A 51,679-nucleotide genomic window follows, 5' to 3' on the forward strand; every position below is an offset into this window, starting at 1 on the left:
TGCAGCCAAAAATTCATTTTTTAATAAGCTTATCAATCTCATAAAAAAGGTAATTGCTTCGCCGCCTCACTTTAAACACTTAGTTTTAAGTGCTAAATGTGGCATACTTGACCAATTTTGGAGATACCTCTTCCGTATTCTACAGTTTAAATACGGACGAGTTTAATAACTAAGGAGTTTCCTTATGTGTGGGATCATGGGTGCTACATCACAACGTGATATCAGTAAAGTGTTGTTGGAAGGATTACGGCGTTTAGAATACCGTGGCTATGATTCAGCAGGCATTGCAGTGATTGATGGTACTGGACGTTTGAAACGCGTAAGAATTCAAGGGAAAGTACAAGCTTTAGCAGACGCCATGCAGGAAACAGCAGTTGCTGGCAATGCTGGCATTGCGCATACACGCTGGGCAACTCATGGAAAGCCCTGCGAACAGAATGCACATCCGCACATGTCACATGATGAAATTGCTTTAGTACATAATGGCATTATTGAAAATCACGATGCTTTGCGTCAGCGTTTAAAGCAAGCGGGTTATCAATTTACCTCTGAAACTGACACGGAAGTAGCCGCGCATTTGATTCATTATCACTATCAACAACACGAAGAATTATTGCGTGCGGTGCAAGATGCTGCCCAAGAGATGCATGGTGCTTTTGCCTTAGGGGTTATCCACCAGAAACGCCCGCAAGAATTAGTTGCTATTCGTAAAGGCAGCCCATTGGTGGTAGGTTTAGGTATCGATGAACAATTTATTGCCTCCGATGCGTTAGCTTTACGCTCTTTTGCTCAATCAGTCATTTATCTTGAGGAAGGTGATAGCGCGCTGCTCAGTAGTGGGCAAATTTATTTGTTTGATACCAGTCGGCAGAAGGTAAAACGTCAGGCGCATGTTCTTAATGGCGATAATCAGGCGGTTAGCAAAGGGCCTTATCGTCATTTCATGCTGAAGGAAATTTATGAGCAGACCAAAGTCTTGGCAGATACTTTGGAAGGACGAATAAGCAGTCAAGATGTTTTGAAAGCAAGTTTTGGTGAACGTGCTGCCGCTGCTTTTTCTCAGGTCAAGCAAATTCATATCGTCGCTTGTGGTACCAGTTATCATGCTGGATTAATTGCCCGATACTGGTTAGAGTCTTTGACCGGGTTGCCAACCCAGGTGGAAATTGCCAGTGAGTATCGTTACCGGGATGTCGTTGTTAATGAAGGTACTTTGTTTATCGCCGTATCTCAATCAGGAGAAACAGCGGATACCTTGGCGGCCTTACATAAGGCCAAGACAATGAATTATCTGGCCAGCCTGGCTATTTGTAATGTTGCTACCAGTACTTTGGTACGTGAGGCAGATTGCGTTTTCCTAACACGAGCAGGTATCGAGATAGGAGTTGCTTCAACCAAAGCGTTTACGACCCAGCTGGCTGCTTTCCTAATGTTAGCTGCTGCACTTTGCAAGGATGAGCGCATTCATACCATTTTAACCCAATTGCAGGAGTTGCCAGCAAATTGCGAACGCGCCTTAAAAATGAATGGCGATATTGAGGCCTTGGCTTCCATTTTTGTTAATAAAGCACATGCTCTCTTCTTGGGGCGTGGGGTACAGTATCCAGTCGCTTTAGAAGGTGCATTGAAATTAAAGGAAATCTCATATATCCATGCCGAAGCTTATCCGGCTGGCGAGCTTAAACACGGTCCCTTGGCTTTGGTTGATAAAGAAATGCCAGTTATTGCTGTGGCGCCGAATGATGAATTATTGGATAAATTGAAATCAAATTTGCATGAGGTCAGTGCCCGTGGCGGTCAATTGATAGTATTTGTTGATGATTCGCAAGCCTGGCAACCTAATGGGGCACGTTTAATTCATGTCCCAGCGTGTGGTCAATGGGTTGCTCCAATTGTTTATACCATCCCTTTGCAGTTGTTGGCATATCATGTAGCTGTTGCTAAGGGTACGGATGTGGATCAGCCAAGAAATCTTGCTAAATCGGTGACAGTAGAGTGAACACCGGCCAGCAATTCTGGTTAAATTTATGGCGAGAAGGAAAAACCATTTTCCACCGAACAGAGGTAAATACTGATTTAAATACCAGATGGGCCGGTTTGCAGCTACCTGCGGCGGCAACTGTTCTGGTTCCTTTGTGTGGTAAAAGTCTTGATATGCTTTGGTTAATGGAGCAGGGTTTTCAAGTGGTCGGTATAGAGCTGAGTGAGCAGGCAGTACTGCAATTTAGCGAAGAAAATCGGTTAACGCTAGTGAAGGAAATACATTCGCAGGCTATAAAGTATACGAGTCAATCACTAACTATTTGGGTCGCTGACATTTTTTCTTTCAATACGGCTTTCATTGTTCCTGCCGATGCGATTTACGATAGAGCGGCATTGATCGCTTTGCCAGAGAATTTGCGCCCTCAGTATGTACGTATTTGTCTTCGATGGTTGAAGGCGAAGGGAAAAATTTTATTGAAAACAATGTACTACGATGAGTCAGACATGCAGGGACCGCCGTTTAGTGTATCGGATGCAGAAATAAGACAGTTATACAGTAATTGCCAAACTATACAATGCGTACGCGAAACAAATCGCCAGGTAGATGAACAAGACCCCCTTTATGCTCGTGGATTGCGCGAAGTCGCAGATAAGGTCTGGTATCTACAAACCCAGTAATGTTTGGATTACAGCGGATTTTTGGCAGTTTCAGAGGCAGAGTAGGGCACACTGTCTAAAGTTCGCAAAATGAAGAGTAATCGGTATATACTATTCGCGTTTTTTTATCATGTTTTACGGGGATGTGAATGACTCAAGAGATGTTGGCGTCAGCGACGATTATTGCGCAAGAACTTAAAGTGAATGTTTCTCAGGTAGAAACAGCGATTCGTTTGTTGGATGAAGGCGCGACAGTTCCCTTCATCGCGCGTTACCGTAAAGAGGCAACGGATGGGCTTGATGATACCCAATTACGGCAGCTTGCTGAACGTTTATATTATATCCGTGAGTTGGATGAGCGCCGTGCAGTCATTTTACAATCTATTCGTGATCAAGAAAAATTAACTCCGGAGTTAGAAAAGACTATTTTAGCTGCTGATAATAAGACTCGTCTTGAAGACTTGTATTTACCTTATCGACCTAAACGTCGCACAAAGGCACAAATTGCTAAGGAAGCTGGACTTGAGCCGCTTGCTTTAAATTTATGGCAGAATCCTGTTCTCGAGCCAGAGCCAGAAGCGGAACAATACCTGAATACTGAGTTCGGCATTGAAGATAGTAAAATTGCTCTGGAAGGTGCGCGCCAGATTCTTATGGAGAAATTTGCTGAAGACGCTGAGCTTATTGATGAATTACGTGAATATTTATGGCAGCACGCTGTATTAAAATCAGAAGGTAATGGCGATAAGAAAGCAGCTGGTAATAAATTTGCTGATTATTTTGATTATGCAGAACCAATTAAAAAGATTCCGTCACACCGTGCTTTGGCCTTATTTCGTGGGCGGCGAGAAAGCGTTTTGCGATTAACTTTGATATTGCCGCAGGATGTGGATTATGTTGAAAAGCGTATTGCATCCTATTTCAATATTGCTAATGAAAAACGGGCAGCTGATGAGTGGTTAGTTGATACCGTGCGTTTAACTTGGAAAGTTAAACTATTCACCAAGTTAGAATTAGAATTACTGACCCGTTTGCGCGAAATAGCGGATGAAGAGGCAATTCATGTTTTTGCTCGTAATCTGCGCGATTTACTACTTGCTGCTCCTGCCGGTCCACAAGTAACGATAGGACTTGATCCGGGTATTCGTACCGGTGTGAAAGTGGTTGTGGTTGATATTACTGGTAAATTACTTGATTACACGACTATTTTCCCTTTTGCGCCACAGAATGAGTGGCATCAATCTATTGCTGACTTGGCCAAATTGGCAGCGAAGTATCAAGTCAATTTGTTGAGCATAGGGAATGGTACGGGCTCTCGAGAAACAGAGCGTTTGGTTGCGGATATGATGAAAATGTATCCTGATTTGAAGCTGGCTAAAATTACGGTTAATGAAGCGGGTGCCTCTGTTTATTCAGCGTCTGAATTAGCAGCGAAAGAATTTCCGGATCTGGATGTTAGCATACGAGGGGCGGTTTCTATCGCCCGACGCTTGCAAGATCCTCTTGCTGAGTTGGTAAAAATTGAACCGAAGGCGATTGGTGTTGGGCAATATCAGCATGATGTGAATCAGACTCGTTTGGCTCGTAGTCTTGATGGGGTCGTAGAAGATTGTGTGAATGCTGTTGGTGTTGATGTCAATACAGCTTCTGTTGCATTATTAACTCGTGTGTCAGGTCTTAATGAAACCCTGGCAAAAAATTTAGTGCAATATCGGGATGAAAACGGTGCTTTTGTAAATCGGGAGCAACTAAAAAACGTGGCTCGCATGGGGGAGAAAACGTTCCAGCAAGCTGCAGGTTTCTTACGTATTATGGACGGTGATAATCCACTGGACGCTTCCTGTGTACATCCTGAAGCGTATCCTCTGGTTGAAAAGATCCTTGCTGGGCAAAAAGTGGATATCCGTCAAACAATCGGTAATCGTGATTTGCTGCGAACTATTAATGCAGAACAATATATTGATGAAAATTATGGCCTGCCAACCATCCGTGATATTTTGCGCGAATTGGAAAAACCGGGGCGTGATCCAAGACCTGAATTTAAAACGGCCAATTTCAAGGAAGGCGTGGAGGATATCAGCCATCTAAAAGAAGGAATGATCTTGGAAGGCGTCGTCTCCAATGTGACTAATTTCGGTGCTTTTGTTGATATTGGTGTTCATCAGGATGGTTTGGTACATATTTCTGCGATGACGCATCGCTTTATCAGTGATCCCCATGCCGTAGTGAAGGCGGGTGACATTGTGACTGTTAAAGTAGTCGAAATAGATAAAGAGCGGCGGCGTATAGGATTAAGCATGAAGTTGGATGAAGAAAAGGCGCCTCTTACGCAAAAGAAAGTAGCGAAGCCGCCGTTGAAAAAACACAATCCGCTAAAAAACAGGAAATGAAGAAAAAACCTGAGCAAGAAAGGAAGCAAGAAACTAAGAAAACAATATTTAATACGGCAATGGCTGATGCCTTGGCTAAATTAAAGCGTGGTTCTTAATATGGCGATCCCTCGTGGCGAGATAACTATCCAAACACTGGCCATGCCGGCTGATACGAATGCCAATGGTGATATTTTTGGTGGTTGGCTAGTATCGCAAATGGATTTGGCTGCTGGTGTTTTAGCCAAAAAATATCGCGAGGCCGTGCGGCTACAGTCGCTATTCATAGCATGACTTTTCTGAAACCTGTACATGTGGGGGATGTCGTGAGTTGTCATGTTGAATTAATTAAGCAAGGCGAGACGTCTATGACCATTGCTGTTGAAGTATGGGCTGAACAAGCTTGCGGCTCAGGAAAATACCGTGTGACGGAGGGAACGTTCGTTTTTGTAGCTATCGATGATGAGGGAAAGCCAAGACAGGTGTCCAACAAAGATGGCTGTTGATCATGGTGATTTAAAACAATGGATTGCAACTATAGCGGCTGTAATTGCGGAAAACACCGATCCGGATCCACGTCATTATGCTCCCTTCTTGCAAGAACCAGAATTAGCTTTGCGCCTGATCGATTTTATTGATGATTTAGATGAAGATGATGTGGATGAAGAGCGTTCTTACTATTCTGCTTGTATTTTTGCTTTAGATATCTGTGTTGCACAATTGCAGTCTGCACAGGAAAACGAAAATAAATTAGCGGGTAAGTCGCTTAACCAATTGATGCTTAAAATCGCGGATGCAATTAATAGTAATAAACATAGCTTAAGCTTTTGGTTACCTATTCTAAATGCTTTTTATGAAGTTCATGTTGAACTATTGCCTGAATTAAAAAATGCTTATCTGGAATTAGCGGGGCAAGAAGATGAATGGTCACCCGATGAAGAAATTGACCATTTAAATGCTATGCGTGACATGATTGAAGAGTTATCTGATTTGTCTGTTTTTGATATAGCGGAAAACTTTTTTGCTCAGAGTTATGCTATGCCAGCAGATTTTTTTGCAGATTTAATTCTTGACCTCTACAGTATAGAAGAAGGTCAGGATATTGCCCTATTGACTTTACTTCACCCCAAGCAAGAGGTCCGTAATATTGTTGTGGCAATCTTTGAGCAGATAATAGATAAAGTTACCTTAAGTTCGATTTCATTGTCCCGATTACAAGCTATTAAAAATTGGTATCCAGTTAGTTACCATGAGCAATTTAATCGTTGGTTGAAAATACAGCGCAAAAAAGGAGTTATATTTCACCATGAAGAATTACCTTCACTTGTGCGTATAAAAGCCAGTGAAGTCGATGGTAGTGGTGCCCAAGGGCTTTTTATTCATGTGAAAAAGCACCGCAAAAACCGCTTATGTGGTTTGCTTTTTAAACAAGGGCTTGGTATTAAAGATGCATGGATTACACCCGAAATACCTAGTGAAAATGTAGTCAAATATTATGATGAAGCCTTCGATGATAGTGTGACTCTGAGAACTGTAGACAGTGCTTATTTATTAATGATGATGGGGCATTTTTTAGCTTTAACAATTCAGCAAGGTGGTATGCCTGATTTGCATTTGCTGGAAATTCAGGAGTTGCTGGGTCTGCACTTTCTGGCTCATCCGATTGATATCCCTCTCTTAATTGAGCAATTAAGTGTACAAATAACGCCATTCACACCCGAAGCAATGCAGTCATCATTTATTCGCTCCAAATCATGGCCGTATAGTAAACGTTTTACTGAGTCTTGGTTTATTGAGAATGCTCATATTGATAAATTAGTTAATCGTTGTTGTAGCTTTATTGAGGGTGTGAAAGTTTGTGCTATGGATGAGGCTATTGCAACTGTCTTCGCTCAAGAATTAGAAACACATCGTGATAAGTGGTTATTTCATTTTTTATGGGTCGCTCTGTGGTCAAAAGCAAAAACCCGCAAAAATGAAAAGATATGGCAGGATAGCTTTTTTATTGCTTATGCTATTCATACGGGAAAGTTGTTAAATACTATTCCAATTATGCATGAGATTTGTCGCCAGACAGTTATTAATAGCATTGAAACTATGAATGAGCGTCGTACCTATTTAAACAAAGAATGAGTTGCCTTTGCTCGCTTTATAGCATGTGGATAACTTTGTTTATAAATTTTAAATCCGTTAAAAAAAGAGCAAAAAACACGTTAATTATTTGATTAATAAATGTTTTTTATTGTTATCCGGTTTATGGTTTAATTCACATGTTCTGTGGATAAATTTGTGGGTTGTTGTGTGAATACCTGAAAAAACCTAAAGTTAGATTACTGTACTCATTTGTACCAACAATCCTGTGGTAGATTTAGCCAAAAAATTTTGAAGATTGCTTTATGAGTTGTTTTCTTATATGATATCTGACTAAAATATATGCATTTTTTTGCGCTGCCACGGTTTAAAAGTAACTATCATGCTTGATACTCTTGCCCGCACACTGCTTGCCTTCAGTAATGGCTCAATCGTTATTCCTTTAATCATTCTTGGTTTTATTTGGTTGGATCGGACTGTTTTTTATCATGCAGCTTGCCTGGTTCTGTTAAGTATCGTAATGAATGTCGCATTGAAGGTGACTTTCCAAATTCCTCTTCCCCCTGCTTTGGGTAAAGACTGGTTTGCTTTTCCAAGTGGTCATATGCAATTATCAACAGTCTTGTATGCCTGGCTGGCATACAAAGTAGAGAAACCGGTGTTTCGATTAGCAACGGTTACTTTATTAGTTGGAATTGGCGCAAGTCTTATTCATTTCGACTACCACAATTTGTTTGATGTTTTAGCTGGAAGCTTTTTTGCTCTCCTCTTAATCGTTGCTTACTATTTACCGTCTAAAAAATGGCCGCAAAGCATGCCCCTCGTTATAGTTCTGATTGGTTCTCTGCTGGTGTTTTATATTAATTGGCGTTATACGCGGATACCGGTCCATGCATGGATGGCATATTACGCTTTATCCGGATTTGTTATTTCTGATAAGTTGTTTGGAAGAAATACTGCCCTTTTATTATCACATAAATTATTAGCAACTTTATTATGCATTTTGGCTCTGATCACTATTCATCTGCTTTTTCATCATATGTTGCCTAATAATCCCCCCGCCCATATCTATCAATTGGAGTGGTTAGTGATTGGTTTGACAGTTCCTGCAGTGGTTTATATGGCCGGACGTATCGAGAACAAATGGTTATCCAAGAGTAGGGTAGCCGTCTAAAGGTAGCACTCTTCCTAATAGATCATGTTGTTTAGAAATAGATTTCTGCGATATCAACATCTCGCAATAGCAATCGGGGAAAGCCGGATTAACAGTCAATTATAAAGTAAAAGGCGCTTAGGCGCCTTTTATTTAAGCATTTTGCGCAGCTTTTTTCAGGGCTTTTTGATACTGTTTCCAGTCTTTATCTTTTGCAAAGATAAAGTGTGCAGCTTCTTCAATAAAGAAACCTATATCATCAATATTCGCCCATTGGCAATATTGTTGAATAGTCATAAAAGTTTCATTGTTGATCTCCGCCCTAATTTTTCTTTTTTATATTGCGATTACCATTAATAATTGCCATTGTTAATTTCCTTTTTAGTCAATCAAGGCCCATCATAGCATAAGAAAAAACTAGATGGTAGGAAGCGTGGCCACTGAAGGCTCTGAGACTTTTTCACTTTGTACGACATGTAAGACTCTTCCTGGCACCTTCGTTGTCAAGGCGAGTCTAGCTCGTGTGTGGATTGCTTGAGAGTTTTGCAGCAGACGGTTTATTTCTGCGTCCTCTGTCTCCTCTGTGCCACACAATTCAAGTTGTTCATCTAGCAATTTTGTTGCGTTTGTAGCGCCCAATAAGGCGGTATTAATTTTTAATTGCATGGACTCACATTGGCTTGATTGCTCTTGAGCAATTTGCATCTGCTCTTTAAAGGTTGCTGCTAGCTGTACTAACGTAGTCTCGCAGCAGCTTAAATCATCTCTAACAACAGTTAGTGCTGAGCTGCTATCCGATTTATTAGAAAGTTCTCCAGTGACACTGCGGATTGTTGCAGCACACTGAAGAACATCCTTACCCAAGTCATGGAGTTTGAGACTAAATTGCTCTCCTGAACTCTTAACAAGTGCTGGGCTTTCATCAAGTACTTCTTTTACTCTGGCTAGCCCAGTGATTGCTTGTTGTAAAGATAAAATTTGTTCCTTTAATGCGTCTAATTTCTTATCCAAATCAGTTGCATAAGAAGCCAAGGTTTCATTTTTTGGAAAATTGCATCAAATACTTCAAGGAGTTTAGCTTCTACTGCATTGAAGGATTCAATAGATTCAGCTAAAACTTTTTCCATTTTAACAATATTATCACAGATGTCTTTTTCGCGTTTGCTATCTCTTGCGTTATGGTTATTAAATAAATAAACCAAGCCAATGTAGGTACTTATAACAGCCAGTAATGCTATGGTATTAAATAAGAAGCTGGCTACTAATGCGATTCCAACTACTTCGGCAGCTAAAATTATTTTTTGCCATATAGTCTTTTGACCATACCATTGAGCAGCTGTATCAATAAGACTTTGCCGCAAGTTATAGCGTCGTCGAAGTAAATCTAAATCAGATTTGAATAGCTCAAAGCGCTTTTGATGCTCATTTAATCGATCAAGTTTTTCACGAGCAATAATTTTTAATGAGTCAATTGAAGTATCTGTTGCTAATGGCGTACTGGTTTGGTTTGATGTAGACATGATTGTAATTTCCTTATACTAATGAGATTGTTAAAAAGAATTAGGCAAAAAATCCTGGATTAGTTGCTGAGATGGATCTTCCAGGGATCTGTCTTTGACTTGATTCTATTTGGCTAGTTAGTTCACTAACTAATTTTTGAGAAGCTTGAAATTCTGTTATTAATACCTTTCTAGTTTGTACTAACTCCTGAATTTTCAGAGAAGCCCGAGTAAGACTTTCTTTGTTTACAAAAAGTTGTTCAGACATCTTTTCCACATCTTTTTCCAAAGAGACTATTTTTTACTTTTTCAACGTTTTCATTTCGTACGACATCAAGACTTTCTGCAAGTTGAGTTATGCTTCTCTTTGCTGTTTCCAGTTGCTCTTGAGTAGTTGCAATTTCATTTTCTCTTTGAACTAAGGCTGCTTTCGCAAGCTCAAGATCTAGCGAGGCTTTTCCTAGCAAAATTATCTTGGCTTTTAATTCCTCCATAATTTCTTGCATTTTTCGGTATTTGCTTCATTCGCTAAGATTAAACTGGTATTGGTTGCTAGTAATGTATCTTTTGCACTGCCAATGATAGCTACATCACTATCTAGACGTTGGAGATTTAAAGTAATTTTTTGGGTATGTGCACTTGTCTCAGTGCCCAGCAGCAGGGTTTGTTGATGGGTAGTATCTACAATATCATCGAGATGTTGTAACCTTCGTTCATGTCTTTCTTTCCCAGTATCCTCTAATTGTTGTAATACAGCTTCCTCTGCTTCATTTCTCGCGTCATTCATTTTTTGCACCAACACCGTAGCCCCTACACCTGCAGAAGCCGCTGCAAATGTTGTGAAATAAAGAACGACTTTAGAAATGACAATGGTACTTGTTGTGATAGTTAATATCATAAAATAGTCCTTATTTATGTGATAATTGAGTTTAAATGGATATTCTCGACGGTAGTCAGAGGTTTTTAAACAGGGTCAGATGGATGTATGAGAAACTGCTACAGTTGCACTAAAAGAATTAATACTGGCGTGAATATTGGGCCCTTGAGCGCTTCCCTGTCTAAAAAGAATGTCACCTTTAATATCCATACGCTGGTGAACAAACGTGATCATAACATAAGTAAAAAAGTCAGTCATTAAGATCTATGATGGTACAAATAGAGCGCTTAGTTATTAAAAATATCAAGATCGACGATAAATTGGCTGATTAACTAATCGATGCTAGTAAAAAATGATTGAGCGTTGTAAAAAACGTTTTTCGGAAAACCATTGGTTTCTGCAGGATATGCGGACTATCAATATAGAAGAGCCATTTGACATGGCGATTGCCTGGCATAGTTTTTTCATCTGTCATAAGAGATGAACAAAGAAGTACCTTAAAATTATTTGCTTCGTTGGTTAAACATAATGGTTTATTGGTGTTTACCTCAGGCGTTGAAGCGAGAGAGGTCTGGGGTGAGAATGGTGGTTATGATTTGTATCAGATCTTACAAACTAATAATTTCCAAGTGTTATGCCATAATATAAGAGATCAAAATTGCGGGAATGCAACGGTATGGCTTGCTCAAAGATATAGTAAGTAGTATTTTTAAACAAGCAAATAGGTTTTCTTAGCGTAAAAGATCTATTTGTTTTTGTAGATAACTCGCAAAAATTCAATTAATCAACTAGGCTCTTATAGTGCAACGCAACAAAAACGGAGAAAATTATGAATCAGGACTATTTAAAGAGTTGGGCTGCGATAGCAAATGAAATGCAAAAACCGTTTCAGGCTATGATGGAATTGAATGTTAAAATGCTACAAAATTTAACTTATTTGAAACCGGAAGAGTTTTCAGAGATGCATAAACCGGGAATGCTACTCGATAAACAAGTTAAGCTCGTTATGGAGAATAGTCATAAAGCGCTTGATTACATGAAACAGTCATTTCAGATTTTAGAGACTGCTTTTCAAACGATTTCCAAAGAAGCAAAAGTAACTACTGGAAAAACCTTTGAACATACCATGTCAACGATCAAGCAAGTTACACCAATAATGAAAAAAACGCTGTCTACTACTAAAAAAGCAGTTTCCGCAACAAAGAAAGCAGCGTCTTCTACAGCTAAGAAGGCGGCATCTTCAGCTAAAAAGAAAACAGTTGCAGCTAAGAAAACTTCCACAGCAGCTAAAACAGTTCTTACGGCTAAAAAAGCAGCTACGGCTAAGAAAACTGCTACTGCTAAGAAAACTGCTACTGCCAAGAAAGCTTCCTCTACCCTCAAGAAAACAGCGTCCACGGCAGCTAAAAAATAGCCTCTACAGCTAAGAAAACGGCTCCTCTCGTTAAGAAGATGAGTTCTGCAGCCAAGAAAAAACATCTGCAGTTAAGAAAAAACGTCTGCGGTTAAGAAAATAGCTGCTGCTAAGAAACCAACCACCAAGGTATCAACGCCAGCCAGCAGAATGTCAACACCAACTAGTGGGATATCAGCGTCAGCTAGCAGGATGTCGACACCAATGAATAGACCCCCATTAAGTTCAGGCACAGTATCAGTGAGCAAGCCTATGTCTGATATGAAATTGGCTATGCCTACTGGCAAAATAGCTATGCCAGAGAATAGAAGTTCTGTACCTGCTAACAGAATAAATACTACATTTGGCAAACTAAACACTGGTGAAAATAGAATGATGGGTTCTGAAAGTGGCCCCAAAAAGCCAGATAGTAAATAGGCAAGGTAAAGAATAAAGAGAGAGCAGTGTTATCGTATTGAGCATTAACCTTCATGGCGGTTGCTCTGAAGGTTAATGCAATTTTAGATGACAACAAACTCGTCTCCACCAAAACGGTCTAAGATAGCCTCCTTCCGCATCACTTTTTGCAGGCATTGGGCTGCTTTCCTGTAATAATTTATCCCTTACAATATGGCTAAAACTGTTATTGATTGAAAATTTTAAAATTAGAAAGATATAAGCGTTTCAAAAGGAGTCTAATGGCTTTGTACCAACAGTTCCTTTGCATGTGAACGTGTTTGCTCAGTAATGGTTAAACCACCTAGCATACGGGCTATTTCATCAACTTTTTCTGCAGCATCTAAAGGTATGATCTGTGAGTAGGTTTGGGTATTATCACTATGTTTTTCCACAACAAAATGGTGATGCGCGCAAGAAGCAACCTGTGCTTGATGAGTAACGCAAAACACTTGTAGGCGCTCACCTAGTTTGCGTAATAACTGTCCCACCAGAGCAGCTGTGGCACCCCCTATTCCTACATCCACTTCGTCGAAAAGAAGCGTGGGCGTAGCCCCACGCTGTGCGGTAATCATTTGGATGGCAAGGCTTATTCGTGAAAGCTCGCCTCCCGAAGCAATTTTTGTCAGGGAATCAGGCACCATGCCAGGATTTGTACAGACTTTGTATTCTACTTTATCCAAACCATGTGCCTGCATTTTTTCCAAGGCAGTGAATTCAATTTCTATATAGCCTTTAGGCATTCCCAGTTGTTGAATGCAATCCGTTATTTCTTGAGCTAATTTTACTGCATATAATTGCCGTGATTTTGTGAGTTTTTGAGCGGCTAATTCGAACGCTTGGATTTGTTGCTGGTACTGTTGTTTTAAGTGGAGAGCCTTGCTTTCGGAATCTTGTAATTGCTCCAATTCTTTTTGTAAGGATTGGGCATGATTGGGTAAGTGCTTGGCATCAACATGATATTTACGTGCCGCTTGGTGTAAAGCACTAATTCTGGTTTCTACTTCTTGTAAGCGTTCGGGATCTAATTGTACTTGTTCTGAAAAATGTTCTATTTCATCCAATGCTTCTTCGCATTGAATCAGGGCGCTGTTAATCAATTCACAGGCATTTCTAATTTGAGTTTGCTCCTGCGGTAATTCATGCAGTAATTGTATGATTTGATTAAGCTCTTGGCAGATATTAGGTTCATTATCTGCATTGAGTAGATGAGAAATTTGCTGTGTATGTTGTAAGTAATCCTGTGCGTGATGTAACAATTGATGCTCTTCATGCAAAGCCTGCATTTCATTTTCATGTAAGGCAAGTGCTGTTAATTCCTCAATTTGAAATTGTAATAAACTGATTTTATCACTTTGTAGCTCTTGATTTTGCAAGGTTTCCAGTTCTTGTTTTGTTTTTGACACTGTTTATAGAGTTTATTAACCTCTGTGACTAATTCGCTGTGGCCAGCATATTGATCCAACTGTTCTCGATGGGTCTGATGTTGCATGAGAGTTTGATGCTGATGTTGTCCATGAATATGGACCAGCATTTCACTTAATTCTTTGACCTTCTGTAATGGGAAAGGTTGGCCATTGATATAAGATTTAGAGCGTCCTTCACTATATAGAACTCGGCGAAGCATAATAATACCTTCATCACAACTGATATCCTGCTCTACAAGCCAGCGGGCAGGCTCAGAATCTGCTTCAAAATGGAAACAGGCACTTATATCGCATTTTTCTTCACCAGTGCGGATAACTGAGGCGTCTGCACGGCCGCCTAAAGCGAGCATAAGCGCATCAATCATGATTGATTTACCAGCGCCAGTTTCACCGGTAAACGCAGTCATACCATTAGCAAAGTCAAGTTCTAGTTGTTTAACAATGGCAAAATTTTCAACGCGTAAGGTAGTCAGCATGATTTATCCTGATGTTTGGATTCCCAGCCTAATTTAACTCGTAGGGTATCGTAATAATGATAATCACGAGGATGTAGCAAACGCAGTTGTTGGGCATTTTTTCGATAGAAACTAATTGTCCGGGTTTTACTAATCGAGACTCATGGCCGTCACAACTGATGCGTAAATCACTTTCATTACGCTCGCTGATTTTTAAATCAATTTTCACCCGACCATCAACGACTACGGGCCGTGAGCTTAGGCTATGAGAAAACATAGGTACCAGAACAATGGCATTAAGTTGAGGGTGCATAATGGGACCACCAGCTGATAAAGCATAGGCTGTTGAACCAGTAGGGGTAGCCAGAATCATACCGTCTGAACGGTAACGACTGACGAATTGCTGATTGATGAACACATCAAATTCAATCAGATGAGTCTCATTGCCACGGCCTAATACGACATCGTTCAAGGCATCGCCTTGGAAATAGACTTTTTCACCGTCATGAATACGGGTATGCAATAAAAAACGTTGTTCTTCCTCGTACTTACCTGTTAATACGGCACTAAGATGTTGTTCTATGTTATTGGGTGAAATATCAGTTAAAAAGCCCAGACGGCCGCGATTAATGCCGATCACTGGAACATTAACCTTAATTGCCATGCGTGCGGCAGATAGTAGACTGCCATCACCACCTACTACGACGATCAAATCCTCCTTGTCGCCCATAGCTTCGCGCGCAAGGGTTGGCAAACTAATATCGAAATGCGAAGCGGTATCAATATCAAGAAAGGCGGCCACTTGTTGGCTTTGTAAAAAATCAACTAAGCGGTGTAAGCTTTCATTGACACCTTGATTGGCTCGGTGTTGTCGTGCATACAAAATAACTCGTTTGAATCGTTGTTTCATGTTCTGCTGCTTAGATTATTTAATAGCATGGAGGATTGTAGAATGCTTTTGCCATACTACAATACCATTTTTTCCGTTTAAAAAATGGATGACATGAATGCTGTTTATAGTAGATTGGCTAAAGGAGAAATCCCGCCTGTATGTCAGCAGGCGGGAAAGAAGGTATTAATCTTCACTGGATGCACGTGAAGCACGTTTACGCTCGTGTTCTTTTAAGGATTTCTTACGTAAACGAATCGATTGTGGTGTTACCTCAACGAGCTCATCATCATCGATGAATTCTAAAGCTTGTTCCAGTGTAAGTTTGATTGCTGGAGTCAAGATAATATTTTCATCGCTACCTGATGCACGTATATTGGTGAGTTGTTTTTCTTTAGTGACATTCACGACTAGATCATTATCACGGGCATGAATACCGACAATCATCCCTTCGTAACAAACAGTTTGAGGTTCGATAAACAAGCGGCCTCGATCTTGTAAATTGAATAGAGCAAAGGCACGCGCGGTACCTTGGCAATTGGCAATCAAAACACCGTTAATTCGTTTTCCAATGCGTCCACGAATAGCTGGGCCATAATGATCATAAACATGATACATAAGCCCTGTGCCTGAAGTACTAGACAAAAATTCAGTATGGAAACCTATCAAGCCGCGTGTTGGAATAATATAATCCAGCCGAACTCGTCCTTTGCCATCAGGAATCATGTTTTGCAATTCCCCACGGCGCTCCCCCAGTTTTTCCATAATGCTGCCCTGATGATTTTCTTCCACATCAATCGTCAAGCGTTCATAGGGCTCTTGTTGCTCACCGTTTTCTTCGTGCAGAATGACTTCTGGTTTACAGATAGCTAATTCAAAACCTTCACGCCGCATATTTTCAATGAGGATTGATAAATGTAATTCCCCTCGGCCAGAAACCCTGAATTTATCTGGGTCTTCCGTATCTTCTACTCGTAAGGCCACATTATGTAGTAATTCAGTTTGCAAACGTTCACGCACTTTGCGGCTGGTAACAAATTTGCCTTCTTGGCCAGCGAACGGTGAATCGTTAATCTGGAACGTCATACTGATCGTTGGCTCATCTACTGTCAATGCGGGTAATGCTTCAACATGGTTAGGGTCACAGAGCGTATCAGAGATATTAAGTTGTTCAATGCCGGTCACAGCGATAATATCACCCGCTCTTGCTTGCTCTACTTCAACTCGCTCAAGCCCTTTGAAGCCAAGTAATTGCAATAAGCGGCCACTACGGACATTACCGTCTTTATCAATAATTTTAACTGGTGATTTGGCCTTAATTTGACCACGCGTAATACGGCCGATACCAATGGTGCCTACATAGGAAGAATAGTCCAGAGAGCTAATTTGCATCTGGAATGGGCCGTCGGCATCTACATCTGGCGGAGCAACCTTATCGATAATGGTTTGCAGCAATGCATTCATATCCGATGCTTCATCGTCGAGGTCAAGCTTAGCATAGCCATTTAAAGCAGAGGTATACACAACTGGAAAATCGAGTTGGGCATCAGTGGCGCCAAGATTATCAAACAGATCAAAAAACCTGATCCATGACCCAATGAGGTCTTGCGCCAGGGCGATCAATTTTGTTGATGACCACAATAGGATTTAAGCCGCGGGCAAATGCTTTTTGTGTCACAAAACGCGTTTGAGGCATTGGGCCGTCAACGGCATCGACTAACAGCAACACACTATCAACCATCGATAGAATTCGCTCAACTTCGCCACCAAAATCAGCATGCCCTGGAGTATCAACGATGTTAATTTGATGATCCCGCCAGTGGACGCAAGTATTCTTGGCTAAAATGGTAATTCCTCGTTCTTTTTCCAGCGCATTAGAATCCATCAGGCGCTCAACTTTAGGAGCACGTTCATTTAGAGTCCCTGTTTGTTGTAACAGTTTGTCGACCAAAGTAGTTTTGCCATGATCGACGTGAGCGATGATGGCGATGTTGCGAATTTGTTCAATCATAAACGACCTGTGTTTGACGATAAAGGAGGGCTACATGACTTTTAAGCAGTGAAGCAAAAGCAGAGCATCTGTTCATGGATTCGCCATTATACATGGATTGCTGTGTAAATCCTATCAGGCTCTCTTCTTACTTGTGAGACTTCTTTCGAAACTCTACTGCATTGGTAGCGAGTTTCGAAAGAAGTCTGTTGTAAAAAGGCTAACAACATTTACTTTGAGTCTGCAGCAACTTAATTTAAGTATAAGACATTAACCATTAAGCAATATGAGATTAGAGGCCTGCCTTTAATAGAACAGGCCAGAAAAGGCTGGGCTTAATGCATCGCCAATGGCAGACACATCAGTAAGGTCATAATATAAAAAAGGCTGGTTTTTAATGCTCGTCGCCCTTTGATCAAAATAGCCATCATGGTTAAGCCGATAACACCCGGGTAAGTCATCTCGAGTATAGGGGCTAAAAAGGTAGCAATACCTTTAAAATCAAGCAGTGAGATGATAAATGAGAGACTGGTAGTTATAACTAAGAGCAGTGGAAATTTGTCATGACTCAGCTTGAATAGAGAACAAAGATAGCGAGCATAGAGATTATTCAAAGCAACTGCGGTAGTCAGGCAGGAAAAAACATGGCAACACCCATAAACAGTGTCGCGTTACTACCTATCGCATGTTTGGCAATACTTGGTAACATCAGTTCAGGTGTTACATCCTGAATTAGGAATGAATAATGGGAGCCAAGAAATACCAAGCCCAGATAGATCAGAGCTAAAAGGGATGCACCGAGAATAGACGATTTAACTGCAAACAGAATAATTTGACGAGTATTGGCTTGCGGCAATGATTGTTGTATCTGAGTAAAAATAAGCGCCGAAAAGAAAAATGCGGCGAATAAATCCATGGTCTGGTAACCAGTGGTGAATCCATTCATAAAAGCCACGCTTCTGGTTGCTTGATCGGCGGGTTCTGGTGCCTTAATAATAGCGATGGTAATCAGGGTAATCAGTGTGGTCAGCAAGATCGGACTCATCCATTTACCCAGAATTTTGATCATCACTTTGTCATTTAAGCAGAAGAAAAAGGTGATAAGACAAAAAACAAGACTAAAAGGTGTCAGAGTAAGTTGTGGCATTAAATAACTAAAACTACCATAAGCAACAGTAATACAGCGGGGAACAACACCAAAAGAACCAAGAAGGGAGAGCATAAACAGTGGTAATAGCAAACTAGCTAGTTTGCCGGCTTCACCAAAAAAGCATGGTAATTTCCCTGATATAGTTTAATAACAAAAAGGCCTAAAAGTGGTAATAAAATGCCGGTTATCAGTAAGCCTGTAAAACCCATGAACCAAGAGTTTCCAACTGCATAACCAATTTGAAGCGGAAAGACCAGATTGCCTGAGCCAAAAAACATCGCAAAAATTGCGAAACCATAAACTAAGATGGATTTATATTGTTGCATAGCCTGTCCCCGATTTTTTATTTTCGTTTAGATGGTGGATCAATGTGTAAGGGGGTAATTAAATGGCCGCGAGGGCCACATTGACGACTAAGACAACGATAAGAAGGAGGCTTAGAATAACAACATGATAAATATCTATTTTTCTTGCCTGTGGCAGAAAAAATAATAGTTCAGACTGTGGTGTAAACAATAATTTTATCATGAAATAAATCGTCTTTAATATGCGCAATTTTGCTGCACTCTAGATCCTTTATACACATTATCGTGCTTATTGGCAAGAGTAAATAGGCGCGAAATTTTACAAATTCTTAACCAATCTTTGTATTAATTACTGATCTTTGTTGTGTCTTGATCTGGCAAAATGAGTAAGTTTTATTCCATTGATTGCGGAGGAACCCAAATGGGGATTGAAAAAGACAGCGCTCTGAAAGAGCAAATACTCACTGAAGAAAGAAGAAAACAACTGGAAATAAAAGCAGAATTGACGAAGCTTAATAGTGAAAGGCGTGAGGCCAATGCCAAAGATTGCCATGCGAAAGATGCTCAAGGTAATCCTGCACCAAAATCCTACTGGCAAAAAGTAGCTGAAAATGCTCAGGTACTGCAAAGGAAAAGTATGGAAAATAATGTCGATTGGGTTTCCGGTATGAATGCAATTATCAATACTATCATGGAGTTATCGCTTGCCATGGCCTACAACCCTATCGGGAATAGCGATTATGCCGCTTTAGGGGCGCTGAATATGGCCGGAGAGTTTGTCCACGATATGCTCCCTTTCAAACAAACTCGTGAAGCGGCTTGGGAGGGTGTTGCTGGCTGGACAATGAAGAAAATTGGCACTGGACCTCTAGGAAAATTGGGTTTAGGAACGTCCATACCTGCTATAAAATTTAGCGTGAATGTGGATGATGAAGGGCATCTAACGTCTTCAGCAACCAAGAATGGTATTGCCTTTTCAGAAAAGGAAAAATGCATTTTGATACCGGTGTATTATGGTGGGCGGAGCAAAATGGCTACAAGCCAGAGGATCCAAAGGCAGAAACACTGGTACTAAAAGATAGTGATGGTAATGTGATGAATAATGAGAGGTTCAAGAAACTCAGTATGGATCCAAGCAGGGGCTTAAAAAGTTTGATGGAAGGACGTTTCGAAATGAATATGGATTATGTCCAGGCATCCTCTCCACGACTTTAAGCGCAGTGCAGATGCTCTTCTGAGTGGCTGCAAAGAATTTACTGCGGTGAGTTTACCCTTTTGAAATTGGATAATGAATGATGTTATGAAAAAGACACTTTCATTATTCTTGTTACGATAGCCGTGAGATTGATTGGCCATAAACCGTAGTGCTTCACCCTGCTGTAAGGGTTGCCAGGATTCATTTAACAAGATTTCCATGCTGCCACTAACTACAACAACATGTTCAACAACACCCGGTTCATGTGGGGTTGATAGATGTTCGCAGCCAGGTAGAAGTTCAATGACAAAAAATTCAAAATTTACTTCTTCATCAAAGGGAAAAAGAGGGGTAATACGAATTTGCTCATCGTGATGACGAAGGCTCTCCATATTGGCGGCGCGGTAAAGAAAGCCTTGCTTGGCAATGGGTGACTCTTCCAAAAAGGAAGAAAAAGAGGTATGAAACCCATTGGCGATTTTCCACAAGGTTGCCACGGTAGGGCTGGATTCCTGGCGTTCAATTTGACCAAGCATCGCTTTACTGACCCCCGTTTCCTGAGCGGCTTTGTCGAGACTCCAACCACGCTGTTGGCGTAAATTTCTTAAGGTTACGGCAATATGTTGAGCTATATTTTGCAAATTTAGTTCCTAAATAGATTGTGCGTTATAGCGCACGATGATACCATACCAGGTCTCTTGTGCGTTATAACGCATGAAAATTAGTGTGCAGCATTAGCAAATTCACGAGAATCCTTGGAAAAATTATCATTCGGGTTTTATTATGAGTAAAAAATTCTCTCTTTCCAATATTACCGCCGGTTTTATAGCAGTACTGGTCGGATTTAGCAGTTCTGCTGCGCTTATTTTTCAGGCTGCGACAACAGCGGGAGCAACGTCTGCGGAGATTAGTTCTTGGGTTCTGGCTCTCGGCATTGGAACAGGAATTAGCTGTATAGGACTTTCACTTTATTATCGCATGCCTATTTTAACTGCTTGGTCAACTCCTGGAGCGGCCTTATTAACTACAGGGCTATCGGGTGTTTCCATGCCTGAAGCCATTGGTGCGTTCATCTTTTCAGCCTTGCTTATTATTGTTGCTGGTGTAACGGGTTGGTTTGAGCGAGTACTGATGCGTTTGCCGCGTGCGTTAACAGCGGCAATGCTGGCAGGCATTTTATTGCGCTTTGGTTTGAATGTTTTTATTACTATGCAACAGCAATTCTTACTGATTTGCGCGATGTTCATTAGCTATCTGTTTGCTAAACGCTATTTTTCTCGTTACACCATTCCCATCGTTTTGCTAGTTGGGGTATTTAGTGCTGCAAGTCAAGGTCTATTGCAGTGGCAAAATGTGCATGTTGCCGTTTCTTCGCCGATATTTACGATGCCAGTTTTTTCATGGCCAGTGCTACTTAGTATTGGTATCCCACTCTTTCTAGTAAATATGACTTCGCAAAATATTCCAGGCGTTGCTGCACTTCATCACGCTGGTTACCATCCACCAATTTCTCCTTTAATTAGCTGGACAGGTATGACGAACTTCCTTTTAGCTCCCTTTGGTGGTTATGCGTTTAATTTGGCTGCGTTTACGGCTGCAATTTGCATGAGTGAAGAGGCAGGTAAAGAGCCGACCCAACGATACCGTGCGGCGGTTTGTGCAGGATTTTTCTATTTTATTTGCGGCATTTTTGGAGCTACCGTGGTTGCTTTATTATCTGCTTTTCCTAGTGAATTAGTTTTAGCGATAGCAGGATTAGCCTTATTTGGTACAATTGCAAATAGTTTGAAAGCCGCATTAGAAGAGGAAAAACAACGCGAATCTGCTTTAATTACCTTTCTTGTTTCTGCTTCGGGAATATCATTTTGGGGAATTGGGGCTGCTTTCTGGGGACTAATAGCGGGTGTACTATCCTTAGTATTATTAACTCATTATAAAGCATCCCCCTCACAGGAAGATACTAGAGTTGATTTGAGGGCTTTACATTAATAAGTAAAAGGTAGTTTATGTTCTTATGACTAACTTAACCGACCATGGCCGCCAATATTGTTTTTTCTTAATTCTCAATTACCGACCCAATTTAATTTATGTCGTTATTTACAAGAGCAAGGCTGGTCTGCGACCCATTTGGAAGAGCAGGCTGATTTTGGAGAAGGGAATTTGCAATTTAATCTACAGGCGGCTGAACAACTTGAATTTAAACATCGTCTGGCTGAGTTAGTACATAAATATTGTTCTGAGGCGATGCCTCTGACGTATTGTATTAATGATCAAAATTGGCTCTCGGTATTACAGGATATCGCTGATAAATACTATCACTATGATGGGCAATACTTCGATCAAATCGATAATTTAGTGTGGATTTTAAAGCCAGCGTTATTGAACAATGGCAAAGAAATAAGAATTTTCCAGAAATTAAGTGAATTGGAGCGGCATTTTCTTAGTAACAAGCGTATAGGTGGGGAGCAGGTCTTACAGCAGTATCTAACGGAGCCACATTTGTTGCGTGATAGACACAAGTACAGTATTCGTATGTTTGTAATATTTACCAATTACGCTGGGGTTTATCTTTATCCGCAAGGTTATTTTAATGTTGCTTTGCATCCGTTTGAATCACAAAATTTTCTTGATCTTCGTTCCCATTTGACTAATGAACATTTAAGTGATGAGGAGGCAAATGTAGTACAGATTCCTGCGCAGCGATTTGCTATTTTTACTGTATTTTACCCTTTAATCAAATCAATTTTAGTTGAGATCATTAAGGGGCTGCAACAACTCTATCCACAGGCCTTTGTTTGTAATAAACGGCGTGAGCTGGCTATTTTTGGTTTTGACTTTATGGTTGATAAAAGATCAGCGACTATGGCTTCTGGAAGCCAATCATGGGCCATGCTTTCCTATTGAGGATGAACATCCTTTACAAAAATATTTATATTATGATTTCTGGCAGGCTTTTATTGCTAGCTTCGTTATGCCTATAGCGACAGAATGTGCTATTGAACAAATTCAATATCAACATTTTGAACCTATCTGAATTTTATCTGCTACATGTTGATTGTAAAAGATTGACTACGGGTGAAATTGATTTTTTGTAGCACTGTTTGACAAAAAATAATGAGTCAATTACGATAAATTCGATTTTTTAAAGATGGCACGGGGTGCCGGTTTACCGGCTGAGAAATACTCGTTGAACTTGAACTGGCTAATACCAGCGTAAGAATGCCTTCAAATAGCTCCTAGCCCTAGCTGATGGAGTCCTTTTGCCATCTCCCTTATTTTTTTAAACCAGGAGATCGAGCAATGCAGACACTTCATTCAAGAACTACCCTTCTTCTTAATTGGCGCGCCAATCCTTACCATACTCCGATTTTTGTTGCGCAGGCAAAGGGATATTATCGCCAAGAGGGCATTCAATTAGCTATTATGGAGCCTAATGATCCCAGCGATGTGACTGAGATTGTTGGTTTGGGCAAAGTAGATTTTGGATTGAAAGCAATGATTCATACTGTAGCGGCCCGAGCTAAAGGCTATCATCTAACGTCTATCGGTACGTTGCTTGATGAACCACCTACAGGCCTGATTGCCTTAAAATCAAGTGGCATTAAGACTTTCCATGATATCGTTGGCAAACGAGTTGGTTATATTGGTGAGTTTGGTAAAAAAATTATTGATGATTTGGCAATACTTGCTGGAATTGAGCCCACAAGTTATGAGACAGTTCGTATAGGGATGAACCTTAGTGATGCTATTTGCCGTAATAAAGTTGATGTAGGCATTGGTTTTATTAATTTTCAGCGTGTCGAATTAGCGCATTTGCGTGGAGAAACCGTTTTTTACCTCTTGATCAATTAGCTGGACTTGGTTGCTGTTGTTTTTGTTCTGTCCAGTTTATTGTGCCTGAATCTACATTACAGCAGCCAGAGTTAATTAAAGGCTTTCTCAAAGCGACGCAACGCGGGGCAGCTTTCACAACGTCATATCCCTATGAAGCCTTTGAATTATTGTGCGAGCAACAACCGCAATTGCGGCAAGAGCTGCATAAGCAAGTGCTTATACATACGCTGCCTTTTTTCTCGCAAAATTTGCACAATGTTCCACGTGACTGGCATAAAGTAGGGCTTTATGGTCAGCATTTAAAAATTATCGATAAAGATTTTGCTATTTCCAGTTGTTACACCAATGAATTTTTATCTCCAAGCCCTTATTCTGAAATAGAGCCGATTGCATGCTGTATCGATTTTTCAGACACGCCCGAAGTTAGTTAGGTACATTATTAGACTTTTTTGGAAACTCTATTACAGAGGAGAATAGCTTCGTCGATACGGTGCTCGAATCCTCATGTACTGGCGTGTACAATGCAATTCTGTGCTCGCTGACTCCTCGCACTTCTCTCTCAGTAGCGAGTTTACGAAGAAGTCTATTGTGTTGGTATCTTGCGGCGCGTGAATTCTCACTGTTTATAGTCCGCGCTCTTTTTGAGTCAATATGGTCGAGACAAACAGAAATAGGGGATAAATAGCTGTATTTTAATGTTATGTATTATTCCGATGGATTTGAATTTTATAAAAATCAAAAACATCTGGTATGTTGTTTGCTAAACTATTATTAAAAAGTAAAGTAATGGGGAGCTTTATGAAGCCTTTGATTCTACATCCCACAGAACTTAGCCAGTGGCATGCTTTAGTGAACGAGGCGCAGGCGTCCACTAGTCTTATACTCAATGAGAATACAGAAAGTTATTTGGTTTTTCTGCTAATGCGTTTTTCCCAAGGTACCAAATTAATAGAATCAGTTATTGCTCTTGATTTTCTTGAATCAATGAATAATCCAAGGCGGCGCCAGCTAGAATTATTAAGAGATGTAGGTGATAAAAGCTTACTCTTTTGTGGGCTTTTCCCTGGAATTGCTGAGCGCCGCCGTCTTAGTCTTGATTATTTTGCTGATATGGGGCAGGCCGCTTATCTGACGATTGGCGAGCTGCATGATAGGCAATCAGGCGATCTCTACCTGCAATTAAGCGCACAATTTCTGCATCTCCAACAAATTTTACGGGCGATGCGCGGTGATGTTTTGCAATTTAACAATGATAACATGCTGAAAGTTAATTCACTTTTACAATAAACGATTTTTACTCGGCTAACGAGAGGAATTTCAATTAATGATTAAATAATTTTCGCCTACAATCGTTTTTAATAACTGGTATGCAGGGTGTTTTTTGGAGTTAACCTTTTTTAGTTGCAATTGTCCGCCGCGATTTTCCATATAAGTGGGTTGATAGCTTATCTTGTCAATCACGGTGGCGCCATCGCGTTTTTCCAAATAGAGTGATAGTAAACCGCTAGAGCGATTTTTCAAGCTGCCTTGATTAGAAATAAAATTACCTAATGAATAAGCAACAAAGACCCGTTTCCCTGTGCTGGTGGTTATCCAATCAAAAGGTTGTACACAGTGTGGGTGTGAACCTAAGATAGCCAGGGCGCCAGCCTCTGCTAATTCGTGGGCAAATCGTTGTTGGACCTTATTAGGGCGACTTTGATATTCGATACCCCAGTGGGGAGTTACAATGACGGCATCATGTGTTTTGGCAAGTTCTGCCACCAATTGTAATACCTGTTCTTTATCACGCTGACATAGCAAGACTTGGTGATGTTTATCAGCAATACCATTGGTGTCTTGAGTACAAGCTAACCAGGCTATTGAAAGGTCGTTGGTTTTGGTTTCTGTATACCAGGCGTCTTCGCTGTTCTGTCTGCGAGTACCTGTAAAAGCCAATTCGTTCTCGTGGAGGGCTGCAATGGTTTTATCAATGCCGATAGCGAAGCGATCCAGAGTATGGTTATTGGCTGTGGAAACAATATCAAAACCAGAGGTTTTTAAGGCACTAATTAATTCAGGTGGGTAATTAAACATGGGATAGGCGGTATAAGCCTTGGTGAGGCTGGTTGTTGCCTTGCCGCGCTGGTTGGTCATGTCCGCGGCAGGTCCTTCCAAATTACCATAAGTCAGATCAGCATCTTGCAAAGCAGGTATCAACGGCTCCCAAAGCGCACTAAATCCATCAGTAAGACCTTTGTGTTGTAAAGGGGGGTGCAAAAGGACATCTCCTACCGCAATGATATGTACATTGGTCGCCTGTAAAGAAGAGATTAGCAACAGGTTAAGCAAAGCATAGCGCATCTGCATAACTGGCTCTGTAGTGAATGGTAAATTAATTTTTATACAATCACTATGCCAAGTTTTAGAACATTATCTTTTATTAAAAGGGAAAAGGCTTATTTGCGAAATAGTAGTGTAATATCAATGGGATCAAAACTATAATGTTTATTACAAAAGTCACAACTTACCTCTACTTTTCCTTGTTCCGCCAGTAATTGCTTGGTTTCTTCTTCACCAAGGATGGTCAAAACCTGTTTCATTTTTCTTCACTACAGCGGCATTTGAAGTACACGGGACGGCTTTCAAAGAGACGTAATTCGGTTTCGTGATAAAGACGATATAGTAGGGTTTGATTGTCAAGCGTTAATAGTTCTTTCTCACTCACGGTTTGACCCAATTGGACGGCATACTCCCAAAATTGTTCGCGTTGGGCAGTATCTTGTCCTGGCATTAATTGCAGCAACATACCGGCCGCCATGTCATCGCCAATAGCTAACCAGACTCGACTGGCAACCTGCTCGGATTGCGCAAAATAGTGCATTAAATTTTCACTCATTGAGGTAGCATGGATGGGAACAATACTTTGATAAGTTTGGGTTTGTTTGTATTGATTAATAGTTAATACCATCTGTCCATTTAAGAAGGCTTCAGCGTAATCACTTATTTCAAGATTCTCTTCATACTTGGCAAAAGCGCGCAGCTGCAATTGATTATCACATTGCACCAACAATAAAGGTAAACGTTTGTCTCCTTGGAATTGTAAACTCAATTCTCCTTCGAATTTGATACTGCCTGCCAAAAGCAGGCAAGAGATCAAGGCTTCACCGAGCAAATGTTTTACCATCGCTGGATAAGGGCGTTGAGCCATAATGGTTTGATAACTTTCTTTTGCGTGAGCTATTTCACCGCGAATACTGGCATGTTCAAATAAAAAGCGTTGAAGAGAATCAGTTTCTTTCATCTTGGACCTTAAGGGCAACAAATCCACTAATTCTACCATAAAGTAGATTGCTTGCCTGCCTGCGAGTGACAAGCGATAATAGGCTTTTTTCGAAGCTTGTTGTGTTTCGAAAAAAGTTTAATGTTTCTTTTTGTTCGAGAGTAAATCATGCTTAATCCACAGCAAAAGGCAGCTGTTAGATATATTGATGGGCCTTTATTAGTGCTGGCTGGTGCTGGCAGTGGTAAAACGCGAGTGATTACTCAAAAAATAGCTTATCTTATTGAACAGTGTGGTTATGCTGCTAACACTGTCTGTGCTGTTACTTTTACCAATAAAGCAGCTAATGAAATGCGGGCAAGGGTCGCTGCTGTCTTACCTGCTGCTAAGCGGCGTGGTTTAAGAGTAGCCACGTTTCATACCTTGGGTTTGAGTATTGTCAAACGCGATGCAGCTTTATGTGGTCTAAAAAGCAGGATTTTCTATCTTTGATAGCGAAGATTGTCTTCAATTGCTGCGTGGATTTTTACCCATTGGCAAAGCCAATGAACGTGATTATCTTCTGCAGATACAACAACAAATTTCGCGTTGGAAAAACGATTTACTGGAGCCTCATGAGGTTGGTGGTTGTACTACTGATTTACCGATTCATGAAGAGGCCGCTTTAATTTACCCTCGCTATCAACAAGCCTTAAAAGCCTATAACGCCGTGGATTTTGATGATTTAATCCGTTTGCCGGTGAGCCTTTTAAGCCATCATGCGGAGGTATTGGAACATTGGCAAAATAGAATTCGTCATTTACTGGTAGACGAGTATCAGGATTCGAATACCAGCCAGTATCGTCTGGTAAAACTTTTGGTTGGTGTACGCGCGCACTTTACGGTGGTAGGTGATGATGATCAATCTATTTATGCCTGGCGAGGGGCTAAGCCAGAAAACCTTGCCCAGTTACAGCACGACTATCCCCAATTAAAATTAATAAAATTGGAACAGAATTATCGCTCCACGAGCCGAATATTGCATGCCGCAAACCATCTAATTGCCAATAATACACATTTGTTTAGTAAAAAATTATGGAGCGAATTGGGGCATGGTGACTTGTTACGGGTTTTGTGCTGTAAGAATGAAAATGATGAGGCTGAGCAAGTCGTCGCTGATTTAATCAGTCAAAAATTACGCCATGGAACCCAGTATGGGGATTACGCCATTTTATATCGCGGTAATCATCAATCACGAATTTTTGAAAAAATGTTACGCCATCATGGTATTGCATACCATATTAGTGGCGGACAATCCTGGTTTGCACGCGCAGAAGTTAAGGATATTTTTGCCTATCTTAAATTACTTTGTAATGAGGCTGATGATGCGGCTTTTTTAAGGGTAATTAATACGCCCAAGCGGGGTATTGGTGAGACAACACTGGATACTTTGGGCCATTATGCCCAAACGCGAGGGCAAAGTCTTTATCTCTGCTGCGATCATCTGGCGCTGAGTAGCCAGATTGCTGATAAACCGCGTATGGCTTTACAAATATTTAAAGGATGGATGGATACCATAAAAACACGTATTCAAACCGAGCCTGTATTGGAGGTTTTACGTGAGATGGTAGAAGACAGTGGTTATGAAGCTTATGTTTATGAGCAAAGTGATACGCCGGCCAAAGCCCAAAAACGCATGGATAATGTTTGGGAATTAATAGAATGGGTTGGGCGCTTGCTTGCTAAAGATGCTACACAGCAATTAGCGGACGTGATTAATAAATTGATTCTGATTGATATTTTAGAGCAAGCAGATGAGCAAGATGCAAATACAGTGCAACTAATGACTCTGCACGCTTCAAAAGGTTTGGAGTTTCCTTATGTGTATCTAGTGGGTATGGAGGAGGAGTTATTGCCACATCGAGTAAGTATTGATACGGAACAAATCGAAGAAGAGCGGCGTTTAGCTTATGTCGGGATTACTCGTGCACAAAAGAGTCTTTGTTTAACGTTAGCCAGACAGCGCCGTCGCGTTGGTGAATTGCAGGAGTGCCAACCCAGTCGCTTTTTGGATGAATTACCACAAGATAGCCTGGAATGGTATGGTAAGACAGGTGAACGTAATGAAACCAAATCCAAGGCCCTGGCGCAGTCGCATTTGGCAGGATTAAAAAATTTGTTGGCTTAGCGATTAACTACTTACATTCTGTTGTGAACCTCATTATTCTTAGTAATTACCCAGAAAAGAAGGATCTCATCAATGATGCAAAGCGCGAACTCGACGGATTTGTTTCAACCTGCTCGTTTAGGCTCACTGACGTTAGCTAATCGTATTGTTATGGCACCTCTAACACGTAGTCGTGCTGGTAAAGGAGATGTTTTAGGGCCGATGAATGCGGAGTATTACGCACAACGGGCCAGTGCAGGATTAATCATCAGTGAGGCAACGCAAATTTCGCAACAAGGCAAAGGTTATGCGTTTACCCCGGGTATGTATAGCGAGGAACAGGTTGCTGGATGGACATTGGCGACTGAGGCTGTCCATGCCCAAAAAGGACTTATCTTTGCTCAGTTATGGCATGTAGGGCGTATTTCCCATCCTGATTTGCAGTTTGACCATCAGTTGCCTGTTGCCCCTTCCGCAATCAAGCCTGAAGGAAAAGCGTTTACCGAAACCGGTTTTAAAGATCTTGTCACGCCACGAGCTCTTGAAACAGAGGAAATCCCGGGCATTATCAATCAATATGTGCATGCAGCTCGTTGTGCTAAAGAAGCAGGTTTTGATGGCATTGAAATTCATGCGGCCAATGGCTATCTTATCGATCAATTTATGCGCGATAAAACAAACAAGCGAACTGATCGCTATGGTGGGAGTTTAGAGAATCGTGCCCGGTTCTTGTTAGAAGTGGTCGATGCACTAAAGCGAGTATGGCCAGGGGACAAAATAGGGGTACGGTTCTCACCAGTTAGCCCGGCTAATGATATTGCTGATAGTAATCCAATGGTTACTTTTTCTTACATGGTTAGTGCACTGAATGAATTTGCTTTGGCTTATCTCCATTGTGTTGAAGGCGTTACTATTGGGCCACGTACAATCCCTGCAGATTTTAGTTTTGCTACTCTGCGTTCTTTATTCAAAGGGCAATATATGGCTAATAATGGTTATGATCTACCGCTTGCTATAGAAGCACGTCAGAAAAATCTGGCTGATCTAATCTGTTTTGGTCGTCCCTTTATTGCGAATCCTGATTTAGTTGAACGTTTGCGAACGGGAGCGAGATTGAACGAAGCCCCTCGTGAATTATGGTATGGTGGTGGGGTACATGGTTATACCGATTGGCCGACTTTGGCTGAGGAATTGGCTGAAAATAAGACTAGTTAAAATTAAAGAAGGCAGTATTGACCACACAATACTGCCTTTTAGCCTTTATGCGGCTGGGGGGCTAATACGGTCAGATAAATCTGCCAAGAAATCTTCTGTGGTTGTTGTTTTATGGGCAAATAAGCCAAAAACACCCTGCGTGCGATGCACTTTGTAGATGGGTTGTTGGGCTGCTTCTCGAATGATTATTTCGGCAGTCTGCTCACCTCCCTTTTGACGCAATTTGCTTTGTTGTAATTTGGTCAACTCCTCAGCCTTGTCCTTAGCTACACTTTGCCCCATTAGGCTACTTACCTGATTTAAATGTTTCGCTTTGAAGCGTTCAATGCGGAAATCTGCCTGATGACGGCGCCAATCTTCAGAAATTTTTGCAATATCTTCCTGATCCAATTTCACTGGGGGCGCAACGGCAGGTTGACCAGTTTGTTTATCCCAGGCAGAACTTAACCCCAATTGTTGCTTAGGGTTGTTGAATTGGCTGAATGCACTATCCCAGAGTGCTGCTAAACCATAGATTGGAAGGGCAATTAATTTGAGGATGCGAGTTGGTAGATCAGCACTGTGATCATGGCCATGGCCTGCTTCAAGGCGTTCTTCTAGAAGCCCTTTGGTTGAGTGGCTGTGGTCATGTTCATGAGGCACGAAGTAATGGATATCTTCAAAACCCTCGCTGACAATCCCTAGGATAGCAGAGACCATTTCCGGAATCCCTGGCATCCTGTCAGCAGTAACGCCGATACTGACTAAGTGGCCAAGAAATAGTAGAACACGTAGAGGGGTGATGGTGACTGCCAATACTAAACGAGCAGGGTTCGCTATTTGCAGCCAATTTTCTCGTTCTCTAAGTGCTTGAAAAGCTCGACTGAATTTTTCCCAGTTAGTTTTTTGTGGATTATCCTTGAGCCATTTACGTAGTGTTAATTCTTCTGGAGTTTCTAGTTCACTTGGTGTTGGAGTGAATTGCTTGGCAAAAAAGGCCTCCATTTCATTCAATCGGGTTATAATTTTCCTTCTTTCCCTAATATCAGTTTCGCTTAACCGCTTGTAACTGTAATGATGTAGTAATTTCAATTGCGCTTTATACTCTTTGAAAAATTGGGGGGCAATCTTGAGTTTTAATGTTGGGGAAATTTGCCGAAAGATAAGCATGTTTAGGAAATTTAGATTCTGTCATTTCTTCAATCATTTCTAGCGATTCGCTAGTATTTTCCATATTGAAAACAAGCGCAGACATACTGGTAATTAGAGGATTGAGAAAACCCATTACATAACTGGGTACTCTTCCCATCCAGGCGAAAAGAGGGCGTGTATTTTGCGCAACGGTCCACCAGGTTCCTGCTGTGCAGGCAGTCAGAGCGAGTGTAAGAGTAAGAAGGAAAAGTGCAGTTACCGTAATAAACGTGTTGCGTGGAGTGAACCCTTCTTCCTGAACATGTCTTCTAATTTTATAATACCAATTACGCACTGTATCGTTATTAATCATATCGGTAACGGCATTAAAGGTTAGAAAACCATAGGCACTACCAGCAATAATAGCCATGGGAACGATCAACATCGGTAAGCTGGCAGCAGGGATAGCAGCCAGGAATGGGATGACTTCAAACGCTTCGACGAGCAGGTAAGTTGTGCCATAGCCCATAAAGAAGCCGGCGAATAGGCTGAATATCTTTACTGCATTGTAGGTAGCCCGACGCTGCTCCAGCAATTCAATGTGTTCGAGCTGGTTATTTTGAGCTAACCACTCACTTAGTTCGCTTTCATAATCGCTGAGCGCATGGCGGTAACTTTTGGGGAACAATTGGCTAGCAAACCACTTTTCCATGTCGCGTAAATTTTTCTCAATGAGTCTTTTTCTGGCCGCATCTTCTTTGCTCAGTCGTTTATGGCCGAACTCATGTAATAAATGTAATTGAGCTTCGTAATCCTTGAAAAATTGTGGACATTTTTCTTTCGTATTGGGGAATTTTTCTAAAAGATATTCCTTAGCGAGATGGTTTTGCAAATAATCGTTTTTAAAAAATAATTTTTGCAGGGCACCTCTAATATTTTGTAAATAAATTTCACCCTCGTAAGCGACTGATAAAGTAAGAGCCATTCCTGCAACAGTCAGCGTGGGGAATAAAACAAACATACCGCCAAAACTTAATAAGCCTAAAATTAAGCTTGCACCAGTAGCAAGGAGCAGAAGGAGGAGGTAATAGGGAATTTTTCTTGGTTTTACTTTCATTATTCACCACACAAGCAAACTAAAGGAAGTGGAACTTTATAACAAATGAAAATGATTATCAATAACCTTGCGAGCAAAAAAATCATATTGTTTTATAGGAAGATTTATCAAGCTAAAAGATGCTTATAAAAAATGATATATGCCTAATATTATTTTTATCGATCATAAAAATAACAGTTGCATCCTAGAGACCTTTCTGTAGGATCTATCTTGTTGACATTAAACAGGGAGTAACGATGCGTTTTCATTCATGGATGACTTTTCTTGCAGTTGGGTTTATTTTCTTGACCAATCCGCTGTTTGCCACAATGAATCCAGTATTGGAGCAGCTACAGGTGCCTCAATGTTTGGCAACCAAATTGTCCGCAGAATATAGTGTACTTGCCCAAAATAGGAATTTTAAAATTATTGAGCTTAATACAAAGGACATGGGTAAGCTTGCTTTGTTAGCTGACGAAGCGCATTGCGGTCGTTTTGTGAATGTGAGTCATCATTTTGTTAATAATACATCGGCCAAACAAAAAATAGCCCGGCAGTTATTAGCAAAACCCCCTGTCTTTAAAACAGCTCCTCTTTCCTCATCGCCTTATAAAATACAACAGGAAAAAAAGTTAATGAGGCTATAGCGAAAATTGATGCTGACAATATTATTCGAGTCGTGTCCCATTTGAGTAATTATTACAATCGTTCTGCGAGCAGCGATAGTGGCGTAAAAACAGCAAAATGGTTACAAACTCAATTTGATGGATTAGTACATACCTACGGCCGCACTGATACGGAAAGTTATTTTGTAAAGACAGGAAATTACATTCAACCCTCCTTAGTTACTGTCATAGGTAAAGATATCCGTGCGCCAGCCATAGTGCTTGGTGCGCATATGGATACCTTGGATGGTTTTATGCCAGGCGCTGGAGATGATGGGAGTGGGTCAGCCACGCTGATGGAGGTAGCTCGAGTACTATTAGCCTCATCGTTTACGTTTAAGCGACCAATCTATTTTATCTGGTATGCGGCTGAGGAGCGTGGTTTGGTTGGCTCTCAATATGTCGTGCAGGATTTCTTACAAAAAGATATTCCCGTTAGGTCTGTCATTCAATTTGATATGACGGGGTTTCGTAATGATGCCAATGATCCCACCATGTGGGTCTTTCGTGATTATACCGATAAGGTGTTAAGTGATTACCTGGCTGAACTTATCCAAACCTATGTCAAGGTGCCTGTAGCTTATTCTCATTGTGGCTACGGTTGTAGTGATCACGCGTCCTGGATGTCGGCAGGTATTCCCGCTGCATTTTCCTGTGAAACCAGTTTTGAGCAACATAATCCTTATATTCATTCCCCAGCTGATACGATGGATTTATTGAATATCGAACATATGGTTAATTTCACTAAGCTGGGATTAGCCTTTGCAGTAGAACTGGCTAGCGATTAGGGTGATAGTTATAGGCGAGGTGAAGGTCCTTTGCCTTTATTTATTCAAAGGATTATAAAAAAGCTATGAAGCCATAATAACCTAGTCCACAGATGACTGTCAGAATCAAGACTCTCAGGTAGACACCAGAACGGGGGTTTTTATAGAGCGCTGCTAAATAAGACAGAGGATGACGGTAAATAAGACGGCGCATGATTTTTTTACTGACATTAACTGGAATGCCCGATACAGGTGATTCATGGATGCGGATACTAGGGCCTGCGTTAGCCTCAATAATAACACCAGCGGTAGATTGGATGGGGCGGTTAATATCCGCGCATTGTACATCAAAGCCTACAAGCTCCAGACATAAGGCTTTCGCTGCAGCAGCCATTAGGCGACGATTTTCTTTGCATATTTTGTTGCCTAGAGACGTGTAGGTACCTCCCCGTGTAGCATTACAGGTATAACCTAAGGTAAGCCATTCACCGTTGTAGGGGACATAGTCCACGGTGAGGCCTAGCTCATCCAGCCTAATCAAACACTCTTCATCAACAGTAATTGGACCGAATGCATCGCTGATTTGTGTTCGCTTGAGGTTCGTTATGCCGATCAGTTCTTGAACAGTATGAATCCCATCACCTATTATATGTGCGGGATAGCGTTGGATAACACCTAGTACACGACCGTTCAGTACCAGGACACGGTAAGAGTTTAAATTGCCATGAAACTCCTCGATCAGGAGATAGTCATCGGACTGGAAACCTTTAACCATATAATTCTTTAACTGGGCGAGTGTTTTAATATTACATAAAACGCCTCTGCCTAGTTTACCTTCTTGAGGTTTTGCTACGAGAGGAAAAGAAAGGTGGGCTATTTTTTTTTCCATTTTTCCCTGGAGGTATTCATTAACATGAACGAAGTCGCTTTTAGGAACAGGTAGGCCAGCTTGCTCGAGAATTTTGTTCATACAATATTTATGACGTGCCACATGAGCACTACCGCTATTATTAAGTGGAGAACTACTGCCGTAAAAAAAGTAGTTTTTTTACCTAGCTTTAAAGTAAATCCTTCTATTTCTGGTGTTTCTTCAACAGGAAGAAGGAGTTTTAAGGCGGCTTCATAGTAACAACGCGCATTTTTGTTCATAACAGTTCACAAACCAGGTTATCCTCACCCCCTTTATACTGGATTATTGTGCAAATTCGGTAAAGGAGCAAGGTACTATTAATTATTGCTATGCCATATCAGAACAGAGTGACACAGATATAAATCAAGCCTAAAAAGATTAACAATAGGGCACTTTTTATAGAGATAGCAGCATGACCCTCTTTACACAGAGTATTTAAATAAGCAAAAGGATGTCTATAGAGGATACTGAGTATTATTTTTTAGAAACCATAACCGGCGCTCCCTCCATTGGCTTTTCGTGGATTCTGATGCTCGGAGTTGGGTTAGCTTCAATAATAACACCTCCAGAAGCCTGTATAGGAATATCAATATCAGGACATTCAACATCAAATCCAACGATATTCAAATTTAATACTTGGGCAGCGCGGAGAAAAAATTGCTTGTTCTCTTTACTAATTTTTTATATATTGTTTGATAAACTCCGCCGCGAGTTGCATTCGATGCATAACCTAAAGTAACTCTTTCATCCACTGCAGGAATATATCCCAAATCAATCTGGAGTTCTTGCAAGCGAATGTGGAGTTCTTCGTCAATACAAATTGGCCCTAAAAACTCACTGATTTTATTTCGATTAATATTAGTGATTTCGATAAGCTCCTGCAAAGTATGGCTACCATCACCTATAACAAAAGACGGCTCACGAATAACAACACCAATTATTTTGTTGTAGAGAACAAGAATACGGTAGGATTTTAAATTGCCATGAAATTCTTGTATGATTAAACAGTCATTCGTTGAAAATTTATTGTGAAGATGTGTCTTTAACGCCGTTAAATTTTGAATATTACAGATGACATCCCTGCCTAGGGTTCCATCTCTGGGTTTTATCACTAATGGAAAAGTCAAATTCTTGATACAGGTTTCCAGTAGGCCTTGATTGAATTCCGAAGAGTGTATTGCTATCGATTTAGGGACAGGAAAACCTGCTTTCTCCAAAACCTTATTTGCAGTATATTTATCATGCGCGATTAAAGAGCTTGTATTCAGGTTTAGTGGAGTTCTGGGGCCATAAAAAAATATTGGCGCTTCCCGAGTAATAGTTTAAACCCGTCGATTAAGGGTTCTTGTTCTATGAGAAGATTTAGTTTTTTAGCGCTTTCATAGTAGCACTCTGCATTCTTATTCATAATATAAAAAATTTTTCTTCTTATGTTATTGTTGCTATTATCGTGGCTTTATTGCAACAGTGAAGTAACCTTCCCGACCATCTAAACGCAAGCCTTCGGGAAGATCAGCCCGAGCAAAAACATAGCTTTCTTCAATTACAAAACCGACTCGACCTAATTCGCGTGACAGAACTTTTTCGTCAAGAAAGTTAAGTGTATCAGGAATAAAATCAGCATATTTTTTCTCCACCAATTTTTTCAAATTAGGGAAATAACCCGGCCATAACTCATTATATAATAATCGTTGTTCATAAACAGGAATAAGATTTTTGAATACTCTAGTATAAGGAGTACCGCTGATAATAAACAATTTGGAACCAGGACATAGGGTAAAAAACAGTTTCTCAAATCCCTGTCGTAGGGCCATAAAATCCAAATGTCCGAGCGTGCGAGAAGCAAAAAACCCTCGTAAACTGTTCGCAGGCAGTTGTAATACTTCGGGGAAGCAACCGGGAAGTAGTGTTAAGCGTGAGCGGATTTCCTGAGGAGTATTATTATAGAGAATTTGTAAATGTTGCTCTTCAATATCGTTGGCAATCACTGTGGCGCCAGCCTGTAAAGCAGCTAGAGTTACTGTACCATAAGCAGCTCCAATTTCTAAAACTGGGCCTGGTTGATTAGCGGCATATTCGATAAATTGTTGCGCGCGGTTATCAATATAAATAGACGTTACGCCCTTGTTATTGATTGTATAACGTAAATTAATTTTTCTACGTCTATCGGTATTGCCCATAGGTAGACTCTTTTTTAATGCTGTTAATCTAAGTTTACAATAATAGAGTTAAAAAGCAGGAGATTCTCTACCAGAACCTGTGGTTTATTTATACTATATTTACATTAGCGAATGGATGCTTATGGGAGTAGTCCCTAGTTGATGCCCGCTTTGTATAATGGATAGTTTTCTTCATGAGTCATACGGATAATTTATGGCAAATTTTGATTTCACTTATACCTTCTTAAGCAGAGAAAAATTACCTCTATTAATTCAGCCCACATCTGAGAGACAGGCAAATGTGGATACATTAATCCACTTTCTTAATGAGGAAAATGCATTTTTTAAAGAACAATTGTTGCAATATGGAGCGATTAGGTTTCGCGGATTTCATGTTAATTCAGCCGAGCAATTCGCAGTTGTTATTAGTGCCTGCTCCTTAGGTATGCTTTTCAATTATGATTTGTGTGCAGTTCCTCGCACTAAAATTCAAGAGGGTATCTATACTTCAGTCAACATCCATGAAAGTTTTAGTGTCCCTATGCATAATGAAAAATCTTATGATCCTGAATTTCCAAGTTACATTTTTTTAACTCCTTAAAAACCCCTGAGTTCGGAGGAAATACTCCTTTAGCTGACGGACACAAAATATGGCTTTCCCTTCCGGATTCTTTACAGCAAAAATTAGAAGCCAAAGGGATGTTATATCGCCATTTTTTTATGGTAAAGGGCTTAGGCAGAAATTCGTTCGACTCATCGGTAAAGGCCTGAATTGCAGAACATGGATGAGCGCATTTCAAACAGAAGATAAAAACGAACTCGAGAAGATTTTGCATAATCTGAATTTGCAATTTAGGTGGACGTCTAAAGGGAATGGCTTAATTACAGAAAGAGGGCTACCTGCTTGCCGCCGTCATCCTATTAGTAATAAAGTGGTTTGGTTCAATCAAGCCGCCCACAATAACCTGTATTATAATAAGAGCTTTGTTGCCATAAATCGTACAGTCAAAAATCCTATTGCACGCTTTATTCTGTCACATAGAAATTTTCTGCCCTATGTTGTTTTTTATGGCGATGGTGAACCTATATCAAAGAAAGAAGCGGACTTAATGCATTTTGCCATTAAGAAAAATATCGTATCTACTTCTTGGCAAGTCGGTGATCTTATGGTTGTTGATAATTACTCATGCATGCATGGTAAGGAGCCGCATAAGGGAGAGCGATTACTATTGGCAGCGATGACAAAATAGTTGCTCCCATTGCTAAACCAAGCTATTGTTTTGCTAACGTTTAATTAATAGCAAACAATAATCTTTATGCCTATAAAAAATCCTGAGCGATACAGCCATGTTGTAGTGCAAAAAGAATCTATAGTCGAAGAGCGCCTTCACCGCAAACAACGATTAGCTGCAGCCTTTCGGATTTTTGGCAAGCTGGGACTCAATGAAGGCGTAGCTGGGCATATTACGGTTAGAGATCCTGAACATACAAATTATTTTTGGCTTAATCCCTTAGGCCTTTCTTTTAACCAAATCAAAGTGTCCGATTTGATCTTATGTAATGATGAGGGCCAAATTATTGAAGGTAAGCATAGCAGACTTAATCGAGCCGCTTTTGCTATCCATTCAAGTATCCACCAAGCGAGATCGGATGTCATCGCTGCTGCCCACTCGCATTCACTCTATGGGACAACCTGGTCTACAACAGGGCGCTTATTGGAGCCTCTTAGTCAATCTGCCTGTGCTTTTTATGAAGATCATAGTCTATTTGATGATTATACTGGCGTGGTGGTCAAACTTTCAGAAGGCGAACGTATAGCCAAGGCATTAGGAGAGCATAAAGCGGTTATTCTGAAAAATCATGGTTTACTCACGGTTGCGGATACTGTTGAGGCGGCAGTTTGGTGGTTTATTTCTATGGAACGTTGTTGTCAAATGCAAATACTGGCCGAATCAACGCGTCATACAATTGAACCGATTAAGCGAGAAGTAGCCTTGGGAACCAGGAATAACGCTGTTGGATTTCCTTTGGCTGGATGGGCCAGTTTTCAGCCTCTATGGCAGGATATTATTGCTGCCCATCCTGACTTGCTTGATTAAAGGTGATTTAAAGGGGCCGATTTAAAAAGCGGCCTTGAATTTTAGCCAAAATAAGGATAACTATTCCCTTTAAGGCGATTTTTTCTCCATTGTAAGGGCTGTAAATTCGATAACATACCCTTTCCTCCCAAAGAAACAGGAAAAATATGATCAATCTCCCAGCCGTAGTTAGAATTTATATCGCCATAATCTGAGTATTTCATCAAATTGCCATAGGCATCGATTCGCCATTCCGCTTCCGCATATCCAAGAATAGAGGATGCTTTTTGCCATACGGCAATACGCGTTAAAAACTCAAAAGGAAACCCATCTCGGGTAGTATTATGATTTCTCATAATCTTCTCCAAAAAGAGCCATTGAAAAACTTATCGATAAGAGTTTTGTCTGTCTTCATTATTTGAGCTAGACTTACTGTTGATAGGTTAAACCCCATCAATAAGATCAATAGCGACTCTATGAGACTATTGATTTTGCCTAAATAAAAGTCGCTAGTGACAGCTAGCGGCTTTTCCTAATACGTATTATTTTTTCGCATAAAATCCTCCCAAGCATGGCCTGCCCTGTTTGCATAATGAATGTTGTTTTCCTTGATGTCGTGGCCTCCATCAAGGCTACTTTCTATTTGGTTTCTGTAGCCTTGATGGAGCTTTTGCGACATCAGGGTTTGGTCTATTCGCCAAAAGAACCTGTACTCTCTTCTATTACCCCACACCAATTAAGAGCTAATACTCCTCGACGCACATGACGATGAAAACTTGAGTAAGGCCAATCGGATACTTGCTTCACAAGGCCGTGTTTCACTGGATTGTAATGAATGTAATCGATATGTTGTGCCATATCCTGTTCGTTGCGAATTCGATGTTCCCAAAATCGCCGCTGCCATAAATCATATTCACCGTGATGATTTTTATGTAGCACTATTCCTTCTTCTAAGAGTGCTTCTGTAAAGTAACGTTCTATTTTTCTCCAGCGTGTAGAATAATCAGCATCACCAACTGGCAATTGCCATATAGTATGTAAATGCTCTGGCAATAAGACTATTGCTAGAGTTTCGTAATGATTTTCCTGGCGTGTTTTACGCATGGCCTCCCCTAATAAGGCCGCGTGTTTTACCAGTAATTTGCTGTGGCGATTTCGTAAAGTGACAGTAAAAAATAGGTACCGCCTTTTGTTTTATCTCTGCGATAGTTAACCATTGCTTTTTCCATTGTTTAAACTTGCTAAATCTTCACAGGGTTTATTTTTCCTTTCCCTTGATGTCGTAGACTCCATCAAGGCTACCCTATATTCTTTTTAACCTTGTAGGTTTAGATCTGTAACTTTAATGTACTTCTTTGGCACTGTGCTTATTGGTCGGTAACGGTGGACAATGGTATTCAGCGGTAATTTGCCCTTGTGTATCAACCGCTTGCATAATGACTGGAAATTTCCATAGTGAATGGAGATGCTTTAATACCTCGTTGGTATTTTCACCAAGGGGAGTGCGATTTTGCTGTTTATACTGCAAAGTTAACGAGCGGTTTCCTTCCATATCAACAGAGTATACTTGAATGTCTGGGTCCAAATAACTTAGGTTATACTGGCGAGAAAGGGCTTCACGGATCTGCTGGTAACCTTGTTCATTATGAATAGCGCCTACCATTAAATCAGGATGCCTGTCATCATCGACAACATGGAATAATTTCATTTCACGTATTAGACGCGGTGATAAATATTGAGCGATAAAACTTTCATCTTTAAAGTTACGCATGGCGGCATCAAGACTTGTTAGCCAATCTGTGTTGGCTAAGTAGGGGAACCATTGTGTATCTTCAGCAGAGGGGTTTTCACAGATACGTTTAATATCTTGCATCATATGATAACCCAGTGTGTAAGGATTTATACCACTGAAATAAGGACTATTGAAAGCCGGTTGCATGATAACGTTGGTGTGATTTTGCAGAATTTCCAGCATGAATTCATCGGTTACTAGACCTTCGTCATAGAGAGCATGTAAAAGCGTGTAATGCCAAAAACAAGCCCAACCTTCATTCATAACCTTGGTTTGTCCTTGGGGGTAAAAATATTGCGCAATTTTTCTGACAATACGAACAATTTCACGCTGCCAGGATTCTAGCAGTGGGGCATTCTTTTCAATGAAATAGAGAATATTTTCTTGGGGTTCTTCCGGGAAACGTTTTTTGTGGCCATTGGCGTCGACTTGTTTGCTTTGTGGAATAGTACGCCATAATTCATTGACCTGCGATTGCATATACATTTCGCGATTTTGTTGGCGGATTTTTTCTTCTTGAATCGATAAACCTGTTGGGTGTTTGTAGCGATCGACACCGTAGTTCATTAAGGCATGGCAGGCATCAAGAATAGCTTCGACTTCATCAATACCGTGACGTTCTTCGCATTCGCTAATATAGTTTCTGGCAAAGACCAGGTAATCAATGATGGCATCTGCGGAGGTCCACATTTTAAACAGATAATTATTTTTAAAAAAGGAGTTATGTCCATAGCAGGCATGAGCTATCACAAGAGCTTGCATTGCCATGGTATTTTCTTCCATCAAATAAGAAATACAAGGATTGGAGTTGATAACCAGTTCATAAGCTAAACCCATTTGTCCTCGCTTATAACTTTTTTCTACGCCAACAAAATGTTTACCAAAAGACCAGTGATGATAACCAATGGGCATCCCTACTGAAGCGTAAGCATCCATCATTTGCTCGGCGGTGATGATTTCAATTTGATTGGGATAGGTATCTAATTTGAATTCTTTGGCCAGGCGCGCAATTTCTTTATCATAGGCTTGAATCAATTCAAAGGTCCATTCAGCGCCGGTGGATAAAGGTTTCTTTCTCATGCGGTTTTCCTTTTGAATAATTCGCGAAATACAGGATAAATATCGGCGATATTATCGATATTCTCCATGGCAAAATTAGGGTACTGATTCCGTACTTGTTGATAAACTTCCCACAAGCTTTGATGATGGCGTGGCATAATTTCAATGTAAGCGAAATATTGCAGCAAGGGCATGATTTTTTCTTGTAATAATTCCTGGCAATAGGGCGAATCAGCGTTCCAATTATCGCCGTCAGAAGCTTGCGCAACGTAAATATTCCAGGAAGCAGCTGGGTAACGTGAGTCAATAATAGTACTCAATAATTCCAGGGCGCTGGAGACGACGGTACCACCTGTTTCGCGTGAATAGAAAAACTCTTCTTCATTAACTTCTTTTGCGGAGGTATGATGACGAATAAAAACCAGTTCAATTTTTTCGTAATTTTTAGTTAGAAACAGATACAGCAAAATGAAAAAACGTTTAGCAATATCTTTTTTGGCTTCGTCCATGGAGCCTGAAACGTCCATCACACAAAACATAACGGCTTGTGTTGATGGGGCAGGAATGCGTACCCGATTATTATAACGTAAATCAATTGTATCAATGAAAGGGACGGCATTGATTTTCTTTTTCAAAAACTCAATTGCACTTTGTAAACGCAGGCGATCCAATTTATCTGGATTAGGAGAGGCTTCCAGACGTGCTAATTCTTCTTCTGCAAGGCGTAGATCACGTTTATGGGGCGATGCTAAAGCTACCCGCCGCCCGGTGGCTTGGCGCATGGAGCGGATGACATTAATATTGGAAGGAATACCGCTGCTAGTTACTCCGGCGCGTATGGTTTTGTAAGTAGTCATACGTGCCAATTCTTTTTTACGAGATCAGGAAGTTCTAAATCTTCAAAATATAATTCAAGGAACTCTTCTCGTGATAATTGAAAACAAATTCGTCTTCACCCTCACCACTGTTAGACGCTTGGCTGCCGCTACCGCCATCGCTGCTGCTACTGGGTCGTTTAATTCTATCCCCAGCCATGAATTCATCATTCCCGGGTAAGATTCTTTCTACTCGCCCACCTTGTCCACGGTGAAAGCGTGGTTCGGAAATATCTCTAGCCGGGATACTGATTTGTTCGCCTTGATCAATTTCGGTAATACTGCGTTTACCCACCGCATCGGATACGGCACGCTTAATTTGGTTTTTGTAGCGGCGAAGAAAGCGTTGGCGATTAACCGTGCTTTTCTTGCCGGCGTTCTGTCGTCGGTCAATCAATTGCGACATAACTACATCCTTATCGGCGGTTGTCTTGTAAGCGAATAATTCATTCGGCGTTATAAGACAAACTTAGATTTGTTATTGCGATTTACGCACTCGCAAATACCATTCACAGAGCAATCTTACTTGTTTACGGGTGTAACCTTTATCTACCATGCGTGCAATAAATTCCTCATGTTTTTTCTTATCATCTTCTGAGGCTTTAGCATTGAAGGAAATCACCGGCAACAGATCTTCCGTATTGGTAAACATTTTTTTCTCAATGACGGATTTCAATTTCTCATAACTATTCCATACGGGATTTTTGCCATGATTATTAGCACGTGCCCGTAATACGAAATTAACAACCTCATTACGAAAGTCTTTAGGATTGGAAATACCAGCCGGTTTTTCTATTTTTTCCAACTCAGAATTAAGTGAGCCGCGATCAAAAATTTCGCCAGTATCCGGATCGCGATAGTCTTGATCCTGGATCCAGAAATCAGCATAAGTAATGTAGCGGTCGAAAATATTTTGCCCATATTCAGAGTAAGACTCGAGATAGGCTGTTTGGATTTCCTTACCAATGAATTCAACATATTTGGCGGTTAAATATTCCTTCATAAAGGTTAAATATTTTTCATGTAATTCTTGAGGGAATTGTTCCTGTTCAATTTGCCGTTCAAGTACATAGAGTAAATGGACGGGATTGGCAGCAACTTCAGAATGGTCAAAATTGAATACTTTTGACAGGATCTTAAAGGCAAAGCGGGTGGAAATTCCACTCATACCTTCATCGACACCGGCAAAATCACGGTATTCCTGGTAAGATTTTGCCTTAGGATCTGTATCTTTTAAACTTTCGCCATTGTACACACGCATTTTGGAATAGATACTGGAATTTTGTGGTTCCTTTAGCCGAGTCAAAACTGAAAATTGCGCTAGCATATCCAGTGTTCCTGGTGCACAGGGAGCCTCTTTTAGCGAACTGTTATCTAGCAATTTTTGGTAAATCCTTATTTCTTCAGAAACGCGCAGGCAATAAGGCACTTTAACGATATTGATACGGTCGATAAAGGCTTCATTATTTTTATTGTTACGGAATGATTGCCATTCTGATTCATTCGAGTGTGCCAGAATAATGCCTTCAAAAGGAATTGCAGATAACCCTTCAGTGGCATTGTAATTTCCTTCTTGAGTAGCTGTCAGTAAAGGATGCAATACTTTAATCGGGGCTTTAAACATCTCGACAAATTCTAACAACCCACGGTTGGCTCTACACAGGCCACCAGAATAACTATAAGCATCCGGATCATCCTGGGAAAATTCTTCCAGTTTGCGAATATCGACTTTACCTACGAGAGATGAAATATCCTGATTATTTTCATCACCAGGTTCAGTTTTGGCGATGGCAATTTGTTTCAAGCGCGAAGGTTTAACTTTTACTACACGAAATTGGCTGATATCGCCATTGAATTCCTGCAAACGCTTCACTGCCCAAGGAGACATGATATAACGTAGATGGCGTGATGGAATACCATAGCGTTCATAGAGTAATTCCGCATCTTCTTCCGGGTTAAAGAGCGATAGTGGCGAATCAAAAACGGGTGAGCCTTTGATGGCATAAAAAGGAATTTTCTGCATCAAATCTTTCAATTTTTCCGCCAGTGATGATTTTCCACCGCCAACAGGACCTAATAAATAGAGGATCTGTTTAGTTTCTTCCAGGCCTTGCGCGGCATGTTTTAAGAAACCAACGATTTGTTCAATGGGCTCTTCCATGCCAAAAATTCTTTAAAACAGGGTATTGATGAATAATTTTATTGGAAAACAAGCGAGATAACACAGGGTCGTGGCGGGTGTCGACTATCTCTGGTTCACCAATAGCCAATAATAATCGTTCAGCTGGATTGGCATAAGCGGCAGGGTCTGTACGACACAGTTCCAGGTACTCATCCAGACTTAACTCCTCTTCTTTGTTGTCTACAAAGCGTCTTGTGTAACCTGCTAAAAAATCTTGTGTGCTCATAAAGTCATCCCCTTTTACTGAATCCCTTTGTGGGAAAAAACGCTCTTTCTTACTTTATAATTTTGCATTTCGCTCATAAACTCTTAGACTTGTAAAAGCGAGATACTGTCTCCCTAGCTTTAGTATAGAGTCTTTTTATATAAAAATATTAAAAAATTGCACATAATCAAACTATTATTTTTTGTTTGTTACCCTTTCGATACCGGAGCAAAGTTCATGCCAGACACGACTATTTATCTGAAAGATTATCAAGCCCCTGCGTTCACAGTAGATACAGTTGCTCTTGAATTTGATTTACATGATGATCATGCGTTGATCACAAATGAAATGCAACTAAAACGGCAAGCTGACGGGGCTTTACATTTGTATGGTGATGAACTTGACTTGATCAGTTTGCATCTAAACGGGGAAATCCTTGGCAACGCTGCTTATCGTTTGCAAGATGGCGATCTGTTGATTGAGCAATGTCCGGCAGAATTCACCTTAAAAGTGGTGACTCGAATTTGCCCACAGGATAATAGTAAATTGTCTGGTCTTTATCGTTCTAATCAACTGTTTTGTACTCAATGTGAAGCGGAGGGATTTCGTCGGATCACCTTTTTCCCCGATCGACCGGATGTGTTGGCGTCCTATACCACACGTATTTGTGCGGATAAAACAAAATACCCCGTTTTACTGTCTAATGGCAATTTAATTGATGCTGGTGATTCAGAAAATGGCAGGCATTGGGTTGTTTGGCAGGATCCTTTCAAAAAACCTTCTTATTTGTTTGCTTTAGTTGCCGGTGATTTGGCTTGTGTCAAAGATGAGTTTGTGACTAGTTCGGGAAAAAAAGTTGATTTACGGATTTATGTAGAACCAGGCAATGAAGATAAATGTGGGCATGCTATGCATTCTTTAAAGAAAGCAATGCGTTGGGATGAAGAGGTTTATGGCCGGGAATATGACCTGGCTATTTTCATGATCGTTGCTGTCAGTGATTTCAATATGGGAGCAATGGAAAATAAAGGCTTGAATATTTTTAATTCGAAGTACATTCTTGCTCGGCCTGATACGGCAACAGATCAGGATTTTGCCGATATTGAAGGTGTAGTGGGGCATGAATATTTTCATAATTGGACTGGTAATCGCGTTACCTGTCGAGACTGGTTTCAATTAAGTTTGAAAGAGGGATTGACTGTTTTTCGTGATCAAGAGTTTTCACGTGATATGAATTCCCGTGATGTTAACCGCATTATGGATGTGAAAGTATTACGTAATACACAGTTCCCTGAAGATGCTGGGTCGATGGCTCACCCGGTTCGGCCAGAGTCTTATCAAGAAATTAATAATTTCTATACGGCTACTGTTTATAATAAAGGGGCTGAAGTGATCCGCATGCAACATACTTTACTAGGTAAGGAAGGGTTTCGTCGCGGAATGGATTTATATTTTCAACGCCATGATGGGCAAGCAGTAACAATCGATGATTTCGTTGCTGCCATGGAGGATGCCAATGGCGTTGATTTCAGTCAATTTAAACGCTGGTATAGTCAAGCTGGAACCCCTGAAGTGCAAGTAAAGAGTGATTATAGTCACGGTCGCCTGAGTTTGACGCTTATCCAATCATGCCTTTCAACACCGGAATGTCAGAATAAGAAGCCTTTCCATATTCCTCTTCGGATAGCGCTCTTTGATCTTAATGGTCAACGCATGCCTTTAAAGCAAGACGTTTTGGAGTTACGTGAAGCACAGCAAATATTTCATTTCGACGGGTTGCCCGGTAAACCGATTATCTCCTTATTACGTGACTTTTCAGCGCCAGTGAAATTACAACGCGAAAAAAGCCAAGAAGAACTGCTTGCTTTATTACGTTTTGAAACCGATGGTTATGCAAAATGGGATGCAGCGCAATGTTTAGCACTGCAATGTATCCATAGTTACCTCAACACCCCGGAAAAATCATGGGAAATTCCGACACTGCTCATTGCTGCTTATCGCCATGTATTGGTTGATGAGTCATTGGATTTGGCGTTGCGTGCTGAAATTCTAGTGCCGCCAAGTTTTGAAGAGGTTATTGCTGATTTAACGCTGGTTAATGTTGATGCTGTAGAGAAAGCACGTGATTTCTTCCGCGCTGAATTGGGCAAACATCTTTTACAACAAACGTCTGAAATATACGAGAGTTTATGGCAGCAAGAGAAACACGCTATGGATGCTTGTGCTTTTGGACAAAGAAAACTACGGAATCTATGTTTGTGGTTAATGATGAAAGCCGACGAGAAAAACACTCTGGAGCGATGTCATCAGCAATTTGTTAAAGCACGTACCATGACTGATCAGATTGCTAGTTTTGGCTTATTGAATAACTGTATGCAGGGTACTGTTCGTGAACAAGCCATTGATAGTTTTTATCGTCAATGGTCTCAAGATGAGCTTGTCCTTGATAAATGGTTTGCCCTACAGGCTAGTAGCGAACTGCCAGATGCCTTGGCACGAGTAAAGATTTTGCTGCAACACCCTGCTTTTAACATCAAAAATCCAAACAAGGTGCGAGCAGTATTAGGCGCATTTTGTCAGGCTAATCCGCGTCATTTTCATGCTGCTAATGGCAGTGGTTATGCTTTTTTGGGTGACATGCTTGCTAAAATGGACAAGATAAATCCACAAATTACCGCACGGCTGGCAACGCCTTTTACCCGCTGGCGTCGTTTTGATCAAACAAGACAAACCTTCATGAAACAACAACTGACACAGTTGGCTAAGCAGAATTTATCACGCGATCTTCAAGAGGTTGTTGTAAAAAGTTTGGCCTAACGAAAAGTAGTGTGCTGGAGGTTGCGTGTTTTGCCATAAAATCGGCAAAACACGCAACCTCCTTTAAATAACATATAGAGAGAACTGATATGTCGAGTCGTTATGCTGTTATGGGTAATCCTATAGCCCATAGTTTGTCTCCCTTCATTCATCAGTGTTTTGCTGAGCAAACCGGGAAGCAGTTGAGTTATGAAAAAATGTTAGTTGCTGACGATGCTTTTGAATCCCAGGTAACGGATTTTTTTGCTCAAGGCGGGCGGGGATTAAATATTACTTTACCTTTTAAACAACGGGCCTTTGCGATGGCAGACTTAACTACTCCCCGTTGTCAGCAAGCAAAAGCGGCTAATACGTTATGGATGGAGAAAGAGCGTCTATATGCCGATAATACGGATGGTATAGGTTTGATAAAAGATTTAAGTCGTTATCTTGATTTAAATGCTAAAAAATTCTCCTGATAGGAGCAGGTGGAGCTGCGCGAGGAATTATTGCTCCATTAGTAGCAGCCAACATAGCTCAGCTAACAGTAACTAATAGAACAGAGGAAAGGGCAGCGAGCTTACAGTCTGATTTTCCCGAAATACGTTATTGCCGCCTGACCGACTTACAAGCAGAATATGATGTGCTAATTAATGCTACTTCAGCTAGCTTAACAGAAAAGACAATACCATTGTCTGCCTTGCTGTTTCAGGCAGCAACCTGTTGTTATGATTTGGCTTATCGTGCTAAAGGAGAGACTGCCTTTGTGGCATGGGCGCATGCACAGGGTTGTTGTCAGGCAGTTGATGGTTTAGGGATGTTGGTAGAGCAAGCTGCAGAATCGTTTTTTATTTGGCATGGGATAAGGCCAGATACAGGGCCCGTATTAATGGCTTTAAAAGCTACGCAAAAAATTTGATGACGTCAGTCGCAGTTGCAAGCGTATCTTTATAACCTAATTCGATTAATTCGCGTGTGAATTCTTTTTCAAAGAGTAAAAAGCTAAGTAAATCACCCGAGTGATCCTTGGCTCCCAGAACATTCAGCAAAAAACGAAGCAAAGCAGGCATGTTCAAATACTGCGCTTGTGCCATGGCCGCGACATCAACACTTGGTCTTAGATGAAGTGTTTCTATGGGACGCCAAGGGGAATGGCGCTTTTTCCACATCGAAAGTAGACGTGCGATATCATTCATCCGGTTTACCATTTCAATGTCACGATCAAGGTTATCGAGAAATAAGCCATTTAACATCCCACCTAAAACTCGGGCAAAGCCAATGTCGCCATTGCGTAACATGTCCGGATCAGTAAACACTGGTAATGGGCGTGTACCTAAGATCAGGATACGCTCAACTTGAAAACGGATTGCTCCGCGTAAAGGTGAAACCAATCCTATACTCCCATCCCCATAGTGAAAACCATCAATCTTTGCAGTGGGAAAAAATAGTGGCAGTGCACTGGAAGCTAAAATATGCTCCATGCTCAGTGTTGCACGTTGACTGATATGACGGGGATAATGCCAATCTTCAAACGAAAGATGATCATGCTGATAAAAGGAAATGGTTTGCTGGGTTTCATAGCAATGACTAATTACTTCCATCGCTTCCAATTGGCCACTGCCTATATTATCTTCTATAAGTTCGAAATTGATGCTATTGGTGATAAATTCCCGCAAAGGAGTCGTATCAAGAAGGTGCCCAGATTGGCGTTGTTTCACAATTAAATGACTCAGATTACGTAACACGGATTTACCGAGTTCATAATTACTGGCATTAAAAATTTTTGACAGTGAATTTCACTCCAAATAGCTTCCAGTTTTTCAAGGCCAGCAGGAAAATCGTGGGCTTGCTCCGCTAAGATGGCAGCATTAATACTGCCGACGCTGACACCGCTAATCATTTCAAACGGAAGTTTTTTCACTTGTAAAATATGACCGATGGCTTTTAATACACCTGCTTGATAGGCGCCACGGGCGCCGCCACCTGCCAAATAAAGGGCTTTTTTAGCCATAACTACTTATTTTTTGATAGATTATAGAAATATAGTGACTCACAAAGGGCTTGGCAAGAGTGCTGAGCAGTCTTATGAGTCAAAAATTAGAAAAGAAGACATATGATTACTGGGTTTGCATTCACAGACAAAGTGGTATAGCGTTTTGATTTTAATTTTCCAGATAAAGAGTAAAAATGCTGGCCTTGTTTCGTATACAGCCACCTGCTTTTCGCATGATTTTCATGTTGGAAATCTGGGAGCGTTTTGGTTTTTATACCGTTCAAGGTATTTTGACGTTATATTTCATTCGTTTTCTGGGATTTAACGACAGTGAAGCCTATTATACGTTTGGGGCTTTTTCCGCCTTAGTCTATGGTATGGTTGCGTTGGGTGGTTATCTTGGAGATAAAATATTAGGCACCAAACGCACAATTGTATTAGGGTTAATAACACTCGCTCTAGGTTATCTGGCGCTCGCTTTAGTTAATAAAGAGCAGGTTTTTTTAGCCTTGGGCCTTGTTTGTGTAGGTAATGGCTTATTTAAGGCGAATCCTTCCAGTTTATTGTCCAAATGTTATGAGAAAAATGATCCTCGATTGCATGGTGGATTTACCCTTTATTACATGGCTATCAATTTAGGTTCCACCTTTGCCTTGTTTATTGGACCCGCTTTATCGAGTAGTCTTGGTTATGCTTATGCCTACTTTGTTAGTTTTATAGGTTTAGTTCTAGGTTTAGCTAACTATTGGTTTCAACGCCAACACGTCGCTAATATCAATACGAGTACTGATAAAAAAGACATTCCCTTTTCGCACTGGTGTTTTGTGGTACTTGGAATAATATTTGCCACGTTTATTGCCTCTTATTTATTGCAGCATGTGTTGTTTGCACGACGTTTGGTATGGCTAATTACAGCAGTGGTTATTGGTATTTATTTGCTCTATATGCGTCGTGAAAACAAAAGTGCGTGTATTCGGATGCTGGTGGCCTTGGCCTTGATGCTGGAAGCGATAGTCTTCTTTACACTATACCAGCAAATGCCTACCTCCTTAAATTTATTTGCTGTTAATAATGTTAAACCAACTTTGCTGGGTATTACTCTTGATCCACAGAGTTTTCAAGCCCTAAATCCAATTTGGATTATTGTAATGAGTCCTATATTGGCGATGCTTTATCATAAATTACAGCAAAGAGGATTGTCCTTTTCTATTCCTTATAAATTTGCGGTAGGGATGCTTTGTTGTGGTTTAAGTTTTACCTTATTGTATTTTGCCCGATATTTACATGATGACGGGGGTATGGTTTCATCCTGGTGGTTAGTAGCCAGTTATTTTTTTCAGAGCACAGGTGAATTATTCGTATCTGCTTTAGGTGTAGCGATGGTTGCTGAATTAGTTCCTGGGCACATTGTTGGGTTTGTGATGGGAATGTGGTTTTTAACTTCCTCTATTGCTGGTTTTATAGGTGCATCAGTGGCTTCTTTAACGGCTTTGCCAGTCAATGTAAAACCGGGAATGGAGTCATTGCTAATTTATACGAAGGTTTTTGCTTATATAGGCTTGGTAACCCTCGCCATTGGTGGCCTAATGTGGTTGGGGGGCTGCTTTTTTGAGTCGTTTTATCAAATCGGAGCAGCTTTAAGAAGA

General features: G+C 40.7%; 38 protein-coding genes, 14 pseudogenes and 1 riboswitch. Of the genes and pseudogenes, 24 read left to right on the forward strand and 28 right to left on the reverse strand.

Translation table 11 applies throughout. From position 1 onward, the window contains the following. Positions 1-184: 184 nt before the first annotated feature. From glmS to BN58_RS28070, 6 genes and pseudogenes are all read left to right on the forward strand, one after another. Positions 185-1,999 (forward strand): glutamine--fructose-6-phosphate transaminase (isomerizing), encoded by a 1,815-nt coding sequence (glmS, locus tag BN58_RS04660; protein ID WP_019215854.1) that lies wholly within the window; start codon positions 185-187, stop codon positions 1,997-1,999. Further along, complete coding sequence (locus BN58_RS04665; RefSeq protein WP_019215855.1) at positions 1,996-2,661, forward strand: thiopurine S-methyltransferase; 666 nt, start codon at positions 1,996-1,998, stop codon at positions 2,659-2,661. Before glmS ends, BN58_RS04665 begins: the two co-directional genes overlap by 4 nt. Before the next feature lie 128 nt (positions 2,662-2,789). Next, positions 2,790-5,128 (forward strand): annotated as a pseudogene (locus BN58_RS22105) (Tex family protein). Between the two features lies 1 nt (position 5,129). Beyond that, positions 5,130-5,515: pseudogene (locus BN58_RS36800) on the forward strand (acyl-CoA thioesterase). After that, positions 5,505-7,142, forward strand: a complete 1,638-nt coding sequence (locus tag BN58_RS04680; protein ID WP_019215856.1) for a hypothetical protein — start codon at positions 5,505-5,507, stop codon at positions 7,140-7,142. Before BN58_RS36800 ends, BN58_RS04680 begins: the two are co-directional and overlap by 11 nt. Before the next feature lie 340 nt (positions 7,143-7,482). Next, positions 7,483-8,274 (forward strand): phosphatase PAP2 family protein, encoded by a 792-nt coding sequence (locus tag BN58_RS28070; RefSeq protein ID WP_156812357.1) that lies wholly within the window; start codon positions 7,483-7,485, stop codon positions 8,272-8,274. Positions 8,275-8,406: 132 nt separating this feature from the next. On the opposite strand, the gene BN58_RS31495 is transcribed toward BN58_RS28070, so the two are convergent. The 6 genes from BN58_RS31495 to BN58_RS04715 all read right to left on the reverse strand — a co-directional run bounded on the left by BN58_RS31495 (position 8,407) and on the right by BN58_RS04715 (position 10,650). Continuing rightward, positions 8,407-8,550 carry a hypothetical protein gene (locus BN58_RS31495; protein WP_019215858.1) on the reverse strand — a complete coding sequence of 48 codons (144 nt, stop codon included), beginning with the start codon at positions 8,548-8,550 and terminating at the stop codon, positions 8,407-8,409. A 120-nt stretch (positions 8,551-8,670) separates the two neighbouring features. After that, positions 8,671-9,264 carry a hypothetical protein gene (locus BN58_RS04695; RefSeq protein ID WP_019215859.1) on the reverse strand — a complete coding sequence of 198 codons (594 nt, stop codon included), beginning with the start codon at positions 9,262-9,264 and terminating at the stop codon, positions 8,671-8,673. Continuing rightward, positions 9,249-9,773 (reverse strand): hypothetical protein, encoded by a 525-nt coding sequence (locus BN58_RS04700; RefSeq protein ID WP_019215860.1) that lies wholly within the window; start codon positions 9,771-9,773, stop codon positions 9,249-9,251. The genes BN58_RS04695 and BN58_RS04700 overlap by 16 nt, the downstream gene beginning before the upstream one ends. A 40-nt stretch (positions 9,774-9,813) precedes the next feature. Continuing rightward, positions 9,814-10,020, reverse strand: coding sequence for a hypothetical protein (locus tag BN58_RS04705; protein ID WP_019215861.1), 207 nt, complete (start codon positions 10,018-10,020; stop codon positions 9,814-9,816). After that, the gene (locus BN58_RS04710; RefSeq protein ID WP_198009817.1) at positions 10,013-10,246 is read right to left on the reverse strand and encodes a hypothetical protein; all 234 of its coding nucleotides are present in this window, start codon (positions 10,244-10,246) and stop codon (positions 10,013-10,015) included. The genes BN58_RS04705 and BN58_RS04710 overlap by 8 nt, the downstream gene beginning before the upstream one ends. Next, positions 10,234-10,650 carry a hypothetical protein gene (locus tag BN58_RS04715; RefSeq protein ID WP_019215863.1) on the reverse strand — a complete coding sequence of 139 codons (417 nt, stop codon included), beginning with the start codon at positions 10,648-10,650 and terminating at the stop codon, positions 10,234-10,236. The genes BN58_RS04710 and BN58_RS04715 overlap by 13 nt, the downstream gene beginning before the upstream one ends. A 413-nt stretch (positions 10,651-11,063) precedes the next feature. On the opposite strand from BN58_RS04715, the gene BN58_RS22120 reads away from it, so the two are divergent. Both BN58_RS22120 and BN58_RS36805 read left to right on the forward strand, forming a co-directional pair. Next, complete coding sequence (locus tag BN58_RS22120) at positions 11,064-11,333, forward strand: hypothetical protein (protein WP_051131834.1); 270 nt, start codon at positions 11,064-11,066, stop codon at positions 11,331-11,333. 125 nt (positions 11,334-11,458) lie between these two features. Further along, entirely contained in the window at positions 11,459-12,043 is a 585-nt protein-coding gene (locus tag BN58_RS36805; RefSeq protein ID WP_019215864.1) for a hypothetical protein, read from the forward strand. 71 nt (positions 12,044-12,114) lie between these two features. Here BN58_RS36805 and BN58_RS30535 read toward each other — a convergent pair whose 3' ends face one another. The 6 genes and pseudogenes from BN58_RS30535 to BN58_RS35750 all read right to left on the reverse strand — a co-directional run bounded on the left by BN58_RS30535 (position 12,115) and on the right by BN58_RS35750 (position 18,715). Continuing rightward, positions 12,115-12,393: a hypothetical protein gene (locus BN58_RS30535; RefSeq protein WP_156812359.1), complete on the reverse strand. Its 279-nt coding sequence runs from the start codon at positions 12,391-12,393 to the stop codon at positions 12,115-12,117. Positions 12,394-12,717: 324 nt separating this feature from the next. Continuing rightward, positions 12,718-14,381: pseudogene (gene recN / locus BN58_RS22130) on the reverse strand (DNA repair protein RecN). Continuing rightward, positions 14,375-15,270: pseudogene (locus BN58_RS22135) on the reverse strand (NAD(+) kinase). The pseudogenes recN and BN58_RS22135 overlap by 7 nt, the downstream one beginning before the upstream one ends. A gap of 165 nt (positions 15,271-15,435) precedes the next feature. After that, positions 15,436-17,260, reverse strand: a pseudogene (gene typA / locus BN58_RS22140) (translational GTPase TypA). 314 nt (positions 17,261-17,574) lie between these two features. Next, positions 17,575-18,461: pseudogene (locus BN58_RS04760) on the reverse strand (branched-chain amino acid transport system II carrier protein). A 23-nt stretch (positions 18,462-18,484) separates the two neighbouring features. Then, positions 18,485-18,715 carry a branched-chain amino acid transport system II carrier protein gene (locus BN58_RS35750; RefSeq protein ID WP_019215871.1) on the reverse strand — a complete coding sequence of 77 codons (231 nt, stop codon included), beginning with the start codon at positions 18,713-18,715 and terminating at the stop codon, positions 18,485-18,487. A gap of 361 nt (positions 18,716-19,076) precedes the next feature. Here BN58_RS35750 and BN58_RS04770 point away from each other — a divergent pair, with 361 nt between their 5' ends. Continuing rightward, positions 19,077-19,769, forward strand: a complete 693-nt coding sequence (locus tag BN58_RS04770; protein ID WP_026069259.1) for a hypothetical protein — start codon at positions 19,077-19,079, stop codon at positions 19,767-19,769. A gap of 68 nt (positions 19,770-19,837) precedes the next feature. On the opposite strand, the gene BN58_RS22145 is transcribed toward BN58_RS04770, so the two are convergent. After that, positions 19,838-20,530: a helix-turn-helix domain-containing protein gene (locus BN58_RS22145; RefSeq protein ID WP_156812362.1), complete on the reverse strand. Its 693-nt coding sequence runs from the start codon at positions 20,528-20,530 to the stop codon at positions 19,838-19,840. A gap of 142 nt (positions 20,531-20,672) precedes the next feature. Here BN58_RS22145 and BN58_RS22150 point away from each other — a divergent pair, with 142 nt between their 5' ends. From BN58_RS22150 to BN58_RS22165, 4 genes and pseudogenes are all read left to right on the forward strand, one after another. Further along, complete coding sequence (locus BN58_RS22150; RefSeq protein WP_019215873.1) at positions 20,673-21,878, forward strand: benzoate/H(+) symporter BenE family transporter; 1,206 nt, start codon at positions 20,673-20,675, stop codon at positions 21,876-21,878. Between the two features lie 57 nt (positions 21,879-21,935). Continuing rightward, entirely contained in the window at positions 21,936-22,793 is an 858-nt protein-coding gene (locus tag BN58_RS22155) for an ATP-grasp domain-containing protein (RefSeq protein ID WP_051131835.1), read from the forward strand. 240 nt (positions 22,794-23,033) lie between these two features. Beyond that, positions 23,034-23,126: riboswitch (TPP riboswitch) on the forward strand. Between the two features lie 63 nt (positions 23,127-23,189). Next, positions 23,190-24,154, forward strand: a pseudogene (locus BN58_RS22160) (ABC transporter substrate-binding protein). 367 nt (positions 24,155-24,521) lie between these two features. Beyond that, positions 24,522-25,010 (forward strand): hypothetical protein, encoded by a 489-nt coding sequence (locus tag BN58_RS22165; RefSeq protein ID WP_040916144.1) that lies wholly within the window; start codon positions 24,522-24,524, stop codon positions 25,008-25,010. 30 nt (positions 25,011-25,040) lie between these two features. Here the strand turns inward: BN58_RS22165 and BN58_RS28075 are convergent, their stop codons facing one another. Beyond that, positions 25,041-26,072 carry a CapA family protein gene (locus BN58_RS28075; RefSeq protein WP_019215875.1) on the reverse strand — a complete coding sequence of 344 codons (1,032 nt, stop codon included), beginning with the start codon at positions 26,070-26,072 and terminating at the stop codon, positions 25,041-25,043. 89 nt (positions 26,073-26,161) lie between these two features. Beyond that, a pseudogene (gene hslO / locus BN58_RS22175) lies at positions 26,162-27,006 on the reverse strand (Hsp33 family molecular chaperone HslO). 147 nt (positions 27,007-27,153) lie between these two features. Here hslO and BN58_RS22180 point away from each other — a divergent pair. Further along, a pseudogene (locus BN58_RS22180) lies at positions 27,154-29,152 on the forward strand (UvrD-helicase domain-containing protein). A gap of 72 nt (positions 29,153-29,224) precedes the next feature. After that, positions 29,225-30,346 (forward strand): alkene reductase, encoded by a 1,122-nt coding sequence (locus BN58_RS04815; protein ID WP_019215876.1) that lies wholly within the window; start codon positions 29,225-29,227, stop codon positions 30,344-30,346. A 45-nt stretch (positions 30,347-30,391) separates the two neighbouring features. Here the strand turns inward: BN58_RS04815 and BN58_RS22185 are convergent, their stop codons facing one another. Together BN58_RS22185 and BN58_RS22190 are read right to left on the reverse strand one after the other, a co-directional pair. Further along, positions 30,392-31,330 (reverse strand): hypothetical protein, encoded by a 939-nt coding sequence (locus tag BN58_RS22185; protein ID WP_051131836.1) that lies wholly within the window; start codon positions 31,328-31,330, stop codon positions 30,392-30,394. A 94-nt stretch (positions 31,331-31,424) separates the two neighbouring features. Continuing rightward, on the reverse strand, positions 31,425-32,573 hold the full coding sequence (locus tag BN58_RS22190) for a hypothetical protein (protein ID WP_051131837.1): 1,149 nt from the start codon (positions 32,571-32,573) through the stop codon (positions 31,425-31,427). 236 nt (positions 32,574-32,809) lie between these two features. Between BN58_RS22190 and lapA the strand changes: the two are divergent. Next, positions 32,810-34,005 (forward strand): annotated as a pseudogene (gene lapA / locus BN58_RS22195) (aminopeptidase LapA). Between the two features lie 52 nt (positions 34,006-34,057). On the opposite strand, the gene BN58_RS22200 reads toward lapA, so the two are convergent. The 5 genes from BN58_RS22200 to BN58_RS04840 all read right to left on the reverse strand — a co-directional run bounded on the left by BN58_RS22200 (position 34,058) and on the right by BN58_RS04840 (position 37,074). Continuing rightward, on the reverse strand, positions 34,058-34,954 hold the full coding sequence (locus tag BN58_RS22200; RefSeq protein ID WP_019215877.1) for a hypothetical protein: 897 nt from the start codon (positions 34,952-34,954) through the stop codon (positions 34,058-34,060). Beyond that, positions 34,951-35,133 (reverse strand): hypothetical protein, encoded by a 183-nt coding sequence (locus tag BN58_RS32860; RefSeq protein ID WP_019215878.1) that lies wholly within the window; start codon positions 35,131-35,133, stop codon positions 34,951-34,953. The genes BN58_RS22200 and BN58_RS32860 overlap by 4 nt, the downstream gene beginning before the upstream one ends. Positions 35,134-35,368: 235 nt before the next feature. Further along, positions 35,369-35,521, reverse strand: coding sequence for a hypothetical protein (locus BN58_RS32865; protein ID WP_019215879.1), 153 nt, complete (start codon positions 35,519-35,521; stop codon positions 35,369-35,371). A 2-nt stretch (positions 35,522-35,523) separates the two neighbouring features. Then, positions 35,524-36,111 (reverse strand): hypothetical protein, encoded by a 588-nt coding sequence (locus tag BN58_RS32870; RefSeq protein WP_019215880.1) that lies wholly within the window; start codon positions 36,109-36,111, stop codon positions 35,524-35,526. Between the two features lie 228 nt (positions 36,112-36,339). Further along, positions 36,340-37,074, reverse strand: coding sequence for a methyltransferase domain-containing protein (locus tag BN58_RS04840; protein ID WP_019215882.1), 735 nt, complete (start codon positions 37,072-37,074; stop codon positions 36,340-36,342). A gap of 193 nt (positions 37,075-37,267) precedes the next feature. On the opposite strand from BN58_RS04840, the gene BN58_RS35755 reads away from it, so the two are divergent. The 3 genes from BN58_RS35755 to BN58_RS04850 all read left to right on the forward strand — a co-directional run bounded on the left by BN58_RS35755 (position 37,268) and on the right by BN58_RS04850 (position 39,152). Then, positions 37,268-37,654: a TauD/TfdA family dioxygenase gene (locus BN58_RS35755; RefSeq protein WP_332247929.1), complete on the forward strand. Its 387-nt coding sequence runs from the start codon at positions 37,268-37,270 to the stop codon at positions 37,652-37,654. A gap of 184 nt (positions 37,655-37,838) precedes the next feature. After that, positions 37,839-38,303, forward strand: coding sequence for a TauD/TfdA family dioxygenase (locus BN58_RS35760; protein ID WP_269570095.1), 465 nt, complete (start codon positions 37,839-37,841; stop codon positions 38,301-38,303). 66 nt (positions 38,304-38,369) lie between these two features. Further along, positions 38,370-39,152 carry a class II aldolase/adducin family protein gene (locus BN58_RS04850; RefSeq protein ID WP_019215883.1) on the forward strand — a complete coding sequence of 261 codons (783 nt, stop codon included), beginning with the start codon at positions 38,370-38,372 and terminating at the stop codon, positions 39,150-39,152. A 41-nt stretch (positions 39,153-39,193) separates the two neighbouring features. On the opposite strand, the gene BN58_RS04855 is transcribed toward BN58_RS04850, so the two are convergent. From BN58_RS04855 to BN58_RS22225, 5 genes and pseudogenes are all read right to left on the reverse strand, one after another. Beyond that, complete coding sequence (locus tag BN58_RS04855) at positions 39,194-39,487, reverse strand: HNH endonuclease signature motif containing protein (protein ID WP_019215884.1); 294 nt, start codon at positions 39,485-39,487, stop codon at positions 39,194-39,196. Between the two features lie 334 nt (positions 39,488-39,821). Then, the gene (locus BN58_RS22215; protein WP_083852103.1) at positions 39,822-40,268 is read right to left on the reverse strand and encodes an REP-associated tyrosine transposase; all 447 of its coding nucleotides are present in this window, start codon (positions 40,266-40,268) and stop codon (positions 39,822-39,824) included. 205 nt (positions 40,269-40,473) lie between these two features. Next, complete coding sequence (locus BN58_RS04870) at positions 40,474-42,003, reverse strand: SpoVR family protein (RefSeq protein ID WP_019215887.1); 1,530 nt, start codon at positions 42,001-42,003, stop codon at positions 40,474-40,476. After that, a pseudogene (locus tag BN58_RS22220) lies at positions 42,000-43,263 on the reverse strand (YeaH/YhbH family protein). The gene BN58_RS04870 and the pseudogene BN58_RS22220 overlap by 4 nt, the downstream one beginning before the upstream one ends. A 72-nt stretch (positions 43,264-43,335) precedes the next feature. Beyond that, positions 43,336-45,265, reverse strand: a pseudogene (locus BN58_RS22225) (PrkA family serine protein kinase). Between the two features lie 216 nt (positions 45,266-45,481). Here BN58_RS22225 and pepN point away from each other — a divergent pair. The 4 genes and pseudogenes from pepN to BN58_RS36820 all read left to right on the forward strand — a co-directional run bounded on the left by pepN (position 45,482) and on the right by BN58_RS36820 (position 48,959). Then, positions 45,482-48,061: an aminopeptidase N gene (gene pepN, locus BN58_RS04885; protein ID WP_019215889.1), complete on the forward strand. Its 2,580-nt coding sequence runs from the start codon at positions 45,482-45,484 to the stop codon at positions 48,059-48,061. Between the two features lie 89 nt (positions 48,062-48,150). After that, on the forward strand, positions 48,151-48,519 hold the full coding sequence (locus BN58_RS36810; RefSeq protein WP_019215890.1) for a hypothetical protein: 369 nt from the start codon (positions 48,151-48,153) through the stop codon (positions 48,517-48,519). Positions 48,520-48,548: 29 nt separating this feature from the next. Continuing rightward, positions 48,549-48,650 (forward strand): annotated as a pseudogene (locus BN58_RS36815) (hypothetical protein); the annotation flags it as partial. A gap of 33 nt (positions 48,651-48,683) precedes the next feature. Beyond that, on the forward strand, positions 48,684-48,959 hold the full coding sequence (locus BN58_RS36820; protein ID WP_019215891.1) for a hypothetical protein: 276 nt from the start codon (positions 48,684-48,686) through the stop codon (positions 48,957-48,959). Here the strand turns inward: BN58_RS36820 and BN58_RS22235 are convergent. Beyond that, positions 48,943-50,051, reverse strand: a pseudogene (locus BN58_RS22235) (patatin-like phospholipase family protein). The gene BN58_RS36820 and the pseudogene BN58_RS22235 sit on opposite strands and share 17 nt — an antisense overlap. 176 nt (positions 50,052-50,227) lie before the next feature. On the opposite strand from BN58_RS22235, the gene BN58_RS22240 reads away from it, so the two are divergent. Then, positions 50,228-51,679, forward strand: a 1,452-nt coding sequence (locus BN58_RS22240; RefSeq protein ID WP_019215892.1) for an oligopeptide:H+ symporter, incomplete at its 3' end; no start/stop codon positions are given.

The organism is Legionella tunisiensis, assembly GCF_000308315.1.
GTDB lineage: Bacteria > Pseudomonadota > Gammaproteobacteria > Legionellales > Legionellaceae > Tatlockia > Tatlockia tunisiensis.

What these genes read in the sequence shown, in the direction of transcription:
- glmS (WP_019215854.1), top strand. Translation starts at nt 185, where the DNA reads ATGTGTGGGATCATGGGTGCTACATCACAACGTGATATCAGTAAAGTG.
- BN58_RS04680 (WP_019215856.1), top strand. Translation starts at nt 5,505, where the DNA reads ATGGCTGTTGATCATGGTGATTTAAAACAATGGATTGCAACTATAGCG.
- BN58_RS28070 (WP_156812357.1), top strand. Translation starts at nt 7,483, where the DNA reads ATGCTTGATACTCTTGCCCGCACACTGCTTGCCTTCAGTAATGGCTCA.
- BN58_RS31495 (WP_019215858.1), bottom strand. Translation starts at nt 8,550, where the DNA reads ATGACTATTCAACAATATTGCCAATGGGCGAATATTGATGATATAGGT.
- BN58_RS04700 (WP_019215860.1), bottom strand. Translation starts at nt 9,773, where the DNA reads ATGTCTACATCAAACCAAACCAGTACGCCATTAGCAACAGATACTTCA.
- BN58_RS04705 (WP_019215861.1), bottom strand. Translation starts at nt 10,020, where the DNA reads ATGTCTGAACAACTTTTTGTAAACAAAGAAAGTCTTACTCGGGCTTCT.
- BN58_RS04710 (WP_198009817.1), bottom strand. Translation starts at nt 10,246, where the DNA reads ATGGAGGAATTAAAAGCCAAGATAATTTTGCTAGGAAAAGCCTCGCTA.
- BN58_RS04715 (WP_019215863.1), bottom strand. Translation starts at nt 10,650, where the DNA reads ATGATATTAACTATCACAACAAGTACCATTGTCATTTCTAAAGTCGTT.
- BN58_RS36805 (WP_019215864.1), top strand. Translation starts at nt 11,459, where the DNA reads ATGAATCAGGACTATTTAAAGAGTTGGGCTGCGATAGCAAATGAAATG.
- BN58_RS35750 (WP_019215871.1), bottom strand. Translation starts at nt 18,715, where the DNA reads ATGCAACAATATAAATCCATCTTAGTTTATGGTTTCGCAATTTTTGCG.
- BN58_RS04770 (WP_026069259.1), top strand. Translation starts at nt 19,077, where the DNA reads ATGAGTAAGTTTTATTCCATTGATTGCGGAGGAACCCAAATGGGGATT.
- BN58_RS22150 (WP_019215873.1), top strand. Translation starts at nt 20,673, where the DNA reads ATGAGTAAAAAATTCTCTCTTTCCAATATTACCGCCGGTTTTATAGCA.
- BN58_RS22165 (WP_040916144.1), top strand. Translation starts at nt 24,522, where the DNA reads ATGAAGCCTTTGATTCTACATCCCACAGAACTTAGCCAGTGGCATGCT.
- BN58_RS28075 (WP_019215875.1), bottom strand. Translation starts at nt 26,072, where the DNA reads ATGCAGATGCGCTATGCTTTGCTTAACCTGTTGCTAATCTCTTCTTTA.
- BN58_RS04815 (WP_019215876.1), top strand. Translation starts at nt 29,225, where the DNA reads ATGATGCAAAGCGCGAACTCGACGGATTTGTTTCAACCTGCTCGTTTA.
- BN58_RS22185 (WP_051131836.1), bottom strand. Translation starts at nt 31,330, where the DNA reads ATGGAGGCCTTTTTTGCCAAGCAATTCACTCCAACACCAAGTGAACTA.
- BN58_RS22190 (WP_051131837.1), bottom strand. Translation starts at nt 32,573, where the DNA reads ATGAAAGTAAAACCAAGAAAAATTCCCTATTACCTCCTCCTTCTGCTC.
- BN58_RS22200 (WP_019215877.1), bottom strand. Translation starts at nt 34,954, where the DNA reads ATGAACAAAATTCTCGAGCAAGCTGGCCTACCTGTTCCTAAAAGCGAC.
- BN58_RS32860 (WP_019215878.1), bottom strand. Translation starts at nt 35,133, where the DNA reads ATGAACAAAAATGCGCGTTGTTACTATGAAGCCGCCTTAAAACTCCTT.
- BN58_RS04840 (WP_019215882.1), bottom strand. Translation starts at nt 37,074, where the DNA reads ATGGGCAATACCGATAGACGTAGAAAAATTAATTTACGTTATACAATC.
- BN58_RS35755 (WP_332247929.1), top strand. Translation starts at nt 37,268, where the DNA reads ATGGCAAATTTTGATTTCACTTATACCTTCTTAAGCAGAGAAAAATTA.
- BN58_RS35760 (WP_269570095.1), top strand. Translation starts at nt 37,839, where the DNA reads ATGAGCGCATTTCAAACAGAAGATAAAAACGAACTCGAGAAGATTTTG.
- BN58_RS04850 (WP_019215883.1), top strand. Translation starts at nt 38,370, where the DNA reads ATGCCTATAAAAAATCCTGAGCGATACAGCCATGTTGTAGTGCAAAAA.
- BN58_RS04855 (WP_019215884.1), bottom strand. Translation starts at nt 39,487, where the DNA reads ATGAGAAATCATAATACTACCCGAGATGGGTTTCCTTTTGAGTTTTTA.
- BN58_RS04870 (WP_019215887.1), bottom strand. Translation starts at nt 42,003, where the DNA reads ATGAGAAAGAAACCTTTATCCACCGGCGCTGAATGGACCTTTGAATTG.
- pepN (WP_019215889.1), top strand. Translation starts at nt 45,482, where the DNA reads ATGCCAGACACGACTATTTATCTGAAAGATTATCAAGCCCCTGCGTTC.
- BN58_RS36810 (WP_019215890.1), top strand. Translation starts at nt 48,151, where the DNA reads ATGTCGAGTCGTTATGCTGTTATGGGTAATCCTATAGCCCATAGTTTG.